The organism is Cupriavidus sp. IDO (assembly GCF_000812465.1).
GTDB lineage: Bacteria > Pseudomonadota > Gammaproteobacteria > Burkholderiales > Burkholderiaceae > Cupriavidus.
Window position 1 is genome coordinate 57,119 of record NZ_JWMA01000201.1, and the last position, 55,756, is coordinate 112,874.

Sequence of the window (55,756 nt, forward strand, 5' to 3'; positions counted from 1 at the left end):
GCCCTGCGCCACCTCGGACAGTCGCCGATCGAAGTGTTCGGCAGCTCCGAAACCGGCGGCATTGCCTGGCGGCAGCGCGCGCACCAGCAGGACCGCTGGACCGCCCTGCCCGGCGTCGCATGGCGCCTGCAGGATGGCTTTCTGGCCGTGCGCTCGGCGCACCTGCCGGCAGACGACTGGCACGTCTGCGCGGATCGCGCACTGCCGGACGGTGAACACGGCTTCGTGCTGGCCGGGCGAGCCGATCGCGTGGTCAAGATCGAGGAAAAGCGCGTGTCGCTGACGCGCGTCGAGCAGGCGCTGATGGCGTCGCCGCTGGTGCAGGACGCACGCGTGGTGCTGGTGGAACTGGACGTCGGCACGCGCATCGCGGCGGCGGTGGTTCCCGCCGGGCCGGGTGCTGCAATGCTGGCGGCCAGCGGCCGCGCGGCGCTGATTGCGGCACTGCGGGCCGGCCTGGCCGACGCCGTGGATCCGCTGGGGCTGCCGCGGCGCTGGCATTTTGCCGATGCGCTGCCGTGCAATGCCCAGGGCAAGACCACCGAGGCCATGCTGCGCGACCTGTTCCGCCAGACCCTGCCCCGCGTGGTCTGGCTGGACGGCAACGCGCTGACTGCCAATGCCGAGTTGCTGATCGGCGAGCACCTCGCGGTGTTCGACGGTCATTTCCCCGGCACCCCGATCGTCCCGGGCGTGGCGCAGATCGACTGGGTCATGTCGCTGGCACCGCAGCGCCTGCCCATACCGCCGCGCGAGCGCTTCGTGCGGCTGGACGTGCTCAAGTTCCAGGGCGTGATCCGGCCCGGCAGCACAGTCCAGCTCGCGCTGGAATGGCTGCCCGAGAAGCAGGCGCTGGGCTTTCGCCTGACCTCCGCCGCCGGCCCGCATGCCAGCGGCCGCATCGTATTCCGGAGTGACGATGCCTGATACCAACTTCAAGCCGGTCGTGCTGGTGCCGGTCTACGACCACGAGCACGCGATCGGCGCCATGGTCTTGGCCATTCTGGCGCACCCGGTTGCATGCCTGCTGGTCGACGACGGCAGCAAGCCGTCATGCGCGGCCGTGCTGCGCGACATCGCCGCCCGCCATCCGGACCGCATCAGCCTGGTCAGGCTCAAGCAGAACCGGGGCAAGGGCGGCGCGGTGATGGCCGGCTTCGAGGCGGCCTGGCAACGCGGCTACACCCACGCCCTGCAGATCGATGCGGACGGGCAGCACGATGCCGGTTGCATCCCGGATTTCCTGGCACTCGCACGGCAAGACCCCACGGCCATGATCTGCGGGCATCCGGTCTACGACGCCTCCGTGCCCCGGGCCCGGCTTATCGGCCGCTACCTGACGCACGTCTGGGTCTGGGTCCATACGCTGTCCTTTGCGGTGCGCGACTCGATGTGCGGCCTGCGCGTCTACCCGCTGGCGAAAGTGGTGCCGCTGACGCGCGAAGAGCGGATCGGCCCGCGCATGGAGTTCGACATCGAGGTCCTGGTGCACCTGGTCTGGCGCGGCGTGCGCATCGTCAATATCGCCACGCCCGTCACCTATCCGTCGGACGGCGTCTCGCATTTCCGGGTCTGGCGCGACAACCTGCGCATCTCGTGGATGCACACGCGGCTGTTTTTCGGCATGGTCCGCCGCCTGCCAATGCTGATGGGACGCAAGCTGACATGAGCACCACGACACCGCGCGAAACCCTGCCCGCCGACCCGCCGGGCCGCCACTGGAGCCGCATCGGCGAAGCCACCTGCGTGTGGGGCGTGTGGTGCCTGTACGGGCTCTACCGCGTGTTCGGGCGGCCGGTCTTCCGCGCCGTGCTGTATCCGGTCGTCACTTATTACTGGCTGATGCACGGCGCCGCGCGACGTGCGTCGCTGGATTACCTGCGCCGCGTGCAGCCGGCAGCGGGCGCCGCGCCGGGCGCGCGCCACACGCTGCGGCACCTGTTCTCGTTCGCCGACACGCTGCTGGACAAGCTGCTTGCGATCGGCGGGCGCTATGCGTTTGGCAACGTCAGGCGCGAAGGCGCGGAAGTGATGCTGCGCCAGATCGAAAGCGGCCGCGGCGGCATCATCGTCACCGCGCATATGGGCTGCCTGGAGTTGTGCCGCGTGCTGGCCAAACATCGCGCCGGCCTGCGGCTGACGGTGCTGGTGCACACGGCGCATGCGCAGCGATTCAATCGCATCCTTGGTCGGCTGGATCCGCAATCGACGTTGCAGCTCTATCAGGTGGACGAGATTTCGCCCGCCACCGCGCAGGAGCTGGCGGACAAGGTCCGTGCCGGCGAATTCGTCGCCATTGCCGGGGACCGCGCCCCGGCCCACGGCGGCCGCGCCGTCAGCGTGCCGTTCCTGGGCGCGCCGGCCCGCTTTCCGGTGGGGCCTTACGTGCTGGCGGCGCTGATGGAATGCCCGCTGTTCGCCATGGGCTGCATCCGCCACGGCGACGGCCATCTGCTGCGCTTCACGGAGCTGGCCCGTGAAGTGAAACTGCCGCGCGGCAGCCGCGAGCAGGCCCTTACCGGCTATGCCACCTCGTATGCAAACTGGCTGGCCGAGCTGCTGGTGATGTCGCCCTATGACTGGTTCAACTTCTACGATTTCTGGGCAGCTCCTGACGCCCAGCCCGGACGCGGACGCTGATGCGCCGTCTTCGATTTCCCGAGTGCCCATGTCCCAAGACTTCAGCCACGAGATCACCCTGAGCCCGGCCTTCCACGACCTCGATCCGATGGACGTGGTCTGGCACGGCAACTATGTCCGCTACCTGGAGCAGGCGCGCTGCGCCCTGCTGGCGCGCTTCGGCTACGACTATCCGGCCATGCGCGATTCGGGCTATGCCTGGCCGGTGGTGGACCTGCGGCTCAAGTATGTGCGGCCGCTGGTGTACGGCCAGTCGGTCACCATCCGCGCGAGTATCGTGGAGTGGGAACACCGGCTGAAGATCGACTACCTGCTGCGCGACACCGCCACCGGAGAGCGCCTGACCAAGGCCTATTCGGTGCAGGTTGCCGTCGACATGCGCAGCGGGGAGATGTGCTACGAATGCCCGCCCGTGCTGTGGGAACGACTTGGGGTAAAGCCATGACGGGCCGCCGCACTGTACTGATGGCCGCACTGGCGGCATTGACGGTGTGCGGGCTGGGCGCAGTCCCCGCCCGCGCCGCGGACCTGCTGGGTGCTGTTTCCGCGCGCCTGGCCGATGCGCCGGTGATCCGCGGCCGCTTCGAGCAGCGGCGCCAGCTCGCGGGCTTCGCCAGTCCGCTGGTGTCGCGCGGCGATTTCCTGCTGGCGCGCGAGCGCGGGCTGGTGTGGACCACGCGCGAGCCCATCGCCTCCAGCTTGCTGGTGACGCCCGCGCAGATCGTCATGTGCGGCGCCGACGGCCAGGTGCAGCAACGGCTGCAGGCCGACGCCCAGCCGGCCATGCGGGTGGTGAGCGAATCGGTCATCGCCGTGCTGCGCGGAGACCTGGCCGCGCTGTCGGCACGCTTTGCCGTCGCCGGCAGGCTGGCTGGCAAGGACGGCTGGACCCTCACCCTCACCCCGACCGATGCCGGCATGCGCCGCGCCTTCGCGCGTATCGAACTGGCCGGCGACCGCTTCGTGCGCCATGTGCGGCTGGAAGAGGTCAGCGGCGACACCACGCAGATCCGCATGATCGATCCTGCCGCCGAGCCGCAACTCACCGCCACGGAGGCGCAGCGCTTTGACTGATCAGGCCACCCGCGCTTCCTCGCCAGGACTTTCCGGCATCGCCGGGCTGACGCCGGTCGGCCGCCTGCTGGCCATCGGCTGGCTGCTGCTGGTGCTCGTGCTGGCGATCCACCAGTTCCAGTTCTGGCGCGGCTCGCGCATCGATACCGACGTGATGGCGCTCCTGCCCGGCAGCGAACGCACCGCCACCGCGGACCGGGTGCTGCGCCAGCTTGCGGATGGCGTCTCGCGCGAAATCGTCGTGCTGGTCGGCGCACCGGACTGGGAGCGCGCCCGGTCGGCAGCCGGGCGCTACGGGCAGGCAACCGCCGCGCGTGGCGACCTGCTCAAGCCGGTCGACCGGATCGCTGCCTTCGATTTCGACGCGGCGCTTGCCTTCTACCGGCCTTACCGCGACCGCCTGCTCACCGACGGCCAGCGCGCCATGCTGAGCCACGCCGATCCTGACATGCTGGCGCAGCAGGCACTGGCGCGCCTGTACCAGTTCTCGGCCGGCACCAGCCTGACCGGGTGGACGGCCGACCCGCTCGGCCTCTGGCAGGACTGGTGGCTGTCGCGTGCCGCGATCACGCGTGTGCGCGAGCGCGACGGCCTGACCGCGCTGTCCGGCGACGGCATGCAATGGGTGCTGCTGACCTACCGGATCAGCAAGCCCGCGTTCTCCGTGACCGGCGATACCGACTATGGCGACCTGCTCGGCCAGGCCAATGCGGCAGCACGCCAGGCTGACGGGTCCGTGCGCGTGGTGACCGCCGGCATCCCGCTCCATGCGGAAGCCGCGGCCGCGCAGGCCAGCTTCGAGATGAACGTGATCGGCTTCGGCTCCCTGGCTGCGGTGTTGCTGCTGGTGTGGCTGGCGTTCCGCTCGCTGCGTCCGATCGTGCTGGTAGCGCTTTCGCTGCTGATCGGCACCGCGGCGGCGATATCGGTCACCGCCATGGTGTTCGACCGGGTGCACCTGATCACGCTGGTGTTCGGTGCCAGCCTGGTCGGCGTGGCAGAGGACTACGGCATCCATTACTTCGTCACCCGGCAGGCAAAAGGACGGACGGCGCCGGCGCGCGTCATGCGCTTCCTGCTGCCCGGCATGGCGCTCGCATTGTCGACCAGCGTGGTGGCCTACCTCGCGCTGGGCATCGCGCCGTTCCCCGGCCTGCGGCAGATGGCGCTGTTCTCGGCGGTGGGACTGGTGGCGGCGTTCCTGACCGTGGTGCTGTGGTTCCCGCTGCTGGATCGCGGCCAGCTGCGCGCCACGCGGCTGTCGTCATGGCTGTCGGCCAGCCTGGCGCGCTGGCCGCGCGTGCGCGCCGACCGCCGCACCTTGCTGCTGGCGGTGGCGCTGGCTGCGTTTATCGTGCCCGGCATGCTGCGCGTGAAGCTGGTCGACGATGTACGCCAGCTGCAAAGCTCGCCGCCCGCGCTGATCGAAGCGCAGCGCACCGCCGGACGCCTGCTCGGCAGCCCGAGCCCGGCGCAGTTCCTGCTGGTGCGCGGCAGCTCCGAAGAACAGGTGCTGGAGCGCGAAGAAGCTGCCAAGCTGGCGCTGGCGGGCATCGTCAAACAGGGCGGCATGGAAGGCTTCGTGGCCGTCTCCGACTGGGTGCCGTCGGCGGCGCGGCAGCGTGCCGACGCGGCACTGACCGCAAGGCTGGAAGGCCCGGTGCGCGAGCGCGTCGCCCGCGCCGCGGGCGGGCTGACCGGAGAGGGCGGCAGCGCAGGCATGGCCGCCCCGGATGCGGTGCTGACGTTGCCGATGTGGCTGGCGCACCCCGTTTCCGAAACCGTGCGCCATCTCTGGCTGGGCCGCGAAGGCGGCGGCTACGCCAGCGTGATGTTGCTGCGCGGGCTGGACAATCCCGCGAACATGCCTGCCGTGCAGGCAGCCGTGGCCACCGTGCCGGGCGTGGAATGGGTCGATCGCGTGGCTGACCTGTCGTCGCTGCTCCACCACTACCGGGTACTGATGACATGGCTGCTGCTGGCGGGCGCCGCGGGCGTGGCGCTGCTGCTGGTCTGGCGCTATGGCCCGGCGGCCTGGCGCGCGCTGGTGCCGACCTTGCTGGCCGCGCTGTTCAGCGTGGCACTGCTGGGCTGGCTGCAGGTACCCTTGCAGTTGTTCCCGGTGCTGGCGCTGGCGCTGCTGCTGGGCGTCGGCGTCGATTACGGCATTTTCCTGCTGGAGCATCCCGGCGATGGCGTATCGTGGACAGCGATCGTGCTGGGCGCGGCGAGCACCTTGCTGGCATTCGGCCTGCTGGCCCTGTCGTCGACCCCCGCACTGCATGCTTTCGGCATGACCATGCTGGCGGGCGTGGGCGCGGTCTGGGTGCTGTCGCCGTGGTTCAGGCCATCGGCATCAGCCGGCGATATTCATGGCACACATTGAGCAGGACGGATCGTCCAGGGGCGTCCGGTTGGCAGTCAACACGTATTGGAAGGGTTGAGTCATATGAAAACGGAAACAGCGGATATCGTCATCATCGGTGCCGGGCCAGCTGGCTCGGTAGCCGCGGGCTTGCTGCGCAAGCAGGGCGTGCAGGTCCTCGTGATCGAGAAGGAAACCTTCCCCCGCTTCTCGATCGGCGAGAGCCTGCTGCCGCAGAGCATGGCCTATATCGAAGAAGCCGGCATGCTGCGCGCCGTGGTGGAAGCGGGCTTCCAGTACAAGAACGGCGCGGCCTTCGTGCGCGGCGGGCAAGAGACCGCTTTCGACTTCCGCGAGAAGTTCTCGCCCGGCTGGGGCACGACCTACCAGGTGCAGCGCGCGCGTTTTGACGATGTGCTGATCCGTGAAGCGGCCAAACAAGGCGCCGAGGTGCGTTTCTCGCACCTGGTGGAAGACGTCGACGTCAGCGGCGCGCAGCCGCTGGTGACGGTGCGCGCGCCGGACGGCAGCCAGTACCAGGTGCGCGCGAAATTCCTGCTCGACGCATCCGGCTTTGGCCGCATCCTGCCGCGGCTGCTGAAGCTGGAATCGCCTTCCGGCTTCCCCGTGCGCAGCGCGATCTTCACGCACGTGGAAGACCGTATCGCGCCCGGCACGTTCGACCGCAACAAGATCCTGATCAGCGTGCATCCCGAGCACCAGGACGTCTGGTACTGGACGATCCCGTTCTCCGACGGGCGCTGTTCGCAAGGCGTGGTGGCGGAGAAGCGCTTTCTCGACCAATACACCGGCAGCGACACCGAGCGCCTGCGCGCGCTGGTGGCCGAGGAACCCGGCCTGGCGAAGCTGCTCGGCAACACGCAGTGGGATACCCCCGCGCGCCAGATCGCCGGCTACTCGGCCAATGTGAAGTCCCTGTGGGGCAACGGCTATGCACTGCTGGGCAATGCCGGCGAGTTCCTCGATCCGGTGTTCTCGTCGGGTGTCACCATCGCCTTCAAGTCCGCCAGCCTGGCCGCGGCCTGCCTGGTGCGCCAGCTTGCCGGCGAGACGGTGGACTGGGAGCAGGAATACGCAAGGCCGCTCAAGGCCGGCGTGGATTGCTTCCGCGTCTTTGTCGAAGCCTGGTACGAAGGCCGCTTCCAGAAGCTGATCTTTCATCCCAACGCCACGCCCGAGATCCGCGGCATGATCTCGGCAATTCTGGCCGGCTACGCCTGGGATCAGAACAACCCATTCGTTGCAGAGCCGCGCCGCCGGCTGGGTATCCTGGAGCAGTTTTGCAACGTCTGACATGGCACGCCGCCGCGCTTGCCGTGACGTTCGCCGCCGCGCTGGCAGCGGGCTGCGCTGCGCCTTCCGCGCCGGCGGACGAGACGGCAAGGCCTGCCTTGCACACTGTGCCGCTGCTGAGGCTGCCGCCTGCCTCCCTGCAGCGCGAGTTGCGGCTGCAACAGCAGATCACGGTCGAGTTCCGCACGCCGAAGGGCGAGGAACGCCGCGAACTTCTGGCGCTGCTCGAAGCCGATGCCGGCCACACCCGGCTGGCCGCGGTGGCCGGCGGGCAGGTGCTGGCGCGGCTGGACTGGGACGGTGAGCGCCTGCAGGCATCGCGCTCGCCATGGGCGCCGGCGGATCTTGCGCCGGAGCGGATCCTGAGCGATCTGCAGCTTTCGCTGTGGCCGGTTGCCGCCATCCGCGCCGCGCTGCCGTCCGGCTGGCGCCTCGAAGACGCGCCCGGCCTGCGCCGCCTGCGCGCCGGTGACGAGACCGTGGCGGAGATCCGCTTCCCGGACGCCGCCACGATCCTGTTCGTGCAATACCGCGACGGCTACCGGCTGACGATCCGCACACTGCCTGCGGACGGAGGCGCGGCATGAGCGTGTTCCTCAACGCACTGGGCATCACCTGCGCGCTGGGCAGCGGGCAGCAAGCCGTGCGCGACGCGCTCTGGCAAGCCGGCGGGCCGGGCGCAGGCGAACGCACCGAGCGCTATACGCCGGGCCGTCCGCTGCATCTCGGCACTGTGGCCGACCTGGCCGACGGCGCCTGCGAACCGTCGGTGGTACCGGCGCAGCGCAGCCGCAACAACGCCATGCTTTATCGCACGCTGGACCAGATCCGGCCCGCGGTGGAAGGCGCGATCTCGCGCGTGGGGCCCGCGCGCGTGGCCATCGTGCTCGGCACCAGCACGTCCGGCATTCGTGAAGGCGAGCTTGCCGTGCGGGCACTCGAGCAATCTGGCGCATTGCCGCGGGCCTACCACTACGGCCAGCAGGAACTCGGCTCGCCGGCAATCTTCCTGGCGCGCATGCTGGGCACGACGGGCCCTGCCTATACCGTCTCGACGGCATGTTCGTCGAGCGCCAAGGCGATGGCCGCCGGCGCGCGCCTGCTGCGGCACGGCATGGCCGACGTGGTGCTTACAGGCGGCGTCGATACGCTCTGCGCCTTCACCATTGCCGGCTTTTCTTCGCTCGAATCGGTCAGCGCGGCGCGCTGCAATCCGCTCTCGGCGAACCGCAATGGCATCAACCTGGGCGAAGGCGCGGCCCTGTTCCTGATGTCGCGCGAGGCGGGCCCGGTGCGGCTGGCGGGCTGGGGCGAGACCTCGGACGCGTACCACATCTCCGCACCGGACCCGAAGGGCACCGGCGCGCGCACGGCCATGCGGCAGGCCCTGGCACGCGCGGGCATTGGCGCCAGCGATATCGACTATCTCAACCTGCACGGCACCGCGACACCGGCCAACGACGTGATGGAGGCGCATGCGGTGGCGGACGTGCTGGGGCGCGAAGTGCCCGTGAGTTCCACCAAGCCGCTGACCGGGCATACGCTGGGCGCCGCAGGCGCGATCGAAGCCGCCTTGATGTGGCTCACCCTGACCGAGAATCCGCGCGGCCGGCTGCCGGCCCACTGGTGGGACGGCGTGGCCGATCCCGCGCTGCCGCCGCTGCATGTGGCCGCGTCCGATGCCTCGCTCGGGCGCGCGCCGCGCTACGTGATGAGCAACTCGTTTGCGTTCGGCGGCAGCAACAGCGTGCTGGTGCTCGGGGAGGGGTAGCCATGGCGGATCTGAAACCATTGCCGCCCATCGGCGACGTCGTTCCCCACGCGGGCGCCATGCGCCTGCTGGATGCACTGCTGCATGCGGATGACGACAGCTGCACGGCAAGCGCAACGGTGCGCGCCTCGCAACTGTTCGTCGACGCAGCCGGCATGCCCGGCTGGGTGGGCATCGAATACATGGCCCAGACCATTGCCGCATGGGCCGGCGTGAAGGACTGGCGCGCGGGGCGGCGTCCCGGCATCGGCTTCCTGCTGGGCTCGCGGCGTTATGAGTGCGACGTGCCGGCTTTTCCGGTCGCCAGCGAACTGACGATCAGCGTGCGGGCCGAGCTGACCGGCGACAACGGCCTCGGCCAGTTTGCCTGCCGGCTCGCGCTCGATGGCCGCGAGGTGGCGCGCGCCAACGTCTCGGTATTCCAGCCTGCCGATGCGCAGGCGTTTCTGCAAGGACAACAGGTATGACGAACCCGACCGTGCTCGTCACGGGATCTTCGCGTGGCATCGGCCGCGCCATCGCCCTGCGGCTGGCGCGCGATGGCTATGACGTGGTGGTGCATTGCCGTGCCCGCCGCGACGAAGCCGAATCCGTGGCCGACGCCGCGCGCGCCTGCGGCCGCAAGGCCCGCGTGCTGAGCTTCGACGTGAGCCGGCGCGAGGAAGCCGCCAGCGTGCTGCTGGCCGACATCGCCACGCACGGCTGCTACTACGGCGTGGTCTGCAACGCAGGACTGGCGCGCGATGCCGCCTTTCCTGCCATGACCGGCGACGAATGGGACGAGGTGGTGCATACCAACCTCGATGCCTTCTACAACATACTCAACCCGGTCGTGATGCCGATGGTGCAGCGCCGCCAGCCCGGCAGGATCGTGACGCTGTCGTCCGTCTCGGGACTGGTGGGCAACCGCGGCCAGACCAATTACAGCGCGGCCAAGGCCGGCATCATCGGCGCCACCAAGGCGCTGGCGATCGAGCTGGCCAAGCGCGCCATCACCGTGAACTGCGTGGCGCCGGGCCTGATCGACACCGAGATGGTGGACGAGCATGTCCGTGACGAAGCCTTGCGCATGATCCCGGCGCGGCGCATGGGCACGCCCGACGAGGTTGCCGCCACGGTGGCGTTCCTGCTCTCGCCCGATGCCGGCTATATCACGCGGCAGGTGATCTCGGTCAACGGAGGGATGTTCGGATGAAGCGCGTTGTCGTCACCGGAACCGGCGCGGTCTGCGCGCTGGGCAATGACTGGGCTTCCGTGCGCAATACGCTGTCGGCCGGAAAAAGCGCCATCGTGCACATGCCGGAATGGGCGGACATCAAGGGCCTGAACACGCAGCTGGGCGCGCCCGTGCCACCGCTGGCGCTGCCCGCGCACTACACGCGCAAGCTGACCCGTTCGATGGGCAAGGTGGCGCTGATGTCGGTGCTGGCCAGCGAGGCGGCGCTGCGGGACGCAGAGCTGCTGGGCGACCCGCTGGTTACCGGCGGCAAGCTGGGCATCGCCTATGGCTCGTCCACCGGCACGCCGTCCGCGGTGGCGGATTTCGGCCGCATGATGAGCGAGCGCACCACCGAAGACATCAGCGCGACCACGTATATCCGCATGATGCCGCACACCACGGCGGTCAATATCGGCGTGTTCTTCGGCATCACCGGCCGCATCGTGACCACGTCGAGCGCGTGCACGTCCGGCAGCCAGGGCATCGGCTATGCCTACGAGGCGATTCGCGCCGGACGGCAGGTGGCGATGCTGGCGGGCGGCGCGGAAGAGCTCGACGCCACCGAGGCGGCGGTATTCGACACGCTGTTCGCCACCAGCACGTGCAACGGCAGCCCCGACGCCACGCCGCGCCCGTTCGACAGCGAACGCGATGGCCTGGTGCTGGGCGAAGGCGCCGGCACGCTGGTGCTGGAGGAACTGGAGCATGCACAGGCGCGCGGCGCCCGCATCCTGGCGGAGATCGTCGGTTTTGGCACCAACAGCGACGGCGCGCACGTAACGCAGCCCAAGGCCGAAACCATGGCGCTGGCCATGCGGATGGCGCTGGACGACGCGGGTATCGCGCCGGACCGCATCGGCTACGTCAATGCACATGGCACGGCTACGGACCACGGCGACGTCGCCGAGTCGCACGCGACCCATGCGGTGTTCGGGCCCGGCATGCCGATCAGCTCGCTCAAGAGCTATATGGGCCATACCCTCGGGGCATGCGGTGCGCTGGAAGCCTGGATGACCATCGAAATGATGCGCGACGGCTGGTTCGCGCCCACGCTCAACCTGCGCACGCCCGACCCGCGCTGCGCGGGACTGGACTACATCATGGAAACGCCGCGGGAGTTTGACGCGGACTACGTGATGAGCAACAACTTCGCCTTTGGCGGCATCAACACTTCGTTGGTGTTCCGCCGCTGGGAAGACTGAAGTTCTTTTTAGATTCCAACTAACAACAAGGAAAGTCTATGAAGCACGCTCTCTCTATCGTTGCCATGACCCTCTGCGCCAGCGCCATGCTGTCGACCCCGGCAATGGCACGCGACACCAAGTACATGCTGCCGCTCAAGGATGTGCTGGAGATGCCGGAAGCAAAGGAAAAGCTGGACGACTCCTTCCGCTTCTACCTGAGCGGCCAGAAGACGCCGAAGGTGCTGCAGCGCATGGAGAGCGATATCTCCAACCGCAAGACCAACGGCGTTGGCAAGAGCGATGAGGACGGCTGCCGCTGGGCCGCGCTGTCGGCGCTGATCTCCCTGCAGGACAAGGCCAAGTCGCTGGGCGCGAACGCCGTGGTGGACATCGTCAGCTACTACAAGAAGAACGAGGTCGCGAGCCCGACCGACTATGAGTGCCATGCCGGCGCCGTGGTGGTAGGCGTTGCCCTCAAGGGCACTTACGCCAAGGTCGCCAACTGATCGGCTGACCGGCAACCGCTGCAATGAACGCCTGCCTGCGCGTCGGATCCGTGACTGAGCTGTCCGGGCAGGCCCTGCCCGTCCGGACATGGATGTCGGAAGCGGAGCTGGCGCGTCTGGCGGCAATGCAGTCGGCGCAGCGGGCCGCGCAGTTCGTTGCGGGCCGCTGGCTGGCACGCGTCCTGCTGGCCGATGCCTTCGGCGGCGCGCGGCAGGACTGGACGCTGTCGGACGGCGCCGATGCGCCGCCCGAAGTTTGCGGCCCGGCCCCCGCCTTCCTGTCGCTCTCGCACACGGGTGACCGCATCGCCTGCGCGGTGTCGGACCAGCCCATCGGCATCGACCTCGAGCGCTGCCGTCCGCGCAAGGGACTCGATGACCTGATGCGGGCGATCACCACCGAAGCCGAACGTGCCAGGCTGGCCACGGCAAACCCGCTGCAGGCCTTTGCCGAAGTCTGGACGCTCAAGGAAGCCTGGCTCAAACGCCGCGGTGGCGGCCTGTTTGCCACCATGCTCGGCCACGCCGTGGCGGTGCATCCCGCGGCACGGCCCGATGAGGCCGATGCCTGCACCTGGTCCACCGACGATCTCGTGCTCGCCTTGTGTGCCGACGAGCTCGCCGCCGTGACGGCCCGTGGCATGCAGGCTCCCTGTTACTGGCGCATGGTGCCGGCCGGCACCGCGCCGCTGGAATGACGAATTCTGAATCGATGTCTGACAATCTTGCAACCGATGCCGGCAGGTCCGTGGTCTTCGACGGTACCCCCCTTACGATCGGCGACGTGACGGATCTGGCGCAGCGCCGCGCAACACCCGTGCTTTCCAGCGCGCCGGCATTCCGCACGCGGATCGAGAAGGGCATGGCGTTTCTCGACCAGTTGCTGAAGGAAGACGGCCGCATCTACGGCGTGACCACCGGCTACGGCGATTCCTGCGAGACGGCGATCCCGGTCGACCGCGCCCACGAGCTGCCGGTTCGCCTCTACACCTTCCACGGCTGCGGCCTCGGTCGCCTGCTCGACGCCGACGAAACCCGCGCCGTGCTGGCCACCAGGCTGGCCTCGCTGTGCCAGGGCTATTCGGCCGTGAGTCCGGCCTTGCTGGAGCAGCTGATCGCCTTCCTGGCCCACGACGTGCTGCCGTGCATTCCTGCTGAAGGCTCGGTGGGCGCCAGCGGCGATCTCACGCCGCTGTCGTATGTGGCCGCCGCCCTGTGCGGCGAGCGCGATGTGGTCTACCAGGGCCGGCGCCAGCCTGCCGGCGAGGCGCTGGCCGCGATCGGACGCGAGCGCCTGCGCCTGCGGCCCAAGGAAGCGCTTGCCATCATGAACGGCACCGCGGTCATGACCGCGCTGGCCTGCCTGGCCTGGCAGCGCGCCGCCAGCCTGGCAAGGCTGGCGGGCACGCTGACGGCCGGCGCAGTCGCCGCGCTCGACGGCAATCCCTATCATTTCGACGCCACGCTGTTCGAAGCCAAGCCGCATCCGGGCCAGAAGCGCGCCGCGCAACGGATCCGCCAGTTGCTCGGCGACGCACAGGCGCCGCGCCACGCCAAGCGGCTGCAGGACCGCTATTCCCTGCGCTGCGCGCCGCATGTGATCGGCGTGCTGGAGGATGCGCTGGACTGGTCGAAGACCTGGATCGAGACCGAGCTCAACAGCGCCAACGACAACCCGCTGGTGGACCCGGACGAAGAACGCCTGCTGCACGGCGGCCATTTCTATGGCGGCCACATTGCGCTGGCCATGGATGCCCTGAAGACCGCAGTGGCCAGCGTGGCGGACCTGATGGACCGGCAGCTGGCGACGCTGGTCGACAACCGGTACAACAATGGCCTGCCGGCCAACCTGTCGGGCGCCACCGGTCCGGATGCCGGGCTGAACCACGGGCTCAAGGCCTTGCAGATCGGTGCATCGGCATGGACCGCGGAAGCGCTCAAGCTGACCATGCCGGCCACCGCGTTTTCGCGCTCGACCGAGTGCCACAACCAGGACAAGGTCAGCATGGGCACCATCGCCAGCCGCGATTGCCTGCGCGTGCTGGAACTGAGCGAGCAGGTGGCGGCCGCCATGCTGGTCGCGGTACGGCAGGGCATCGCGCTGCGCCGGCGCTCCGGCTATGCCTTGCCCGCGCCATTGCAGCCATTCGTCGACAAGCTGGACGCGGCGATCCCGCTGATCGGGCGCGATCGCGCGCTGGAAGCCGAGCTGCGCAAGCTGCTGCAGGAAATCCGGGAGTCGAAGTGGTCATGACGAAGCGCCCGGCGCGCGCAAAGGAGTGGGCCCGATGAACGCGGTCAGCATCTTCTTTCTGCAGGCCATGCTGGTGGTGGCGCTGCCCTATCTGCTGTGGCGCGTGGTCGGGCTGCAGGCGGTGTTTCCGCTGGTGGCCGTGCAGGTGCTGGCGGGCATTGCGCTGGGGCCGTCCGTATTCGGGCAACTGGCGCCGCAGACCTGGACCGTGGTGTTCGGACCGGACCATCTGCCAATGCTGTCCGGCCTGCAATGGCTGGCCGTGGCCATCTTCTGCTTCCTGACCGGCCTGCACCTGCGCGAGCAGGAGGCGCCCGCGGAATGGCGCGCGACGCTCGGCATTTCGCTGGGCAGCATCGCGGTGCCGTTCGTGGCCGGGGCCGCCGTGGGCTGGTGGATGATCGAAGCGCAGTGGCCGGTGGCGGGCGAGCGTGCCAGTGCCTACTGGTTCGCCTGCGCGATGGGGGTCTGCACCGCGGTGACGGCCCTGCCCGTGCTTGGCGCGGTGCTGCGCGAGATGCGGCTGACGGAATCGCGCCTTGGCCAGATGGCACTGCGCTGCGCCGCCGTCAACGATGCCTGGGTCTGGCTGTTCCTGACGCTGATCCTGATGCAGCAAGGCATCGGTGAAGGGGCCGGAACCGCCGCTATTGCCGGCAAGGCAGTGGCCTACCTCGCCTTTATCTTCCTTGGCGTGAAGCCGGCACTGGCGTGGCTGCTACGGCGGCATCGTCCGGATGCCGAATCGCAGCTCGCCATCGCGTTGTTCCTGGTGCTGGCCTCGGCCTTCCTCGGCGAGCTCGCCGGCCTGCACCATGTGATGGGCGGCTTTATCGCCGGGCTGGTGTGGCCGGCCCGCCATGCCCATCGCATCCGGCAACAGCTGGAGCCGGTAACGGTAGTGGTACTGCTGCCCTTCTTCTTTCTGGCCGCCGGACTTCGCACCGAGGTCATGCTGGAGAGCCACGCGACGCTGCTCGTCGCCGGCGTATCGCTGGCCGTCGCCATCGCCGGCAAGCTCGCGGGCGTTGCCCTCCCGGCGCGCCGCGCGGGCCTGACATGGCGCGATTCGCTGGCGCTTGGCGCGCTGCTGCAGACCAAGGGGCTGGTCGAGGTCGTCGTGCTCACCGTCCTGCTGGACGCCCGCATCATCAGCCCGACTGCGTTCTCCGGACTGCTGCTGATGGCACTGGCGAGCACCATGCTCGCCCGGCCGCTGACGATGCTGATTGCGCGGGCCGGGAAAGAAGCAACGCGGCAGGGCTGACCGTCGGTCATGCCGGGCCAAAGCGTGTTTGCCAGCGTGTGCACCAGCGGAAGCTCGTCGGCACGCAGCACGATCAGCGATGGCAATTCCGCTGGGATAGCGCCCACGACAAGCGCGGGCATCCACAGGTGAAGGGAGAACAGTTGCGTGGGTGGGGCGTCCGCGCTGCCCGTGCCATCCGTGCCACATGTCCGTTCGATCGGATGGTCGCCATGGCGGCCGATCATGTGGGCCTTCAGCAGGTCGGCGAAGGGTCAATCCGCGATAATCTGTACGGCTGCTTCCGAGGTCGAGCGTGGGCTGCGTGCACTCGGCAAGGTCTCATTGCCGAACCGCTCGCGGGCACATGGATATGGCCTGTCCTTCCCATTGAAATGGACAAGGCGTTCGGCTTCTGACATTCCGAGGAGAAGTGTATGCGCAGCAGTCAGCACCCAGCAGCCAAGGACGCGGTGGCGCAAGGCTTGATCCACCGGTTGCTCTCCTGGCTCTGTTTCACTGTGCTTATGTTTCCCGGTGTAGCGCCAGGGATGGACTTCAAGATTTATTACCAACCCCAACTTAAGCTGAAAATGCTTATCGGGGAGGGGAGGATTCAGGACGGCGATGCAGAGAAGTTTCTGGCGCTCGCCAAAATGGCTGACCGTGATGACGAAGGACTCGTTACCCTTGTTTTGAATAGTCCGGGAGGAAATGTTGAGGCTGCTTTCCGAGTCGTCGATGCAATGGATAAAGTACGCGTCTATACAACAGTTCCAGATAATGCCAGGTGCGCGTCCGCTTGCGCTTCCATTCTGTTCGCTTCAGGGGAACGCCGAAGTGTTCTGGGTACTGGGATGCTCGGCTTTCACAGCTGCTATCGGCGCGAGGGGCGAACCTACGCCGATGACTCGCTTTGCAACGAAATAATTGCGGCAAACGCAATGCAACGGGGGATCACTCACGCAGGCATCAATCGTTTTGTCAAGCAATATGGTGCGCGAGACATGGCATGGGTCGGGCGCGACGTCGCTTGTAAGTCGCTGCAAGGTCTCTGTAAGCCAGGGCTGCTGGAAGTTCAATACGAGACGAAGACTGCGTTGATGCAAAGTCTCGATTGCAGCAAGCTCATATCAGTTCAAGCGCAGCTTATTTGTGGGGATGCAGAACTTTCCCGTGTCGATAAAACATTAACAGAAATCTATTACAAAAAGCTAAAAGCATCGGCTGACAAGACGCGGTTACGCGCGGATCAACGAGCATGGCTTCGCAATTCTCGCAACGTGTGTGGCGATAAAGCTTGTCTACTACGAAGCTATCATCTCCGCATCGATGAATTAGAGCGGATGCGGTCGTAATGACGCGTCGATTGACGTTGGCGATGCTCAACCGCCAGAGCGTGAGCGTCACCCGGCGCCGCAGCAAAACCGCGTTCCAGAGAGGCGCGCGACATAAGGTGATTCCACCTGCCCGAGCCCGTCAGTTCCGGGCGGCCAATGAGTTGCAAACAAAAAAAATGCGAACTAGGCAGCGAGCTCAACTGCTCTGATTTCAAGCAGATCGATTAGTATGCGCTCAACACGACTTCCACCGACACCAACGCGTTGATCTGCAGATATCGGCTCCAATGTATCGGCTGCCTCGCCGTACTGCCCTCTAGCAAACTGACTGACAGCATCAACCAGCCTGAGCGAGAGCCGCGTCTGGTCGCTGGGTTCCTTGGCCGTGATAGCCGCCTTGCTTTGCTCAAGCGCGGCAATATCGCCCGCCGATGCCTGAATTCCAGCAAGATGCAGCGCTATAAACGGATGCGACAGCATAGCGTTGAAGCGCTCGGACAGGGCGGAAACCGCGGCTGAAATCGGACGCGTAGTTCCTGTGCGCAGGTATTCACGCAACAAAAAGCCGCCGCAATCGGCCAGCGTCAACACCGGACCACAGCGAGTGGTCTCTGGTGCACAGTAACGCTCATAGCGCTGCCATGCCTGCCCGGTTAGCCCCAGCTGCCACTCTGCCAGTGCCAGGTGCCACTGCACATGACCATACATAGCGCCGCCCTCCGCCGACGAGCGGTGCTCATTTAGCCAGTTCCCCAGCAATTCCAATGACTCTCCAGGTTCACCCTGGTCGTGTAGCACATGCGCATAGCTATGGATAACGTAGAGAGCCTGTGGGCGCTGCTGCAGTGCTCGCTCGACAAGTGCACGGCCACGGTTCTGATCACCGGCCTCGCTGGCTGCGAACCCCATGCGTGCGAGCCAGGCCCAATCATCGCGCAAACTGGGATCGACCGATTCCATGATATTGAGAACGCGCTCGAGCTTGCGCGCACCGCCATAGAAGATCAGATAACCACAAAGTTGCGAGATGACTAGCAGGTCACTGGGATTGGCAGCGATGTAGGCCTCAGTCGCTGCAAGGTTGGTGTAAGGGTCTTCCAGCAGGCCAAAGAGCGCGGAGATATGCGCACGCTCCCAGGGCAGCGCAGTTCGCGCTGCCCGTAGCGCACGCTCCTTGAAGAGATCGGCGTCCGCAGCTCCCGAGTCTTTAGCAAGCATATGGCGCGCAGCCAGGGCCAGGGCGAGATTGCCGTCCAGCGCCAAAGCCTGATCGAGGGCTTCCGCGGCGCCCGCCTCGGAACCGAGGATGCGATCAACAGCGAGCTGATACCGCTCTACAGCTTCTGGACGATCAGTAGTAAGAGGTCTACCGGTACGCGCATCAATCATATTGGCTCCTGGCCCTCTCGAATGGGGTGCCGTGGCATATCGACAAGGCTTACTCGTAATACTCCGGCGCCATCTTCAGAGTGTCGCGCTGCGCTTTGTCGTGATTGATCCAGAGCTGCGCTTTTTCGCGCACCAGCAAGTCGGCGATGCGCTGCATCGAGGCCAGCGTCTGGTCCCTGTCGAAATTGATGGAAGGTACTCGGCGATTGTCCCAGTTGCTCTTGAAGTGGACGGCATCGCCCGACAGCACGATCGCGCCGGTCTTCGGCAGCTTGACTAGCATCGACTGATGGCCCGGCGTGTGGCCGGGCGTCGAGAATATCGTGACGCTACCGTCACCGAATACGTCCTTGTCGCCTTCGATCTTCGTGACCGGATGCCCCGGCCTGAAGCGCGGTGCATTGTTGGTGCCGGGCCATTCGTATTCAGCTTTCTGCACCAGCAGCATCGCTTGCGGAAACATCTCGACATTGCCGATGTGGTCCGGGTGGCTGTGAGAGATCGCGACATATTTGATGTCCGATGGCTTGACACCGAGTTGCTCCAACTGGCTCGCGAGCGTTTTCGGCCGACGCCAGTGGATAGCCCTTGGATCAGCCGGGGCCTCCCCGTCGGGCAGGGCGGCGATGGCGTCGTCCAGGCCCGTGTCCCACAGAATCCAGCCCTGGGCGTGCTTGATCAAGTAGCAATTCTCCGCGAAGGGCATGGATTTGCCGATATTGACACCGGGCGACCAGCGCGAGATGTCACCGGCAACGCCCTCGCCGCAATCGAGGATGTAGAGCCGCTCGACTCCGCTTGTCTGCTGTGCGGGCAAGCCACTGCAGCCGGCGATGAGGATGACAAGCGAAGCGAGCGCGAGTCTGGCGGCGATGAACGGGCATTTCAGCATGGCAGACATCCTCCTGACGTGCGCACGCGAACCGGCGCAGGCGCCCCTATCGTACGTAGGCCGTATGGATACGCAGCGACATCGCGCACCACGGTTGTGGTCCAGAACCGCTTGCCGCAGGCACGCCGCCCGATCACCGAGCCACGCCGCTCTCACGAGGTCGGGAGGACAGCGCTGTTCCCGGCGTTGCCCCTGGCAATCTGCGCGGCAGGCAGTCCAGCTATGCCCTGAAGCGTATACCCATACAAAAACGCCGGCAGGCGCTTTTTGCTTCCTTTTTGGCGCAGTCAAAAAAGGAAGTCGCCGGCTACGCCGGCGAAACAGCCACAGGTCCAAGAACCCAACCCCGCGATCAGGCGAAGAACCCAAAAAAAAGCCGGCGCATGCGCCGGCCTTTTTTGCCTGCGGCCTGCACTGCAGGCCGTGGCACGCCTTAGTCTTCCAGCTTCGGCAGCGAGCTGCTCACATTGGCCGACAGCAGGCCCGACTTCGCATACGTCACCAGCTTTTCACGCGTGTCGACGATATCGAGCGTGCGCATCGTCAGCTGGCCGATCCGGTCCAGCGGCGTGAACATCGACTCGCCCTTTTCCATCGTCAGCCGTTCCGGCTTGTAGGTCAGGTTCGGCGAAGTGGTGTTCACGATCGAATAGTCGTTGCCGCGGCGCAGTTCGATGGTGACTTCGCCGGTGATGGCGCCGGCCACCCAGCGCTGGGCGGTTTCGCGCAGCATGATGGCTTGCGGGTCGAACCAGCGGCCCTGGTACAGCAGGCGGCCCAGGCGGCGGCCGTTGTCGCGGTACTGCTCGATGGTGTCTTCGTTGTGGATGCCGGTGATCAGGCGCTCGTAGGCGATGAACAGCAGTGCCAGGCCCGGGGCTTCGTAGATGCCGCGGCTCTTGGCTTCGATGATGCGGTTCTCGATCTGGTCGCTCATGCCCAGGCCATGGCGGCCGCCGATGCGGTTGGCTTCCATGAACAGGTCGACGCTGCTGGCAAAGGTCTTGCCGTTGAGCGCCACCGGCTGGCCTTCCTCGAAGCGCACGGTGACTTCTTCGCGCTTGACTTCCACGTCATCGCGCCAGAACTGCACGCCCATGATCGGCTGGACGATGCGGATGCCCGAATCCAGGTGTTCCAGGTCCTTCGCCTCGTGGGTCGCGCCCAGCATGTTGGAGTCGGTCGAGTACGCCTTTTCGGCCGACATCTTGTAGTCGAAGCCGTTCTGGCGCATGAACTCGGACATCTCGGCACGGCCGCCCAGTTCGTCGATGAACTGCTGGTCCAGCCACGGCTTGTAGATCTGCAGGTTCGGGTTGGTCAGCAGGCCGTAGCGGTAGAAACGCTCGATATCATTGCCCTTGAACGTGCTGCCATCGCCCCAGATGTTGACGCCATCTTCCTTCATCGCGGCAACCAGCATGGTGCCGGTGACGGCGCGGCCGATCGGGGTGGTGTTGAAGTAGGTGACGCCGGCGGTGGAGATGTGGAAGGCGCCGCACTGCAGGGCGGCGATGCCTTCAGCCACGAGTTGCGTGCGGCAGTCGACCAGACGTGCTTCCTCGGCGCCATAGGCCTTGGCACGGCGCGGGATGTCGTCGTAGTCCGGCTCGTCCGGCTGGCCCAGGTTGGCGGTGTAGGCGTAGGGGATGGCGCCCTTCTGGCGCATCCAGAGGAGAGCCGCGCTGGTGTCAAGGCCGCCGGAGAAGGCGATTCCGACGCGCTGGCCGGAAGGAATGTGCTGCAGAATGGTAGTCATCGCCAGAAATCTATGTGAATTTGTCGGCTCATGGTTGGGCTTCTCCGGGACGCGCCCGCAGGCGCGCAGCGGGAGAAGCACGCGGACGCGGCCGGCCGAGTCACGTGCCGAGTCAGTGCCAAACGTGAATTGTGACACGGCAGCGGCCATGCGCCAAACCGGGCGGCGCGGCAGTGGGTTCGCGGCACGCCGCCTGACTGCTCCAATCCGGCGAACGCGCCCTCCAATACTCTCAACTGGTTCGCTGCATGGCCACTAAATATACTGCGTGGCATTGCTTGTCGAATGCGGCATGTCATGCTTCATCGCGCCCTGGGAAAGGTCGCCGGCAATATTCATTTTCCAGGCTTCATAACCCTGTACCCGCAAGGCAAATATGAACAAGCAAGACTATGAACGCCATGCCGGCGTGGACATCGATCCGCGCGGCATCGCCACGCTGACCATCCGCGACGCTGGCTCCCTGAACATCCTGAGCACGCCGGTCATCACGTCGCTGACGCAGACGATCGAAGCACTTGCAGCAAACCAAGCTGTGCGCGTGCTCATCGTGCGCGGTACCGGCGAGAAGGCCTTTATCGGCGGCGCAGACATCAAGGAAATGGCAGGGCTGGATCGCGTCAGCGCGGAAGCGTTCATCAGCGGCCTGCGCGGGCTGTGTGACGCGGTCCGGCACTTCCCGGCGCCGGTAATCGCCCGCATGGCGGGCTGGAGCCTGGGCGGCGGGCTGGAACTGGCGCTGGCGTGCGACTTCCGCATTGCCGCCGACAACGCGCAACTCGGCATGCCGGAGGTCAAGGTCGGCATTCCGTCGGTGATCCACGCAGTGCTGATGCCACGCCTGATCGGCAATGCCCGGGCAGCGTGGATGCTGCTGACCGGCGAAATCTGCGATGCCGCTGAAGCCCTGTCATGGGGTCTGGTCAGCCGCGTCGTGCCGCTGGACGGGCTGGATGCCGAAGTGGAGCGCGTCGCCGCCTTGCTGGCGGGGCTCGGCCCGGCGGCGGTACGCCAGCAGAAGCGATTGCTGCGCGAATGGGAGGATGCACCGCTGGATGTGGCGATCAACAACAGCGTGGCCGAGTTCGGTAGCGCATTCGAGACCGGCGAGCCGCAGCATCATATGGCGGCATTCCTCAACCGCAAGCGCTAGCCGCCACGGAGCCACCCTCGCGCGTGGCCAACGCGCCACCGGAAAGGCTCTGCGCACCGGCGATTGCCTGGAACAGGCGGAGCTCGGTCAGTTCATAACGCAACGCAATGCAACCCCGTCATGCCTGGAGTGTCCGATATGGGGGCCGGTACCGGCGGCCCACTCCAGCCCTCTGCTGCCTCCCGGCCCGGCGAAGGCTTCGCCAGTCACAATGCAACTAAAGTGGACGCCGTACATTTTCTTTGCTAAGGTATTGTGTACGCCGTACACAAGCAGTGCGCGCCGGGTGCGGCCGGCATGAATCCGTCCGGCGCCATGCCTATTCTCACGACCGCCCGACCGGCGGTTCCTACAGGAGATGTCATGCTAGTCCAGCCCTACCTGTTCTTCGAAGGCCGTTGCGAGGAAGCGCTCGAGTTCTACAAGAAGACCCTTGGCGCCAAGCCGGGCATGCTGTTGCGCTTCAAGGACAACCCCGAACCGCCCACGCCCGAGCAAGCCGCTCAGGGCTGCGGCCCGGGCGTGGGCATGGAAGAGAAAGTGATGCACACGGAGTTCCAGATCGGCGACAGCCTGGTGATGGCCTCCGACGGGCGTTGCAGCGGCAAGCCCAACTTCGCGGGCGTCGCGCTGTCGATCACGTACCCCGATATTGCCGCCGTCGACAAGGCATTCAATGGCCTGGCCGAAGGTGGCCAGGTGCAGATGCCGCTGGCCAAGACCTTCTTCGCCGACAAGTTCGGCATGGTCACCGACCGCTTCGGCGTGACGTGGATGTTGTTGAAGCCGGCCGAGAAGAAGTAGCCTTTGCTTGTGCCACCGTTCTCCGGCCAGCGCCGCGCGGCATTACAATGCGCGGCTTGCCGGAGAATACTGATGGATGATCGCCTGAACGAACTCGAAATCAAGCTTGCCTTCCAGGAAGACTTGCTTGAAGCGCTGAATGTGACCGTGGCGCGCCAGCAGCAGCAACTGGATCTGCTGCAGGAACAATTCCGGGCGCTTTACCAGCAGGTCCGCAGCAGTGCCTCCACCGCCGCGGAGGCCAATCCTCAGCACGAGATCCCACCGCATTACTGATCCGGCGAAGCCTGCCCCGATGTGACGGAACGTTGCCACCGCCCTGATAGTCTGACAGGGGGTTCCTCCACAAAGCGCCACCGCGCTCCATCCGCCATATGCGCCTTCGCCGACTCTTCCTGCTTTCTGCCGCCATCGCCGCTCTCGCCTGCGCGGCCACGGCCTATGCCGGCTACAACGTCTGGACGGGCGAATACACCTTCACCAAAAAAGAACTGCAGGACGCCGTCGACAAGCGTTTCCCCGCCACGCTGCGATACGCCGAAGTCATCAGCGTGCAGCTCACGCATCCGCGCCTGGTGCTCGATGACGCCAACAACCGCGTTACCACGCAGGTCGACGCGCAGCTGACCAACGCCCTGATGCCATCGCCGCCGGTCAACGGGACCCTCGCGCTGAACAGCGGCATCCGCTATGACCCCGCACAGCGGGCCGTGCTGCTGGACAACCCCACTGTGCAGCAGGTCGATGTTCAGGGCATGGCCCAGTATCGTGAACAGCTCAATGCCATCGGCGCGGTGGTGGCGCAGCAGTTGCTGAAGGACTATCCGCTCTACACGTTCAAGCCGGAAGAGTTGCGGGTTGGCGGCAAGGAGATCGAGCCGGGCGCCATCACCGTAGCGCCCGACGGCATCAGGGTGCAGATCAACACCCGATAGGCTGGCTTACCTGCCACCTATCCGCGAGAAACGCGCGATCGTAACGGTGCGGGCATGGTGGTCAATGAGCCAGCCTGGCGACGAGCTCGGCCAGCGCAGTTGCGCACGACTGTTCCACCTTCAGGTCGAGCATCGCATCCGCCCTTGTTGTCCCAAGGTTCAGAGCGGCCACCGGCTTGCCAAGCTGTCCGGCCCAGACGCAGAAGCGATAGCCCGAGTACACCATCAGCGAGGAGCCGATCACCAGCATGGCGTCGGCCTGTTCGAGCGCGCTGCGCGCCGCGTCGACGCGCTCGCGCGGCACCGATTCGCCGAAGAAGACAACGTCAGGCTTGAGCAGGCCACAGCAGATGTCGCACTCGGGCACGCGGAATTGCGCGAACAGCGGCGATTCGAAATGCGCATCGCCATCGGCGGCTGGCTCGGCAATAACGTCGCGCAGCGCGCCGTTCTGTTCGACCAGCCATTGCTGCACGCCGGCGCGATCGTGGCGCGCACCGCATGCCAGGCAGATGGCGCTGCCGATACTGCCGTGCAGCTCGATCACGCCGCTACTGCCGGCGCGCTGGTGCAGGCCGTCGACGTTCTGCGTCACCAGCGCGGTGAACCGGCCTTGCCGGCCGAGTTGTTCGACGGCGTGGTGTGCCGCGTTTGGCTGCGCGCCGGCTGCCACCGGCCAGCCGATCATGCTGCGCGCCCAGTAGCGCTGGCGCGCGGCGTGCGAGCCGAGAAATGCCTGCAGGGTGATGGGCTGCGAGCGCTGCCACTGGCCCTGGGCGTCGCGGTAGCCGGGGATGCCGGAATCGGTGCTGATGCCCGCCCCCGTCAGCACGAACAGCCGCGGGTGGCGCTGCACGAAATCATAGAGCGCGCTCAAGTCTGCGAATCCTCGGCGTGCGCAGCGGCTGCCGCTTCGCGCGCGGCCTGGCGGGCTTCCCACGCCTTCAGCTCATCGCGATAGCGGTCCATTTCCTGGTAGTAGTAATCGAACACGCACGGGTCGCAGCCTGACTGGCAGCACTCGTCGTCGCCGGGGCGCTCGGGCGGTACCGGGCGTGGATCGTCAGCAGGGGGATTGTGAGGCACGAAAAGCTCGCGGGAAGCGCATGACACGGTTACCCGACAGTATATTCCGGGCTGCCCGAACGAGCCGGAGGCGACTTCTGCCTAATGCCTGAGCAGCAGGTCTCCCACCGGGATCACCAGCACTTCGCTCCCCAGGCAGGCAATGTCGTCGCCGGCAAGCCAGCGCGAGACCACATCGGCCAGCCGGCCGCCGATCCGCGCCAGCTCGGTCGCATCCGCCAGGTAAACCGCGTCGATCACGTCCTGGTCGAACTGCAGCGCGGCACTGTGGCGGGTGCGTCCGCTCGAACCGCGCGGCTCGGCCTGCCAGCTCACCTGCACCTGGCTGCCGCCGGCGGCAGTGTATTCGGCCGACATCGGAAACAGCCGGCTCGTATGCTCTCTGGTCCACTCGACAAGGGCGGTCATGGCAGTTCCCCTCATCGTGCCGGGCACGCCGGGCACCATTGCCGGGTCAGCGGCTCAGCACGTGATAAAGCCAGTCGTGTGCGCGTCTGGGCACGCCCAGTCCGCTGGCATCGAAGCGCTTGCCGCGCACCCGCAGTTCGCCCTCGTGCAGGGCGTCCACCGCAGCCTGGGCATTGGGATACCTTCCCACCACGCCATTGCCCAGCATCAGCATCCAGTCCTTCGCGCGGGGAATCAGCGTCAGTTGTCCCGCGGTGGTGTGGCAAAAAAAGTAACCGTACATGCGGCCCCCAAGACCTTGCCTCCGCGTCCATGTTAGCCACTGGCGCAGCGAAAGGCATCCTGTTCTTCGCCGCCTGGCGATGTGAATGCTTCCGAGCGGCGTGATGAATTGTTTTGAAATCGGGCGACGACAATGCCACGCGCCATCGGCTTTATCGGAAGATAGCTGCATCCACCTGCCCGGCCGGCACCGCCCGGCCAACTCTCGCCGTGCACATGCGGCCGACCGCGGACCGGACCTGCTCCATGGACATAGCGACTCGCCCTTGCCTGCGCGCTATCTTGCTGCCAGTGGCACTGGTGCTGCTCACTCAGTGTGCCCGGGCGGCCGGCGATGTACCCGCAGCGCCAGCCGCAGGCGCTCCATTGCCCGCCAACAGCGCGCCTGCCCTGCCAGCCGTGCCCGCCGCGCAGGGGCGCCCGAAAATCTGCCTGGTCCTGTCCGGCGGCGGCGCACGCGGCGCCGCCCATATTGGCGTACTGAAGGTGCTGGAGGCCATGCGGATTCCCGTGGATTGCATCGCGGGCACCAGCATGGGCTCGCTCGTGGGCGGCGCCTACGCTTCGGGCATGACGCCGGCCGAGATGGAGAAGCTGGTGGGAGACCTGACGACGGAAAAGATCTTCAAGGAACGCCCGCCGCGCCAGGACCTGACCATCCGCCGCAAGCAGGACGACTATACCAACCTGTTCACGCCCGAGATCGGCGTACAGTCCACCGGCCTCGCACTGCCCAAAGGCGCGGTGTCGGGCGTGCAGCTGGAAACCGTGCTGCGCCAGCTGGCCCGGGTTCCCGGCTATCGCGACTTCGACAAGCTGCCGATTCCCTACCGCGCGGTCGCCACGGACCTGGTTACCGGTACCCCGGTGGTATTCAGCCAGGGCGAGCTGGCCAACGTCATGCGCGCCAGTATGTCGGTGCCGGGCGCGGTGGCACCTGCCGAGTATGAAGGCAAGCTGCTGGTGGACGGCGGCCTGACCGACAACCTGCCGGTCGACGTGGCGCGCAGGATGGGCGCCGATATCATCATCGCCGTCAACCTCGGCACGCCACTGATGAAGCGCGACGAGCTGAATTCGGTGATCGGCGTCACGGGCCAGATGCTCAACATCCTGACCGAGCAGAACGTGCGCGCCTCGCTGGCAACGCTCACGCCGCGCGATGTCCTGATCCTGCCCGAACTGGGCGACTTCTCGGCGACCGACTTCGATCACCTGACCCAGACCGTGCCCATCGGCGAGGCCGCGGCGCGCAAGGTCGCCGACCGGCTCGCGCCGCTGGCGCTGCCGCCCGCGCAATACGCGCAGCTACGCGCTGGACAGCAGACATTGCCGCCGCCCGACCTGCGGCCGGTCGACGAAATCCGCTTCGCGCCGTTGGAGCGGGTCAACCCGGACTACGCCGCCGCGGTGATGGAAACCAAGCCGCACGAGCCCATCAACCAGGCGCAGCTCGACCAGGACATGCGGCGGCTGTTCGGCACCGGCGACTTCGAGCACGTCAACTACGGCTTTCTCGAAGAGCAGGGCAAGCACATCATGGCCGTCAACGCGGTCGAGAAATCCTATGGCCCCAACTACCTGCGCTTCGGCCTTGGCCTGAGTTCGGACTTCCGCGGCGATGCTTACTTCAACCTGCTGGCCAGCTACCGGCGCACCTGGATCAATACCCTTGGCGCGGAGTGGCGCACCGACGCCCAGGTCGGGCAGACCTCGGCGCTGATCAGCGAGTTCTACCAGCCGCTGGACACCCGTCAGTTCTTTTTCATCGCGCCGCGCGTCGAGCTGGAACGCCGGCCGGTCAATATCTTCCAGGGCAGCACGCGCATCGCCACCTATGACCTGCGGCGCTTCGACGTCGCGCTGGACGTGGGCAGCCAGTTCACGAAGTACGGCGAAGCCCGGCTGGGCGTGCTGGCCGGCACCGAGCACGCGTCGCTCAGCACCGGACCGGAAAGCCTGTCGCCCGGGCCGGGCAACATCCGCCGCGGCGCCATCACCGGCCGCCTGCTGGTGGACCAGCTCGACAGCATCAACTTCCCGCGCTCCGGCTACAGCGGATCGATGAGGATCTACGCCTCGCAACCCGGGCTGGGAGCGGACCAGGCCTATGTCAAAGGCACGATTGACGGGCTTTATGCATGGTCCTCGGGCAACAACACCGTCAACCTGGCGTTCAAGGCCGGCAGCAAGATCGGCAACGACCCGTTGCCACGCTACGACCTGTTCCAATGGGGCGGCTTCCTGCAGCAGTCGGGCTACAGCACGGGTCAGTTGCTGGGCGGCAATCTGCAGTTCGCGCGCCTGGTCTACTACAACAAGCTGGTGCGGCAGACGCTGCTCGAGGGCGTCTATGCGGGCTTTTCGCTGGAAGCCGGTCGCGTCGGTGATCAGCTGGTGCCGGGCAACCCGACCGGCCTGCTCAAATCCGGCTCGATCTTCCTTGCGCTGGACAGCCCGGTCGGCCCGTTCTACCTCGCCTACGGACGTGCTGCCGGCGGCAGCTACAGCTTCTACTTATTCCTTGGCAAGCCGAACTAGCGGGATATCGGCTCAATGTAGCTCATGGATCCCCCACCAACGTTGTATGTAATGTCTTAATTCAAATGTATATACTTTTCCTGTCGCCAAGACCCCCGTCTTGACTGACGCCCCCTTACCCGTCGCCGTCCAACGGCGACATTTTTTTGAGCGGGACTTGCTGTTCTGCTGAAAACAGTTCCGCCACTCGCTGTCATCAAACCTTCGCTTGCGATGGTTCGTTATTTCGCATATCGTGGAAATATGGAAACGAACAAAGCCATTGCCGCGCTTGCAGCACTTGCCGCCGCCTCACGTCTTGAGGTCTACCGCCTCCTCGTGCGTGCCGGGCCAGAGGGTATGTCTGCGGGACGCATCGCCGAAGCGACGAATACGCCGCCGTCATCACTTTCTTTCCATCTGAAAGAGCTGGCGCATGCTGGCCTGGTAACTTCGCGACAGGAAAGCCGATTCGTTATCTATTCGGCCAACTACCCCACCATGAATGAGCTCCTTGGATTTCTCACCGAGAACTGCTGTCAAGGGGAACCTTGCGCTGTGGTGCCGGCGAGCGAATGCACTACTTGCGGAGACAAGTGATGAAACGACTGCACGTTCACGTATCCGTCGAGAACCTGGCCGAGAGCATCCGCTTCTACTCTGCGCTCTTCGCCAGCGAGCCGACTGTCACCAAGGATGACTACGCGAAATGGATGCTGGATGACCCGCGCGTCAACTTCGCGATTTCCATGCGTGGCCGCGAGGCTGGCTTGGACCACCTCGGTGTCCAGGTCGAGTCCGAAGAGGAACTCAACGAAATGCAGACGCGACTCGCCAATGCGGAGCTTCCGATGGAAGCACAGATTGGCACCAACTGCTGCTATGCCAAGTCGGACAAATATTGGACTGTAGACCCCCAGGGCATCGCGTGGGAGTCGTATCACACGCTGGATTCCATCCCCACCTTCGGCGAATCGCGCCCCGAGGAAAGCGCCTCTGCTTGCTGCGCTCCGACGCCAACCACCATCATCTTCCGAAGCCGCAACAAATGAGCAAAGACACCTATAACGTTCTCTTTCTCTGCACGGGTAATACTTCGCGCAGCATCATGTCCGAAGCGCTTTTGGCGACGATGGGCCATGGCCGCTTCAAGACGTTCAGCGCAGGCAGCCAGCCGTCCGGTAAGGTGAATCCGTTCGCAATCGAGCAGGTTAAAAAGACGGGCTATGACCTGTCGAACCTGCGCAGCAAATCATGGGATGAATTCGCCAAAGCGGATGCGCCGCACATGGACTTCATCATCACGGTTTGCGACCAAGCTGCAGGCGAAGTCTGTCCATTCTGGCCTGGCCATCCATCGTCCGCCCACTGGGGATTCTATGACCCCGCCGCTGTCGGGGGTCCGGACGAAACAAAGCGTGCAGCGTTCGAGCAGGTCTTCCAGCAGATTAAGTACCGCGTCGAGGCGTTCCTCCAGGTGCCACTTGAAGACCTCGATGAGACTGCCATTCGGACTGAACTGCAAAGGGTTGGCGACATCGATGTCGCTGGCATCGGTGCGGCCTGATAACAGTGACCTGCCTACCCACGCGAGTTTCAACATGAGCGACAAGGCTTACAACGTACTGTTTCTTTGCACCGGCAATTCAGCGCGCAGCGTGCTGGCCGAGGTTCAGTTGAATGCTCTCGGGGGCGGGCGATTCAAAGCCTACTCGGCTGGCAGTCACCCGAAGGGAGAAATCCATCCCTTGACGCTCCAGCTCCTGACACAGATGGGACTTCCCACTGTGGGACTTCGAAGCAAGTCGTGGAGTGAATTTGCCACTTCGGATGCGCCGGTGATGGACTTCGTGTTCACCGTGTGTGACCAGGCCGCTGGCGAGCAGTGCCCGGTTTGGCCAGGGCAGCCCATCACTGCGCACTGGGGCGTTCCAGACCCGGCCGCTGTCGACGGCTCGGAGGACACAAGGAAGCGTGCGTTCAAGGACGCGGCAGCGCCTCTCCGCAAGAGGCTTGACCTGTTCAAGAACTTGCCACTCGCGTCGCTCGACCGCCTTGCGGTGAAACAGAAAGTGACCGACATCGGGAACGTAAAGCCATGAGATTGCGGCATGCCGTAGTTGCAGAGTTCCTGGGCTCCGCACTCCTTCTCGCCACCGTTGTTGGCTCCGGCATCATGGGCGAGAAGCTCGCCGGCGGCAATGTCGGGATTGCACTGCTCGCCAATACGCTGGCGACCGGCGCGGGGCTTGTGGCGCTCATCGCCACCTTTATTAATATCTCGGGCGCACACTTCAATCCCCTTGTGACGCTTGCCGAGGTCTGCCTCGGCAAGCTGCGCTGGAACCACGCTGGCGCCTATGTCATCGCGCAAGGTCTCGGCGCAATCGCCGGGGTGCTGGCTGCTCACGGCATGTTCGACCTGCCCTTGCTAGAGGTGTCGGCGCATGTGCGCACCGGCCCATCACAATGGTGGAGCGAGGTGGTTGCGTCGTTCGGCTTGCTCACGGTCATTCTGAATGTGGCGAAGCGGCGAATGGAGTTTGTCCCGGTCGCGGTCGGTGGCTATATCACGGCGGCCTACTGGTTCACGGCGTCGACGTCGTTCGCTAACCCCACAGTCACTATCGCTCGCTCGTTCACTGACACGTTCGCAGGAATCCGACCGGTCGATGCCCCTGGCTTCATCGTCAGTGAACTGGTGGGCGGCGCCCTGGCCGTTCTCCTGTTCCTTTGGTTCGAGCGCTTGCATAGCTCGCCACGGAGCGCGACCGAGGCTGTCAACGAACAGGGTGCGCAGACGCCTTCGTGAGGTGGCCGCCCGAAGCCGAACTCCGTGAAGTGCCACGGCGCCACCGCCACTCGACGGCACACGCGCGCGCTCTCGGCCGCAGCGCTTGCCTGCCCTCACAAGGTAGGCAAGCGCCCGAAACTGTCGAAGCGCGCAAACGGTGGCTGCACTTCGGTAACTTCGAGCTCTTCCACCAGCGCTGCTGACATACCTTCGCTCAACTAGGCGCACATGTCGGCGAGCTGCTCGGGCGACCCCTGCAACATTGCCTCCACGGATTCGTCCATACGGTTGCGAACCCACCCTGTGACACCAAGCCCCTGGGCATGATGCACGCACGCCTCGCGATAGCCGATACCCTGGACACGACCATGGACGCGTACTAGCCGCGTCTCAAGCATTCCGTCGTTTCTATCCGTTTGCATGAGAGCTCTCCTGGCTGAGCAGCCAAGGCATAGCGCCTCAGTGAAGCAGCCCGGCTGCAATTGCATGTTTGCGCATCTTCTCCCAGAGGCTCTTCCGGGAAATGCCTAGCGCATGGGCTGTCTCAGAAATGTGCCCTTGGTGCTGTAGAAGTGCCGCGCGGATGAATGCGCTTTCGCATGCAGCCATGTACCCGTCGAGTGGCGTGTCCACGTCCACTACCGCCGTGGCCGGGGCCCCGTCCTCTTCGAATACATCGGACGAGAAAAGCATGTTCTGCGGACTGACAATGCACGCGCGCTCAAGGCGGTTCTGCAGCTCTCGAACATTCCCCGGCCAACCATAGGTCGCTAGCCGTGCCTCCGCCGACGGATGAAATAGCTTTGTCGGCTCGCCGAGCCGGCTGGCAATATCGCGCACAAAGCGATGGGCGAGCCAGAGAACATCGTCGGGCCGGTCGCGCAATGCGGGTACACGCAGCTGAAAGATGTTGATTCGGTAAAACAGGTCCTCGCGAAACTTCCCAAAGCTGACCAACTCGGCGAGGTCTCGATTGGTGGCGCAGATTAGGCGGAAGTTAGTTTCAACCTCTTTCTCGCCACCGACCCTCGTGACGCGGGGTTCTTGCAACGCCCGCAACAGTTTCACCTGCATAGAAAGCGGCAGGTCACCTATCTCATCAAGGAAGAGCGTTCCACCTTCGGCCTGTTCGAAGTATCCCTTCTTCTGGCGCCCCGCGCCCGTGAAGGCACCTCGCTCGTAGCCAAAGAATTCGGACTCAAGAAGCGTCTCTGGCACTGCGCCACAATTCACGGCAACAAATGGGGTCGCATCGCCCGGCGCATGTCGATGAATGAATCGCGCCAGCACCTCTTTGCCAACACCCGATTCTCCAGTAATCAGAATCGATTTCGCACGGCCTGCAACACGCGGCACCATGTCGGCAAGGCGCCGCATCGCTTCGGAAACGCCAAGCTCGCTCTGCGCCGGCATCGCCTGGTCTGGGATTGCAGTACCTGTCAACAGCCGGACCTTCTCCACCAGCGCACCAATGTCGAACGGCTTGGTGATGTAGTCAGCAGCACCATTCTTCAGAAGAGTGACAGCCGTTTCGACGGACGCGTAGGCAGTAATAAAGACAAACGGCGGCTGCGAGGTACGTGCGGCCATCGAGCGTGCAAACAGGTTCTCTCCCGAGATGTCTGGCAGACGAATATCACTGATGACGGCCTGATATGGACGAGTCTGCAAGGCACTCAAGGCGGATTCACCGTTGGTGTGCCAGTCCACATCGAAGCCCTCCAGACGGAACCTGTCCGCCAAGGACTCCCCCATGATGGGGTCGTCTTCGACGACGCAGATTAGGGTAGTAGACATGATGAACTCCTGCTCTATCGAGCGGCCAACGGCAGCATCACTACAAAGAACGTCCGGCCTGGTTCACTCTCGACGGCGATGGTGCCGCCGAGCTGAGTGGCAATTTGGTAGCTGACCCACAAACCCAGCCCGTATGAACGCCGTTCTTCACCTTCCCATGCCGAACTGAATGGCTCAAACAAATGTTCCATTGCAACGCCCGCAATGTATTGCCCGGTGTTCGATACCGCTATCTGGAGCTCCGCTGGATGTGCCGAAACGCTGACGTCGACCCGACCGCCATGCTCTACGGCTTTCGCGGCATTCAGCAGCAAGTTGAGAACCAGTTGTCGGACCAAATGGGCCGGCAACGCGACGGCCTTCGTTTGCTGCACTTCCCAGTTGAACTCTGCTTGCTTTGCATGTATCTGCGGCGCTATTAACAGTCTCAGGTCCTGCCAGTCGGACGGACTCATTGCAGGAGAGTCCAGCCGAGCCTCCACCAGCAGCGCCGCAACGGTGGACCGTATTTGGCCCAACCCTCGCTCAAGGAGCCCCAAGGTTCTCTTGGTCTGGGCGTCTGGTGTACCGTGCGTGTTGAGCGTGTCGATGGCATTGAGCATACCGCCCAGTGGATTGTTAATTTCGTGGGCAATACCTGCCGCGACCCTCCCAACGGCCGCCAGCCTTTCGGAGACAACAACCTCACGCTCCAACGCCTGCTTCTGAGCCAATTCTCCAAGCATGGCCTGGAACTGGTGACCCAACTGGCCTATCTCATCGTTGCCCCGCACAGTCATCTCGGCGCCAACCTTCTCCGCCGGCTCCTTGCCAATCCGAGCCATTGCCGATGCAAGCCGCAGAAGAGGTTTCGCCATCCGGTCACCCCACAGCCAACCCAGCGGTATGAGCAACAACAACGCTGGAATAGTGGCCACCCCCAGTTTGACCAGCGTTGAGCGGATACGGCCATAGAGAATATTGGCGTCGTAGACCAACACAACATATCCCAGACGTCCCCCGTCATCTGAATTCACCGGCATGCCTGCCGTCACGTCATGGGTCGCAAGTAGTCCCGGAAAATTGAAGTAGAAGCGGTCGCCAGCCGAACGCAAATGTGAGAGAACGTCGTCGTATTCGGCGGGTAGTTGGGCGACGTTTGTCTGGATGGGGGCCTTCCGGGGAGATGTCGATGCGTATACGCGCCCTTGAGCGTCGAAGAGCGCGATTTCCTTGAGCGGGTTGGACGAGTCCTTGACCGCGACCGGTGTATGGATAACTTCGAAAGCTCGCCATACGTCGTCCTTGACCATCGGGTCACGAACCGACAGCGTAAGCACGCGACAAAGATTCTGTGCGCCGTTCTCCAAGTCCTTCCGCGCGTCGGATAGTGCAAGGCTGACGAGAGCGGCGGTCACCAGAAGTTCGGTAAGCAGGATGACGGCGCTCAACGCCAGTGGAATCTTGTAGCGGTAACTGAGATTGGAAAACATCTGCGGGCGCCTACCTTGGCCCAGCGTCCAAAATCCGGACTAGCCCGCGAATGCTGTCGAACACGCTGTCGGCACCTTCCACGAAGCCGTCGAGGTTCAATTGCTGAAGAATGTCGCGCCCTTCCGGTCGTTCCTTCATGCCGACGAGCGCCCCCTGAATGCGGCGAAACGTTTCTTCGTCGAGGTTCGTGCGTGCCACAATCGGCGGGAAGCCGTACTGCGGAGAACGCCACGCCACCTTTACGTCTCGGGTGCGGTCGGGATATCGCCTGTCAATCGTGTCGTAGACGTATCCATCTATTTCACCGCCATCCGCCAGTCCAGAACTCACCGCATCGACCACCTTCCGGTGCGCATAGGTAAAGAAGGCCTTCCTGAAGAATGCGCTTGGCCGTATGCCTGCCCGAATCAGCTCCGTGGTAGGCACCAGGAAGCCTGAGTTCGACTGCGGGTCGCTGAACGCGAACACACGATTCCGAAGTTGCGTGATATGCGTGGTATGGACGTCGCCCTTGGGAACAATTAGATAGGAGCGATAAAGCGGTTGCCCCTGGTAGTCTGGTATCGCCATCAACCGCATGGTCTGCTGATGCGTGACGTAGGGGTAGCCGCAGACCCATGCGACTTCGAGGCGATTCGCAGCCAATAGCTCGTGTATTTCACGGTAGTTATTGCGCTGCACAAACCTCACGTTGGCACCGCAAACGCTCCCGAGTTCTTTGGCCCAACGTGCCAGCAGACTGATTTCGTTATCCAGGAAGACGGCCGTGGTGCCGAACGCAATCGATGGACGTTCGTCGCCTGAGGCGAACCTGAAGGCTGAGAGGAGCGGCAAGCTCAGCGCAGAACGGAGAAGCCGCCGTCGACCGATGTTAAGAATTGGTGACATAACGGCTCACTCCCCCTCACGAACCGTTACTGGACGGTAACGGCGCCCAGCGACTCCGCGTCCACATTTCCCTGCACACGAGCCTGCCGACCGCCATTGAGCCGGGTGGCACAGGTCTTGCCACGCAATCGATGCTAGCGACTAGGCAAGCAAGATTCAAGCAAGGAGGGAACATGTCCGAACTCAAATTCGACCGCCGGACGTTCTTGAAGCTGGGAGGCACCTCCGTTGCCGCCTCCGCTGCGTGTGCATTTGCGCCTACCGCAGCGGAAGCCGCCACACCGGTCGACACAAGCAAGACCAAGCTCCCGTATCCGAGAAAGACTCTGACGCAACTCGGGCGGATGGCGCCCAATACCCCAGTCTCCTTCACCTATCCGGACGCCGCTTCGCCCTGCATCGCTGTCAAACTCGGCAGCCGCGTCCCAGGTGGTGTCGGCCCGGAAGGTGACATCGTTGCCTACAGCGCGATGTGCACCCATATGGGATGCCCTGTGGCATACGAACCTGCCACAAAGACATTCAAGTGCCCGTGCCATTACAGCATCTTTGATGCGGAAAAAGCCGGACAAATGGTTGCCGGCCAGGCCACCGAAAATCTGCCCCGGGTGAGGCTCACCTATGACGAGAAATCTGGAACGGTGTCAGCTGTCGGCTTGGAAGGCCTGATATACGGCCGCCAGGCCAACATCCTTTGAGTTCGAGGAGCTGAAAATGGCTACCGAAAAGGACCGCATCGTGCTGCCGCCGGTCACGGCCAAGCGGACAAACATGACCTGCCACTTCTGCATCGTTGGGTGTGGGTATCACGTTTACAAGTGGCCGGAGGACCAGGAAGGAGGGCGCGCTCCGAACCAGAATGCGCTCGGACTTGATTATCGCAAGCAGCTGCCGCCGCTCACGATTGTCATGACGCCCGCGATGGAGAATGTCATCACCGAACGTGACGGCTCGCGCCACACCATCATGATTGTCCCGGACAAGAGCTGCGTTGTGAACAGCGGACTCAGCTCGACGCGAGGCGGCAAGATGGCAACCTATATGTATGCCCCAGACGGGCTCACGAAGGACCGCCTCAAGAATCCACGTGTCTATCTGAGCGACCAATGGGTCGATACGACCTGGGACCAGGCATTGGCCCTTTATGCCGGCCTGATGAAGAAGGTGCTCGACAAGGATGGTCCAAATGGCATTGTCTTTTCTGCCTTTGACCATGGTGGTGCGGGTGGTGGATTCGAGAACACGTGGGGTTCGGGCAAGCTGATGTTCACAGCGCTGCAGACCCCGATGGTCCGCATCCACAACAGGCCGGCGTACAACTCCGAATGCCATGCCACTCGTGAGATGGGCATTGGAGAACTGAACAACTCATACGAGGACGCCGAACTCGCCGACGTCATCTGGTCCATTGGCGCCAACTCGTACGAAACGCAAACGAACTACTTCCTGAACCATTGGGTGCCAAATCTCAATGGAACGACGGCTGACAAGAAGAGGAAGTGGTTCCCTGGAGAAGCGACGCCAAAGACAAAAGTCGTGTTCGTTGACCCGAGACGCACTCCGACCATCGCGGTAGCCGAAAAGGTGGCAGGGAAGGACAACGTGCTGCACCTGGACATCCAGCCGGGGACGGATATCGCGTTGTTCAATGGCCTCTTCACGTACGTCGTCCAGCAGGGCTGGATTGACCGCGAGTTCATTGCCGCCCACACGAGCGGGTTCGATGCGGCGGTACAGGCCAACAAGTTGTCCCTTGAAGATTGCAGCAAAATCACCGGCGTGCCTGTTGAGAAGATTCGAACGGCTGCCGAATGGTCGTACAAGCCAAAGGCTTCGGGTCAGATGCCGAGGACGATGCACACCTATGAAAAGGGCATCATCTGGGGCAACGACAACTATCTGATTCAGTCCTCCCTCGTGGACCTTGCGCTCGCGACGCACAATGTCGGACGGCGAGGGACCGGCTGCGTTCGTATGGGCGGTCACCAGGAAGGCTACACCCGGCCTCCGTACCCCGGTGACAAGAAGATATACATTGACCAGGAACTCATCCACGGCAAAGGCCGGATGATGACGTGGTGGGCCTGCAATAACTTCCAGACAAGCAACAACGCTCAGCAGTTGCGCGAAGTCGTCCTGCGCAGGTCGCAAATAGTCAAGGACGCGATGCAGCGCGCCCGTGGCGTGACCACCGAGCAAATGGTCGACGTTATTTATGATGCGAGTGGCAAGGGTGGGCTGTTTGTCGCGAGCATCAACCTCTACCCGACCAAGCTCGAAGAGGCTGCACATCTGATGTTGCCTGCAGCACATCCTGGTGAAATGAATCTGACCTCCATGAATGGCGAACGGCGTATGCGGCTCTCCGAACGGTTCATGGACCCGCCTGGAACTGCACTGCCCGACTGCATCATCGCGGCACGCATCGCCAACACGCTGCGCGACATGTACCGCAAGGATGGCAACGCGAAGATGGCGGCCCGGTTTGAAGGCTTTGACTGGAAGACTGAGGAGGACGCGTTCAACGATGGCTTCCGCAAAGCTGGACAGCCGGGAGCTGGGAAGATTGACAGCCAGGGCGGCGATACGGGCAATCTGGTGACTTATGAACGGTTGCGTGTCATGGCCAACAACGGTGTGCAGCTACCGGCGAAGGCGTGGGAAGGGGGAAAGCTGGTCGGCACAGAGATGATGTATATGGACGGCAAGTTCGACACGCCGGACGGCAAGGCACAGTTCAAGGCATCACCATGGCCAGGTCTACCGAAGCTCATAGCCGACCAGAAGGCGAAGTACCGCTTCTGGATTAACAATGGCCGCACGAACGAAGTATGGCAAACGGTCTATCACGACCAGTACAACGACTTCGTCCGCACGCGAGACCCGATGGCATATATCGAAATGAACCCGGAAGACGCGCAGCAACTTGGGATTGCTGCGGGGGACATCGTCGAGGTCTTCAACGACTTCGGGTCCACCTATGCAATGGCTTATCCGGCTGCCGAAATCAAGCATGACCAGACGTTCATGGTGTTCGGCCACGTCAACGGCATCCAGGATAACGTCACGACGACATGGACGGACCGCAACATCGTTCCTTACTACAAGGGCACGTGGGCGAACGTTCGACGCGTGGGGCCGATGGACGACTACAAGCAAACGGTGAGCTTCAAGAGCCGCCGCTTCACATAGGCGGCGGAGGGCCGGCGCGTTGCCGGCCCACTTCCCATGCCAGGCGTGTGCCACTGAACACGACAGATAGGTGGCGCGATGAAAGCGCTTGGGCACGTGATTCCTCTGATGGATGTCACTGCCCTCCACCTTACAGAGAACTACGTCCGCACCGCAGATGTCACCGCTGTCGCATTGCCGGTTCAGGACACGCGGCCTCGGCCGTTGCGAGACTTACGCATTCCGGTGACAGACCACCGTAACTTCCGCAGCATCTACTGCATGCCAAAGGAGGTTTTCGGCAAGGACTCCCCCTTCCTGCCCCGAGCTGAGTTGCTCATCCTCATGAATCCGCACGCCACCGCTCCTATAATGCCGGCCTGACATCACCCCCCCGCAGCACCGCCTGCGGAACCTCCATGCAAATCGATTTCACGCATTTCACGCCCTGGCTGTCGCTCGCCGGCGGCCTGGTCATCGGCGTGGCCGCGGCCGTGCTGGTGCTGTTCAACGGTCGCATTGCCGGCATCAGCGGCATCCTCGGCGGCCTGCTGACGCGCCCGCATGGCGATACCCGCTGGCGCGTGGCTTTCCTCGCCGGCCTGCTGGCGGCGCCAGTCCTGGCGACGGCGCTGGGTGTAATGCCTGCCCCGCAGATTGATGCCAGCTGGGCGGAGGTGCTGGTGGCGGGGCTGCTGGTGGGCGTCGGCACGCGCTATGCCAGCGGCTGCACCAGCGGGCACGGCGTGTGCGGGATTTCGCGCGGGTCGGTACGGTCGCTGGTGGCAACCGCCACCTTTATGGCGACCGGGTTCCTGACCGTGCTGGTGCAACGCCACCTGCTGGGAGGCTGACATGGCAGCCTTCATTGCCCTGCAGGCCGGCTTTGCCTTTGGTATCGGCCTGATCGTCTCCGGCATGGCCAACCCGGCCAAGGTGCTCGGCTTTCTCGACCTTGCTGGCAGCTGGGATCCGTCGCTGGCTTTCGTCATGGGCGGAGCGGTCTTGATCGGTACGATCGCTTTTGCCCTTGCACGGCGTAGGCAGCGTTCGTGGCTCGGCCTGCCGATGCAGCTGCCGGCCAGTACCACGGTTACGCTGCGGCTGGTGCTCGGCAGTGCCGCGTTCGGCGTGGGCTGGGGCCTGGCGGGCTTCTGCCCGGGCCCGGCACTGGTGGCGCTGGGCGCGGGTTACGCCAAGGCGTGGGGCTTTGTCGGGGCCATGCTGGCCGGCATGGCGCTCTTCGAAGTGGCGGAGCGGACACGCCGCAAGTAGCGGGGCGCATGGGGGCATCGCCAACGCGATAAGGCAAAAAGCTGGCCCGCCGGGCCAAGGCGGTTTAAGATTGCGCGATTATCGAACAGCGATCCCTCTTCCCCAATGGATGCTCCCCGCCCCATCAGCATCGGCCAGGCCCAGGCCGATTCCGTCCGCGTTGCCAGGCCGCAGTCTGACCTGCTGGGCAGCTTCGCCGGCGATCCCAACTTCATGCTGTCGCTGGCGCGGGGGCTGACCGTGCTGGAAGCATTCTCCGAGCGTAAGCGCCCGCTCACTATCTCGCAGGTGGCGCAGCGCACGCAGTTGTCGCGCGCGTCGGTGCGGCGCTGCCTCTATACGCTCGAACAGCTGGGCTATGTCAGCCAGCAGGACGGCCAGTTCGCGCTGCGCCCGCGCGTACTGCATCTGGGGCATGCGTATTTCTCGTCGACCTCGCTGGTGTCGCTGGCCCAGCCGATCCTGGACAACCTGAGCGCGCGCATCCACGAGACCTCGGCGCTGGCCATCCTGGACGGCACGGACATCCTTTACCTGGTTCGCTCGGAAGTGCAGCGGGTACTCACCTACTCGCTTGGCATGGGCAGCCGGTTGCCGGCCTACTGCACCTCGAACGGCCGCCTCCTGCTGGCGCACCAGCCGGCATCGGTGCTCGACGGCTTCTTCGAGCACGCCGACCTGCGCCCCCGCACGCTGCAGACCAAGGTCTCGCGCCAGGAGCTGGAAACCTGCTTTGCGCGGGCCAGGGAGCTGGATTACGTGGTAGTCGACGAGGAGCTGGAGCCCGGCCTGCGCGCGATTGCGGTGCCGGTGCGCTCGGCCTCGGGCATCGTGCTGGCCGGCATCAGCGTCAGCGTGCGCGCGGCCAAGGTGTCGGAAGCGGAGATGATCTCGCGGCTGCTGCCGCCGATGCGCGAAGCCGCAACGGCCATTGGCCGCCTGATCGCGTCCTGACGGCCCAGCGCCGTCCTGTCAGCCTCGCAGGCGCGCGGGGCCGAGCATGGCCGCGGTCAGGCCGAAATCCGCAATGCGTTGCGGCAGCGGCCGCCCCTGTACCAGCGCGGCGCAGGCTTCGCCCATGGCGGCCGAGGTCTGGATGCCGTAGCCGCCCTGCGCGGCCACCCAGAAAAAGCCTTCCACCTCCGGATCGAATCCGCCCACCAGGTCGCCGTCGGCGACGAACGAACGCAGGCCGGCCCAGGCCCGCGTCGGGCGGCGGATGCTCAGCGAAGTCATGGCTTCGACATTGTGGATGCCGGTGGCGATATCCAGCGCTCCGGGCTGCACATTGCGCGGGAGCACCGGGGTCGCCCGGCCGGCACGACCGGACAGGGGAGCGGGCAAGTAGCGTAACTCAGCCCCGGTGCGCGAGTTCCAGCGCGAATACGAGCCGTTGCAGGAAGTTCTCCATGCGGCCGTCGGCGTTCACGAAGGCGCACCCGTAGTGATGGATCGCGTTGTCATCGTGGCCGACCAGCCAGTGGCCCACCACCTGCATGTCGACCTCCAGCTTGCCCAGTTCGCGGAAATCCAGCCGGCACTTGCCGACCATGGTGCCCACCGGCAGTTGCTCGGCATCCACTGCCTTGGATCGCAGGCCGACACCCGACAGCGACAGGTCGGCGATATCGAGCAGCAGCACGCCGTTGTCGGGCTTGCGGATCTCGCAGCGGTAGCCCTTGGTCAACAGCGTGCGCGCGCGGAAGTGGCGGCGGCGCTGGAAGTGATACAGCTTTTCGGGAAACTCGACGACAAAGGCGGGACCTTCCTCGAAGCGCGTGGCTCCCGGCCTGCCCACCATGAAATTGACCGGCACGCCGCGCAGCAATCCGGAGAAGGCGTTCTCGTCCGAGGTCATCAGCGATTGCCGCTCGGCGTCGGCCTTGCACCAGTCGAACACGAAGGTCCGGTTGACCGGATCGACCTGCAGGATCGAGGTCACGAACTGATGACCGGTGCGCGTGCGCACCGTGATCATGCACTTCTGCCACGACAGGTCCCGCAGCACGGTGCCGATCTGCGAGTTATGGGTCAGCCGGTAGCGCTCGTCCGAGTGCGAAGCGCCGGTATCGGCATCGCTTTCGTCGTGCGGGCCGGGCTCGGCCTTTGGGGGCTCGGAGGAATCTTGGAAACTCATGAATTCACGCTACGTCAGGAATGGCGGTTTGCCGCGGGTCGGGGGGGCCGGTGTGCAGTCGCGCGCGCATGTTAAGCGCACGCCGCGGCGCACGGCAAGACTCATGGGTTGGCCTTCGGCATTTTGTGGCAGAACTTGAGCACAGACTTCCGGGGGGTAGCGTTCAGGCCGGTTTCAGGCGGGGCCTTCGCCTGGCACCGCAAGCGATGCCTGCGCCTCTTCGCGCAGCCATGCCAGCAGCGCCTGGCGCCGCGCATCGTGCTCGAACGGCGTGGGTGACAGCAGATGGTAGGACGTGCCGTCGGGCACGAAACCCAGCGGCGCCACCAGCCGGCCATCGGCGATCTCGTCGACTGCCATCAAGCGTGAAGCCAGCGCGCAGCCAAGGCCCGCCGCCGCGGCCTGCAGGCTCAGGTAGAAGTGCTCGAACCAGGCGTCGCCGCCAAAGGGGTCCCGGTTGCCGGTGGCGGCTGCCCAGCGCTGCCACGCGTCCGGGCGCGAGCGCGTGTGCAGGCGGTCGAGTGCGGCGAAGGGTTGCGCGGGCGCGCCGGCCACGCCCGGCCGACACACGGGACCGACCCATTCCTGCGCCACCTCGCGCGCATGCAGTTGCACCCCGAAGTGGAAATCATTGCGGCGCAGCGCCAGGTCGGCGCCGCTGCGCGCGAAATCGATCGGCCCGCCGGCAGCCATCAAGTGCAGGGGAATGTCCGGATGCCGGGCGGTGAAGCGCGGCAGCCGCGGAATCAGCCAGCGCATGGCAATGGTGGGTTCGCACGACAGCACCAGCGCCTGGGCCGCGGGCTGCGTGCGGATGCGGGAGGCGGCGCCAGCCAGCATCTCCATCGACTGCGTCGCGGCCGCATAGAGCGTGCGCCCGGCCCCGGTCAGGAAAACCCCGCGGTTGCGCCGCTCGAACAAGGCCACGCCCAGCGTTTCCTCCAGCTGCCGGATCTGGCGGCTCACCGCGCCATGGGTCAGGTGCAGTTCGTCGGCAGCGCGGACAAAGCTCTCATGGCGGGCCGCGGCCTCGAAGAAACGGATCCAGCCAAGCCAGTGCATCTGTCAGTTTTTCTTACGAATTTCGGGGAGTATATATCGGTTGCCGGTCTGTGGAACGTCTCGCAGAATTGGGTACGCTTTCCACTCACGGAGAGCACTTCTCCATGAAACGATACGTTTACTGACACGAAATGAGCCCTATCGCCGAATTGCTGGCCGTTGCCACGATTACCGTCCTTGCCGTCATCAGCCCGGGCCCGGATTTCGCCATGGTGACCCGCAACAGCTATGTGTTCGGCCGCAAGACCGGGCTGCTGAGTGCGCTGGGGATCGCACTGGGCGTGCAGGTGCACGTGTTCTATACGATGTTCGGGGTGGCGATCCTGATGCAGCACGCGCATGGCCTGCTGACGATCGTGAAGGGGCTGGGGGCGGTCTACCTGGTGTGGATCGGCATTCAGACTTTCCGCAACCGGGCGCAGTTGGCGGTGGACCTAGCTGTGCCGGCCATGTCGCCGATGGCCGCACTGCGCATGGGCTTCCTGACCAACGCGCTGAATCCCAAGACCACGTTATTTGTGGTCAGCACGTACACGCAGGTGGTGAATGTCCATACGCCGCTGCCGGTGCAGTTCGGCTATGGGCTCTTCATGTCATTCGCACACCTGGCCTGGTTCGGCCTGATCGCGTGCTTCTTCAGCGCGCCGGCGCTGCGCGCGGCCATGCTGCGTCGCCAGCGCCTGCTGGATCGCGCCATCGGCTCGGCCTTGTGCGGGCTAGGCGTGGCGTTGGGGTTCAGCAATCTGGCGTAATGAGCGGGACGGCCTGGCTGACCAGGTGTTGCGCACCGCGCGGGCCGAGGCGGCTTTCGAACAGGATGAAGCGGTCGACCTGCCAGGCCGGCGTCGACAACTCACGGTGCGCAGCCAGCCAGTCGCGCACCACGCCTTCGGGCACCGAGGGGCGGCACCGTGCCACGGTCAGATGCGGATGGAAACGACGGCGCTCGGGCGCGATGCCGACATCGGCCAGCGCCTGCCCGATGTCGGCATAGAGCGTGTCCAGTGCAGGATTCGCCGCGATGCCCGCCCACAGCACGCAGCCCTGCCCGCCGCGGAAACGGCCGGCCCCTTCGACGGCCATGGCGAATGCAGGTGCCCGAATGCCGGCCAGCGCCTGTGCCACGCGCGCGGAAAGCGCGTCGTCGCACTCGCCGAGAAAGCGCAGCGTCAGGTGGACCTGTTCGGCAGGCACGGGGCGAATACCTCCGCCGGACGGCACGGTCAGCAGCAACCGCGCCGTCACCTCGGACGGTGTCTCCAGGGCAATGAAGAGGCGCGTCATCGCGCAGGGCCGCGCCGGTGCGGCCCGCTATGCGAAGGCCAGCGCCGACTGTTGCATGATCGGCAGATGCACTGCCGCTGCAGTGCCTTCCAGCCGCAGCAAGGCGCGCTTGCGATCGGTGCCGCCGGCATAGCCGGTCAGGTCGCCGCTTGCGCCCAGCACGCGATGGCATGGCACCATCACCGACAGCGGATTGCGCCCCACCGCGCCGCCGATCGCGCGGGCATGCGTGGGCGGAAGTCCGATGCTCGCCGCCAGCTCGCCATACGAGACCGTGGCACCGAAGGGGATCGCGCGCAATGCCTCCCATACGCGGTTCTGGAATGCGCTGCCGGCGAACCGCATCGGCACGCAGAAGGTTTCGCGCTCGCCGGCAAAATACTCGGCCAGCTCTTCGGCGGCCTGCCGGAACACGCGCGCGGCAGCCTCCGGCGGACGTTCATCGTCGAAATCGGCGCCGCCAGGGTAGTACTTCTGGCCCTCGAAATAGACGCCGGTCAGGGCATTGCCCTCGGCGCGCAGCAGTATGGCGCCCAGCGGGCTGTCAATCAGGCGATAGCTTGTCATGTCGTGACCTCGGAATCCGTGGGTGTCATCGCGTCGCCTTTCAGCGCTTCGTAACGATGCCACAAGTGGATGGCCGCATAGGCGCGCCACGGCGCCCATTGTGCGGTCCGTTCATTCATCGCGCGCACGGTGCTCACGCCCAGCACCTTGCGCAAGGCATAGTCGGTGCCGGGGAACGCGTCGGGCCATCCCAGCGCGCGCATGGCGACGTACTGTGCGGTCCAGTCGCCGATGCCTTCGATGTCGCGCAGCGCTGCGACGGTTTCTTCCGGTGGCGCGTGCGGCTCCAGCGCGAGCGTACCGCTTGCGACTCGCTCCGCCAGCGCACGCAGGGTGCGGGCCTTGCCCGGAGGCACGCCCGCCGCGCGCATGGCTTCCGGCGGCAGCGCGGCGATGGCGGCAGCATTCGGAAAGGTGCGGCACAGCGTGGCTGGCGACTGCGATGACGGCGTGACGGTCTGGGGGTCGATCGCTTCGCCTGCCACCTCGGCCAGCCGCGCCAGGATCCGGCGCGCGTGCACCACCGAGATCAACTGGCCGACCACTGCGCGCACGGCAATCTCGAAGCCGTCGACGCTGCCGGGCAGCCGCATGCCGGGCACCGGCAGCGCCAGCTCGCCAAGATGGCGGTCCACCACGTCTGGCCGGCAGCCCAGATCGCATAGCCGGCGCACCTTGCCCAGCGCCTGGGGAATCACGTGCGCCAGCGAGGCGGACAACGTCACGCGCAATACCAGCCGTTTGGCAATGTGTTCGATGCGCACCCAGCCCAGGTGCGCGCGCCCGCCGCTTTCGACGGACAGTGTGCGCGCGTAGCTGCCATGGCGAATCTCCTCGATGCCGTCGACGGCCCGCGTCGCCAGGAACCGCAGCAATGCATCCCATGCCAGCGGCGGACGATAGCCCAGCTCAAACACCAGCCGGTCGGCCACGCCGTCCGCGGCGCGCTTGCGCATCGCCATTGGCGTCAGCCCGTAGCGTGTCTTCAATACGTCATTGAAGCGGCGTACGCTGCCAAAGCCAGCAGCAAGGGCAACTTCGGTCACCGGCAAGGCGGTGTCGGTCAGCAGCCGCTTGGCGAGCAGCAGGCGCTGGGTCTGCACGTACTCCATCACCGACACGCCGAACTGCGCGTCGAAGAGACGCCGCAGGTGCCGCTCGGTCACACCGATGCGTTCGGCCAGTCGGGCCACGCCCGCGTCGGCCATGAAGCCTTCGTCGATCATGGCGGCGGCGGCCTGCGCCAGCCGCCCCGAGATATCGGCCAGGCCATGGCCCGGCGCCAGCTCCGGCCGGCACCGGAGGCAAGGCCGGAATCCCTGCTTCTCGGCGGCGGCGGCCGTCTCGTAGAAGCTGCAGTTCTCGCGTTTGGGCGTGCGTACGGCGCACACCGGACGGCAGTACACGCCGGTCGACGACACGCCGACGAAGAAGCGTCCGTCGAAGCGGCGGTCGTGCGACGCCACGGCCTTGTAGCAGGTGTCGGGATCGAGTTTCATGTACGCATGCTAACGCTTTGTACGCCGGCGCACCCGCTGGAATCGGACATACGCCTCGGACCCGTCCGCAGGGCCTGCAACGGCGGTTTTTCGGCATGAGGGACGGATAGAATCACCATACAGGCGGCATACTGTCCGCGCAAAAGCAAACCCGGAGACCTCATGCGCCGTCCCTTCACGCGTCTGTCACTGATCGCTTCACTGACGTGTTCGCTGGCTGGCTCGCTATCCCTTGTCATCCCTGCTGCCGTGGCCGCTCCCGTGGCGCCGGCAACGGCTGCCGTTGCAGCTGCAACCGCAACCGCAACCGAAGTCACCTCCGTCGAAGGCATCACCGAATACCGCCTGCCCAACGGGCTGCGCATCGTGCTGGCGCCCGACGCCGCCAAGGCCACCACCACGGTCAACATGACCTACCTGGTGGGCAGCCGGCAAGAGAACTATGGTGAGACCGGCATGGCGCACCTGCTGGAACACCTGATGTTCAAGGGCACGCCGTCGTTCCCGGGTAAGACCATCCCGACCGAGTTCGCGCGCCGCGGCATGTCGTCGAACGGCACCACCGCGCAGGACCGTACCAACTTCTTCGAGACCTTCACCGCCAGTGACGACAACCTCGACTGGGCGTTGCGGATGGAAGCGGACCGCATGGTCAACAGCTTCATCTCCCGCGCCGATCTCGACAGCGAAATGACAGTCGTGCGCAACGAGATGGAGATGGGCGAGAACAGCCCGGGGCGCATGCTGATGCAGCAGACCATGTCGGCCGCCTACCGCTGGCACAACTACGCCCATGCGCCGATCGGCGCGCGCAGCGATGTCGAGCAGGTCGGCATCGGGAACCTGCAGGCGTTCTATCGCCGCTACTACCAGCCCGACAATGCGGTGCTGGTGGTGGCCGGCAAGCTCGATCCCGCACAGACGCTGGCACGCATCGAGCGATACTTCGGCCAGATCCCGCGGCCCGCGCGCGTGCTGCCGCCCGAGCATACGATCGAACCGCCGCAGGAAGGCGCGCGCGAACTGGTCGTGATGCGCCCGGGCGACAGCAGCCTGGTGGCCGCGCAATACCATGTCAGCCCCGGCGCCCACGCCGATACCACCGCGCTGTCGCTGCTGACCATCATCCTCGGCGACACGCCGGGCGGGCGCCTGTACAAGGCACTGGTGGAACAGAAGAAGGCCACGTCGGTCGGCACGGCCTTCTATTCGATGAAGGATCCGGGCGCACTGCTGTTCATGGCCGAGACGGCCAGGGACCAGCCGCTCGCGCCGGCGCGCGCAGCGCTGCTCACGCAGATCGAAGGCTTTGCCGAGGCGCCGGTTACGGAATCCGAACTGGAACGCGCCCGCGTGCGCATGCGCAATGCCTACGAGCAGTACATGAATGATCCGGGCGCGCTCGGCATCGCCCTGTCGGAAGCCATCGCCAAGGGCGACTGGCGGCTGTTCCTGATTGCGCGCGACCGCATCGAGACGACTACCGTCGAGGACGTACAGCGCGTCGCGCTGAATTACTTCCAGCCATCCAACCGCACGGTGGGCTTGTTCATTCCCGCCGATCAGCCGCCGCGCGCAACGATTCCCGTCGCGCCTGACGTCGCCGCGCTGGTGAAGGGCTACCAGGGCAAGCCGGCGCTTGCCGCGGTGCCGCCCTTCGATCCGAGCCCGGCCAATATCGAGGCCCACACCCAACGCCATACGCTCGCCAACGGCATGCAGCTGGCGCTGCTGCCCAAGCCCACGCGCGGCGACGTGGTCGACGGCGTGCTGATCCTGCGCATGGGCGATGTGCAGAGCCTGCAGGGCCTGGCCACGGTCGGCAGCCTGACGGCATCGATGCTCAAGCGCGGCGCCGGCACGCTGGACCGCCAGCAGATCGCCGACCGGATCGAAGCGCTGAAGGCCAGCGTCAGTATTGGCGGAGGTTCCGAGCGCGTCACGGTGAGCTTCGAAACGCGCCGCGCGCAGCTGCCTGAACTGCTCGCGCTGCTGCGCGACCTGCTGCGCGCGCCGACCTTCCCGGAGAAGGAATTCGAAACGCTGCGCACGACCAGTATCGCGGGCATCGAAAGCATGCAGCGCCAGCCCGGCGTGCTGGCCGCCAACGCGCTGGGGCGCCACGGCGACCCCTATCCGGTTGGCGACCCGCGCCATGCGCCGACGTTTGATGAAAGCATCGAGGCGCTGAAAGCTGCAAAGCTCGAAGCGGTGCGAGACTTCCATGCCCGCTTCTATGGCGCCGGCAATGCGCAGTTGAGCCTGGTGGGTGATTTCGATGCGGACGCGGTGCTTGCGCAGAGCGGCCAGCTGTTCGGCGACTGGACTGCACAGCAGCCGTACGCGCGCGTCGACCGGCCTTTCGTGCCGATTGCGGCCGCCGACTTCACGCTGGCGACGCCGGGCAAGGCCAACGCGGTGTATGTGGCCGCCGAGCCGATCGACCTGACCAGCGAGGCGCCCGACTACGCCCTGCTGCTGATCGCGAACCGCGTGTTCGGCGGCGCCAGCCTGCGCAGCCGGCTGGCAGACCGGTTGCGCCAGAAGGAGGGCATCAGCTACGGCACGTCGAGCTGGGTCCAGGTCGGCGCGCTCGACCGGGCCGGGCGCTTCGGGCTGCAGGCGCAGTATGCACCGCAGAACCTGCCGCGTTTGCAGCGCGCGGTGTCGGAAGAACTCGCGCGTTTCGTGCGCGACGGCATCACCCGCGAGGAACTGGCCGAAGCCGTCAGCGGCATCCTGCAGCAGGGCATCGTCAGCCGCAGCAGCGACAGCGCACTGGCCGACACCCTGGCCAACCAGTTGTTCCTGGGTCGCACCATGGCATTCACCGCCGAACTGGAAGCGCGCCTGCGCAGCGCGACGCCCGAAGCGGTCAATGAGGCGATTCGCAAGTACGTCAGCCCGGCGGGCTTGTCGCAGGTCTATGCTGGAGACTTCGGCAAAGCCCCTGCGCAAGACGCCACGTCGGCCGGCGGCGAGGCCCCGGCGGCACGTCCATGATCAGCGGAAGCTAGCGAGAAGGAGGCTGAAGCAAGGGAATGCAGGGAAATCGGGGAAAGCGGCGCTGGCTAGTGGCACAGCCCTTGCCGCGACCCTTCGTTGACTGTATATTCGTACAGTATAAGTCGATATAAGAGGTGTGGATGTCAATCGTGCGAGCTGGCAGCAAGGCGGAAGCGCTCAGGCTTCTCGCCTCGGAAGGTGTGCTGGCGCTTGAGCTGGACTACGAGACCGGATGGCAGGATGCCGTCGAGCTCGGCAGGCTCGGAGAGAAGCGCGGTATCAAGGTGCAATATCGCGGACAGGAGAGCATCGCGGTCCGCTCACGGGAAGCCCTGATCGAAGGGCTGGCCAAACCCAAGGGAACATTCCGGCAACGCAATCTTTACTGCCAGTTCGATCTCGGCACGCTGGCGGATCATGAATTGCTGGATCTCGAGGCCAAGGCCACGCGGCTCGGGGACTACATTCTGGCAGGGCATCTCCTGCGCGACGTGGATGGCGTCTGGCCGCAATAGCGGCCTGCGTCCTCAACAAAAAAAGCCGCCTCGAAGGCGGCTGTCCATCAGCATCTGAAAACGGGCTCAGTGCCAGACGCGCGCAGCGTTGGCCCACCGCGCCGCGGAAGACTGCACCAGTGCACCGTCAATGGTGTCGTTCAGCGAAACCGGCTGCGGCATGTCCGCAGCCGACTGTACCGCCGTACGCCACAACACCGCCGACACCAGCGTCTTGCAATGCCGCCGCTCGCCGTGCGCCAGCGAGAGCAGCCGGTCATACCCGTCCATGACGATCAAGCGGTCGCCATCCTGCGGCCGCAGTTCCAGCGCATAAAGATGATCGCACTCGCAATGCATGTGCCCGCCGCTGACAGCGACCACGATGGCACCCGGCAGCGCAACACCGCTTTCGCGAACTTCATCGCGCAGCCTTGACAAGTGCGCGTGCGCACGCGGATCGCGAACGGCGGCCATCTCGCCCGGCATGTCGCTGAGCGCCAGCAGCTCCGCCGGCGACACCGCCAGCGTGTAGGCCTGCCGCGCGTGCCTGTACGAGGCCACCACGGCGCGCAGACGATGCGGCCCGGATTGGTCGAACTCACTCATATCGCCTCCTGCCGCACGGGCTCATGTCAGTCGCGCAGCAGTTGCTTGGCGATGATCAGCTGCTGGATCTGCGTGGTGCCTTCATAGAGGCGCAGCAGGCGAACGTCGCGGTAGAAGCGCTCGGCCTTGTACTCGGCGATGTAGCCGGCGCCGCCATGGATCTGCACCGCGCGGTCGGCAACGCGGCCCACCATCTCGGTACAGAACATCTTCGTGCAGGAAGCCAGCATGCTGACTTCCGGGTCGCTCTTGCCGGCGGGCTTGGCGTCATAGCGCTGCGCGCAGTCGCGCACCATCGACAGGCCCGCGTACAGCTCGGCCTGGCTGTCGGCCAGCATGCCCTGGATCAGCTGGAAGTCGCCGATAGGCTTGCCGAACTGCTTGCGTTCCTTGGCGTAGGCCACCGCGTCAGTGATCAGGCGATGCGCCATGCCGCAGGCCAGTGCCGAGAGGTGCAGGCGGCCGCGGTCGAGCACCTTCATCGCGGTCTTGAAGCCGACGCCCGGCACGCCGCCGATGATATTCGCTGCGGGCACGCGCACGTTCTCCAGCACCACGTCGCAAGTCTTGGTGCCGCGCTGGCCCATCTTCTTGTCCGGCTTGCCGAGCGAGATGCCCGGGGTGTCGGCCGGCACGATGAACGACGAGATGCCCGAGGCACCGGCACCGCCGGTGCGCGCCATCAGCGTGAAGGCGCCGGCGCGCGGCGCGTTGGTGATGAAGCGCTTGGTGCCGTTGATGACGTAGTGGTCGCCGTCGAGCTCGGCCCTGGTTTGCAGCGAGGCAGCGTCGGAGCCGGCATTCGGCTCGGTCAGCGCGAACGAGATGATCAGCTCGCCGCTGGCGATGCGCGGCAGGTAGGCCTGCTTCTGTTCTTCAGTGCCATCCATCAGGATGCCCTGCGAACCGATGCCTACGTTGGTGCCGAACACCGAGCGGAAGGCGAAGGCGGTGTGGCCGAGGTCGTAGACGACCTCGCATTCCTGCGACATCGACAGGCCGATGCCGCCATAGTTTTCAGGGATGGAGATACCGAACAGGCCCATCTCCTTCATGTCCGCGACGATGTCGGCCGGCACGTCGTCGATGTCTTCGAGCGTGTCTTCCGCCGGCTTCAGCCGTTCGTCGATAAAGCGCTGCACCGAGGCGCGCAGCAGGGCAAAGGATTCGTTATCAAGGGCCATGGTGATTCTCCGGTCAAGCCAGTCCGACAGTCTGGTCGTCAATGGTACGCGGGCTACGCGATTTGACAATCCACTTGATATTGGACAGAATGGTTAATGCAATTTGACAATCCTCAGGGGAACGCAACAGCCATCAGCCCGGCCGCGCCGATGCCAAGTGCTGCCAGCGCGTCCCCGGCAATCAGGCCGCCGCCCACCAGCGAAGTCGTGCTCATGTCTTCCGGCAAGGCAGGTTGCCGTACCCCTGGCCTGTGGCTGGCGCGGCTGTTAACCAGGCCGGACACGATGCCGCCAGCCGCCATCCACGCTGCAGTGGGCAGGTTGACAAAGCCGCCGAACGACGACGCATAGGGTGTCGGCAGGATGACCGCGTCGAGCAGGAAATCCACCGCGCGCGCGGGCGGCCGGCCCGACCGCACGAAGCGCTGGTAGCGCGCGCTGGCGTGAATCGCTTTGCGCAACACTTCCGTCACCAGCCCGATCGACAGCCCGACAAGCACCGCGATGTGCTGATAGGTGCGCTCCTGCGCCAGCCCGCGCAGCACGCCGACAATCTTGTAGGTCATGGCCGAGGTCCACCGGGCCGGCTGCTGGTCCGCCGTGAGCGTGGTCTGGTCGAGCGTCAGCACCGGGTATGCCTGCATGAAGAGCCGCGCCAGCGCCACCGCCAGCAGTGCCCCGACCACGACGCCGGCCACCTGGTAGCCAAACTGCGCCATGCGGTTGCTGCCCAGGCGCCAGCCGGTGGAACGGTCCTGCTGCATGTCGCTCGCCTCCGCGGTGGACACCAGCAACACCGTCGCCGCGATCAGGCCGATATGGGGCTCGCGCAGCCCCGCCGCCGCCATCAGGATCACGCACAGCACGAAGGCCGACGAGATCGGGTTCTGGTCCACGATGCCCACCGAGATGCCATTGACCAGCGCAAATACCAGCACCAGCAGGACCGCAAGCAGCTGATAACCCACTGGTTGCCCGAACCACGCTACGCCGGCTACCACCACCGCCACGCCCCACAGCACCACCCACGCCGCCACCCAGCGCATATCCGGTCCACGCTGGCCGGGAGCCGCCTGGCGTGCCCCACCCGTCCACTGCCGCCACGCGCGCGCCAGCAGCCGCGAGAGATCGACCAGCGCCGCGCCCATGATCATGCCCAGCGCGATCAGGAAGGTGATCTTGCGGAACGGCTCGCCCGGCGCGAGCCAGCCGATCGATACGAAGGTCGGCGTCATCGCCCAACTGGCCAGGCCACCCGCCAGCGACGCGATGCCGATGCGTGCGCCGACGATCATGCCGGCGCCGAAGGTGGAAGCCGATAAGTCCAGCGCGGCCAGCGGCGCCAGCCTCACCGCACCAAACCCGCCCGCCACGCCAAGCGCCATGCCACCGGCAAGGCGTGACACCGAGCGGCGCAGCAGCACCGGGTCTGTCAGTGCGCGCAGGATGTTGGCAACCGCCAGCCCGGACGGAAAGGTCAGCTGCATGCGGTCCACCAGCAGCGGCGTGTACAACATGCCCACGCCAACGCCGTACATGCCGATGCACAGCATGTACGCCACCAGCTGCCACAGCGGCGGCTGCGCCATGCCGAGCCACGTCATCGCCTGGATCACGACGGCCATGCCGCCCATGCCCGCCACCGAGGCCGCGGCGGTCTGGATGTAGTTGGCGCCGTGCCGGCCCGGTGCGCCATAGCCATACGTCACCACCGAACCGAGGATGCCGGCCAGCACCTGTCCGCCCACAAAGAACCCCAGCGAGAAGTTCATGTACGCGGCGGCAATGCCGCCCAGCGGCCCCAGCACCAGCATGCCCGCGGCACCGAGCAAGGCGTGATACTGCCAGCTGCCGGGGCGCGGCAGCCAGCTCCGGTGGGTGGTGGCTTCAGTCGGAATGGATGGCATGGCGGTGCGTGGCTCTCACGAAGCATAGGCGACGACACATGGGATGACGACACGCGTATGCGGCACGCAACGAAGAGATCTTCGGCTGCCTGAGCGAAGCGGAACGAGAACAGCTCGGCGGCCTGCCGGACCGGCTGGTCGCCCACGCCTCGCGGGGCGACCAGCCGGGGAAGATTAGCGCTCAGCGGCGCGGGCTCTCGACGTGCGCGCTGGCGCCGTCGCGGCGCGCGGCCTCTGCAACTTCATTGCTCACCACGGTCTGGCCGATCGGCGCCAGCGCAATGCCGGCCAGCTTCAGGTGCTGGATCGCGAACGGAATGCCAATGATGGTCACGAAGCAGGCAATGGCCGACATCACGTGCCCGATCGCCAGCCAGATCCCGGCGAAGATGAACCACAGCACATTGCCGATCATGCCCAGCACGCCGGTGCCGATATCGTCCTTCTGATGCAGCTCGCGCCGGCTGATGGCCTGCTTGCCGAACGGAAAGAAAGTAAACGTGCCGATCACGAAGCACGCCTTGCCCCAGGGAATGCCAATGATCGAGATAAAAGCGATCAGGCCAGCCAGCCACCAGGCCAGGCCCATGACCACGCCGCCAAGAATGAACCAGAGGAAGTTGCCAATCGCACGCATGCGCGCCTTTCTGAAGTGAGGGAGACAGCAGGCATGATACGCAACGCGGGGTGCGCGGCGCCAAAGCGTACCCGTTTCTGCGTGAGAAGAAATCGCACGGCGAGCACCCTGAATGATGTGGAAATCGGTGCCCGGCACGCGCTCCGGCATGCGGGTAGCCGGCCAAGAAACCGCATGTCGATAGGCAAAGCGTACCCGTTTCTGCGTGCCGCGCGAGACGGCAAAACCGGGCTGGGTCGACTGCTGCATCGCTATCCGCCAGTACTGCCGAGGCCGTCGCACAGGGCCTGCGGGCCGCCTGCCAACGCGTTTCCTACGCCGGCGATAAAATGTGCCGCTCCTTTTGCGCCGCAGGCTGCGGCGCGCGTTCCTTTTGCCGTCGTCGTTCCGTTTTCATCCCGCCATGAAGCCCACCCTGCTGGTCCTGAACCCGGTCTCCCCCGAACATCTCGCCCGCATCGGCGAAAGCCTAGATGTCGTCTATGCCCCGGGTGCCCAGGCGCGCGCCGCGCAGATCGGCGCCCATGGCAGCAGCATCCGCGCGGTACTGACCATCGGCTCGATCGGTCTGAGTGCCGCCGAGATGGATGCGATGCCGGAACTGGAACTGGTCTGCGCGCTGGGTGCGGGCTTCGAGAACATCGACATCGCCCATGCGCGCGCACGCGGCATCGCGGTCGTCAACGGCGCGGGCACCAACGACAGCTGCGTCGCCGACCATGCCATGGCGCTGCTGCTGGCCACGGTGCGCGCCGTACCGCAACTGGACCAGGCCACGCGCGCCGGCAAATGGCGCACCGAACTGCCACTGCGCCCCAATGTGTCGGGCAAGCGCCTCGGCATTGTCGGGCTGGGCACCATCGGCCGGCGCATCGCACGGCGCGGCGAGGGCTTCGACCTGCAAATCGGCTATCACAACCGCAAGCCGCGCGAGGATGTGTCGTTTCGGTATTTCGATAGCGTGGAAGCGTTGGCCGAGTGGGCGGACTATCTGGTGGTGGCTACGCCCGGTGGTGCCGATACGCGCCACCTCGTCGACGCGAAGGTCTTGGCTGCGCTCGGGCCGAACGGGTTCCTGGTCAATATCGCGCGTGGCAGCGTGGTGGATACCGCTGCGTTGGCGCACGCGCTGCGTGACGGCACGCTCGGCGGTGCGGGACTGGATGTGTACGAGAGCGAGCCGGCGCCGCCAGTCGAGCTGTTTGATTGCCCGAACCTTGTGCTGACGCCCCATGTGGCAGGCTGGTCGCCGGAGGCTATTACGACGTCTGTGATGCAGTTTCTGGAGAATGCCCGGCGGCATTTTGCTGGGGAGGCGTTGCTGACGCCGGTGGTTTTTTAGAAGGGGTTGCACACCAGCCCCTCGAATCTGGCAGCCCCGTGTTTAATGGTTCTACGGTGGATTGTGGGATTGGGGTTGGATGCGCTGCTGTTTCGCCGGCGTAGCCGGCGACTCCCTTTTTGACTGCGCCAAAAAGGAAGCAAAAAGCGCCTTCTTGCCCGCCGGGCGGGAGTCTTATCGTAGTGTTCGACGGTTTTTGTACGGGTATTCGCTTCAGGGCATAGCTACGATGCCTGCCGCGTTGTGACGAGACGGCGCGAGGCATTGACAGGCCGTCCTCCCGACCTCGTGAGAGCGGAGTGGTACGCAGCTTGAGGCCCGTCAGCATGCGCAGCGACATCGCGCACCACGGTTGCCGCGCTGTGACTCTTGCCGTAGGCACGCCGCTCGCTCACCGAGCCACTCCGCTCTCACGAGGTCGGGAGGACAGCGCCGTTCCCGGCGTTGCCCCTGGCGATCTGCGCGGCAGGCAGTCCAGCTATGCCCTGA

55 protein-coding genes and 4 pseudogenes (1 of these 59 only partly in view) are annotated in these 55,756 nt (G+C 65.2%); 37 read left to right on the forward strand and 22 right to left on the reverse strand.

The features are described 5' to 3' along the window. From RM96_RS35720 to RM96_RS35805, 17 genes are all read left to right on the forward strand, one after another. A protein-coding gene (locus RM96_RS35720; RefSeq protein ID WP_039016483.1) for an AMP-binding protein crosses the window boundary here: on the forward strand, positions 1–927 show its 3' portion. It extends 747 nt beyond the left edge of the window; the window shows 927 of its 1,674 coding nt (coding positions 748–1,674); the start codon falls outside the window, past its left edge; the stop codon is at positions 925–927. Further along, positions 920–1,669: a glycosyltransferase family 2 protein gene (locus tag RM96_RS35725; RefSeq protein ID WP_039016484.1), complete on the forward strand. Its 750-nt coding sequence runs from the start codon at positions 920–922 to the stop codon at positions 1,667–1,669. The genes RM96_RS35720 and RM96_RS35725 overlap by 8 nt, the downstream gene beginning before the upstream one ends. After that, complete coding sequence (locus tag RM96_RS35730; protein WP_039016485.1) at positions 1,666–2,640, forward strand: LpxL/LpxP family acyltransferase; 975 nt, start codon at positions 1,666–1,668, stop codon at positions 2,638–2,640. The genes RM96_RS35725 and RM96_RS35730 overlap by 4 nt, the downstream gene beginning before the upstream one ends. 28 nt (positions 2,641–2,668) lie before the next feature. After that, on the forward strand, positions 2,669–3,085 hold the full coding sequence (locus tag RM96_RS35735) for an acyl-CoA thioesterase (RefSeq protein ID WP_039016486.1): 417 nt from the start codon (positions 2,669–2,671) through the stop codon (positions 3,083–3,085). After that, entirely contained in the window at positions 3,082–3,714 is a 633-nt protein-coding gene (locus RM96_RS35740) for a LolA family protein (protein ID WP_039016487.1), read from the forward strand. The genes RM96_RS35735 and RM96_RS35740 overlap by 4 nt, the downstream gene beginning before the upstream one ends. Then, on the forward strand, positions 3,707–6,100 hold the full coding sequence (locus RM96_RS35745; protein WP_238587524.1) for an MMPL family transporter: 2,394 nt from the start codon (positions 3,707–3,709) through the stop codon (positions 6,098–6,100). Before RM96_RS35740 ends, RM96_RS35745 begins: the two co-directional genes overlap by 8 nt. Before the next feature lie 63 nt (positions 6,101–6,163). Further along, positions 6,164–7,393: an NAD(P)/FAD-dependent oxidoreductase gene (locus RM96_RS35750; protein WP_039016488.1), complete on the forward strand. Its 1,230-nt coding sequence runs from the start codon at positions 6,164–6,166 to the stop codon at positions 7,391–7,393. Further along, positions 7,381–7,980 carry a DUF3261 domain-containing protein gene (locus RM96_RS35755; protein ID WP_039016489.1) on the forward strand — a complete coding sequence of 200 codons (600 nt, stop codon included), beginning with the start codon at positions 7,381–7,383 and terminating at the stop codon, positions 7,978–7,980. The genes RM96_RS35750 and RM96_RS35755 overlap by 13 nt, the downstream gene beginning before the upstream one ends. Beyond that, the gene (locus RM96_RS35760; RefSeq protein WP_039016490.1) at positions 7,977–9,164 is read left to right on the forward strand and encodes a beta-ketoacyl-ACP synthase; all 1,188 of its coding nucleotides are present in this window, start codon (positions 7,977–7,979) and stop codon (positions 9,162–9,164) included. The genes RM96_RS35755 and RM96_RS35760 overlap by 4 nt, the downstream gene beginning before the upstream one ends. Before the next feature lie 2 nt (positions 9,165–9,166). Next, positions 9,167–9,631, forward strand: coding sequence for an ApeP family dehydratase (locus tag RM96_RS35765; RefSeq protein WP_039016491.1), 465 nt, complete (start codon positions 9,167–9,169; stop codon positions 9,629–9,631). Next, complete coding sequence (fabG, locus tag RM96_RS35770) at positions 9,628–10,359, forward strand: 3-oxoacyl-ACP reductase FabG (protein ID WP_039016492.1); 732 nt, start codon at positions 9,628–9,630, stop codon at positions 10,357–10,359. Before RM96_RS35765 ends, fabG begins: the two co-directional genes overlap by 4 nt. Beyond that, positions 10,356–11,585, forward strand: coding sequence for a beta-ketoacyl-ACP synthase (locus RM96_RS35775; RefSeq protein ID WP_039016493.1), 1,230 nt, complete (start codon positions 10,356–10,358; stop codon positions 11,583–11,585). The genes fabG and RM96_RS35775 overlap by 4 nt, the downstream gene beginning before the upstream one ends. Before the next feature lie 38 nt (positions 11,586–11,623). Continuing rightward, positions 11,624–12,073, forward strand: coding sequence for a hypothetical protein (locus RM96_RS35780; RefSeq protein ID WP_039016494.1), 450 nt, complete (start codon positions 11,624–11,626; stop codon positions 12,071–12,073). Between the two features lie 50 nt (positions 12,074–12,123). Continuing rightward, positions 12,124–12,771 (forward strand): 4'-phosphopantetheinyl transferase family protein, encoded by a 648-nt coding sequence (locus RM96_RS36525; RefSeq protein ID WP_193752581.1) that lies wholly within the window; start codon positions 12,124–12,126, stop codon positions 12,769–12,771. A gap of 14 nt (positions 12,772–12,785) precedes the next feature. Then, positions 12,786–14,327 carry an HAL/PAL/TAL family ammonia-lyase gene (locus RM96_RS35790; RefSeq protein ID WP_052279936.1) on the forward strand — a complete coding sequence of 514 codons (1,542 nt, stop codon included), beginning with the start codon at positions 12,786–12,788 and terminating at the stop codon, positions 14,325–14,327. A 34-nt stretch (positions 14,328–14,361) separates the two neighbouring features. Beyond that, positions 14,362–15,594: a cation:proton antiporter gene (locus tag RM96_RS35795; RefSeq protein ID WP_039016495.1), complete on the forward strand. Its 1,233-nt coding sequence runs from the start codon at positions 14,362–14,364 to the stop codon at positions 15,592–15,594. A 416-nt stretch (positions 15,595–16,010) separates the two neighbouring features. Next, on the forward strand, positions 16,011–16,931 hold the full coding sequence (locus RM96_RS35805) for an ATP-dependent Clp protease proteolytic subunit (RefSeq protein WP_039016497.1): 921 nt from the start codon (positions 16,011–16,013) through the stop codon (positions 16,929–16,931). Positions 16,932–17,096: 165 nt separating this feature from the next. Here the strand turns inward: RM96_RS35805 and RM96_RS35810 are convergent, their stop codons facing one another. The 3 genes from RM96_RS35810 to argG form a co-directional block, all read right to left on the reverse strand. After that, entirely contained in the window at positions 17,097–18,302 is a 1,206-nt protein-coding gene (locus RM96_RS35810; RefSeq protein ID WP_238587525.1) for a hypothetical protein, read from the reverse strand. A gap of 49 nt (positions 18,303–18,351) precedes the next feature. Then, positions 18,352–19,203 carry an N-acyl homoserine lactonase family protein gene (locus tag RM96_RS35815; RefSeq protein ID WP_052279937.1) on the reverse strand — a complete coding sequence of 284 codons (852 nt, stop codon included), beginning with the start codon at positions 19,201–19,203 and terminating at the stop codon, positions 18,352–18,354. A gap of 424 nt (positions 19,204–19,627) precedes the next feature. Beyond that, on the reverse strand, positions 19,628–20,953 hold the full coding sequence (gene argG / locus RM96_RS35820; protein WP_039016499.1) for an argininosuccinate synthase: 1,326 nt from the start codon (positions 20,951–20,953) through the stop codon (positions 19,628–19,630). Between the two features lie 376 nt (positions 20,954–21,329). Between argG and RM96_RS35825 the strand changes: the two genes are divergently transcribed. Further along, complete coding sequence (locus RM96_RS35825; protein ID WP_039016500.1) at positions 21,330–22,106, forward strand: enoyl-CoA hydratase; 777 nt, start codon at positions 21,330–21,332, stop codon at positions 22,104–22,106. On the opposite strand, the pseudogene RM96_RS41040 reads toward RM96_RS35825, so the two are convergent. Continuing rightward, positions 22,105–22,209, reverse strand: a pseudogene (locus RM96_RS41040) (LysR family transcriptional regulator); the annotation flags it as partial. The gene RM96_RS35825 and the pseudogene RM96_RS41040 sit on opposite strands and share 2 nt — an antisense overlap. Before the next feature lie 260 nt (positions 22,210–22,469). Between RM96_RS41040 and RM96_RS35830 the strand changes: the two are divergent. The 3 genes from RM96_RS35830 to RM96_RS35840 all read left to right on the forward strand — a co-directional run bounded on the left by RM96_RS35830 (position 22,470) and on the right by RM96_RS35840 (position 23,845). Next, a complete protein-coding gene (locus tag RM96_RS35830; RefSeq protein ID WP_039016501.1) occupies positions 22,470–22,910 on the forward strand; it encodes a VOC family protein in 441 nt (146 codons plus the stop codon). 72 nt (positions 22,911–22,982) lie between these two features. Then, positions 22,983–23,186, forward strand: a complete 204-nt coding sequence (locus tag RM96_RS35835; protein WP_039016502.1) for a SlyX family protein — start codon at positions 22,983–22,985, stop codon at positions 23,184–23,186. A 98-nt stretch (positions 23,187–23,284) separates the two neighbouring features. Next, positions 23,285–23,845 carry a DUF1439 domain-containing protein gene (locus RM96_RS35840; protein WP_039016503.1) on the forward strand — a complete coding sequence of 187 codons (561 nt, stop codon included), beginning with the start codon at positions 23,285–23,287 and terminating at the stop codon, positions 23,843–23,845. A 61-nt stretch (positions 23,846–23,906) separates the two neighbouring features. On the opposite strand, the gene RM96_RS35845 is transcribed toward RM96_RS35840, so the two are convergent. The 4 genes from RM96_RS35845 to RM96_RS35860 form a co-directional block, all read right to left on the reverse strand. Further along, a complete protein-coding gene (locus RM96_RS35845; RefSeq protein ID WP_039016504.1) occupies positions 23,907–24,722 on the reverse strand; it encodes an NAD-dependent protein deacetylase in 816 nt (271 codons plus the stop codon). Next, the gene (locus RM96_RS35850) at positions 24,719–24,931 is read right to left on the reverse strand and encodes an oxidoreductase-like domain-containing protein (RefSeq protein WP_039016547.1); all 213 of its coding nucleotides are present in this window, start codon (positions 24,929–24,931) and stop codon (positions 24,719–24,721) included. The genes RM96_RS35845 and RM96_RS35850 overlap by 4 nt, the downstream gene beginning before the upstream one ends. An 81-nt stretch (positions 24,932–25,012) precedes the next feature. Beyond that, the gene (locus RM96_RS35855) at positions 25,013–25,339 is read right to left on the reverse strand and encodes a hypothetical protein (protein WP_039016505.1); all 327 of its coding nucleotides are present in this window, start codon (positions 25,337–25,339) and stop codon (positions 25,013–25,015) included. A 46-nt stretch (positions 25,340–25,385) separates the two neighbouring features. Further along, positions 25,386–25,622 (reverse strand): hypothetical protein, encoded by a 237-nt coding sequence (locus tag RM96_RS35860; protein ID WP_039016506.1) that lies wholly within the window; start codon positions 25,620–25,622, stop codon positions 25,386–25,388. 245 nt (positions 25,623–25,867) lie between these two features. Here RM96_RS35860 and RM96_RS35865 point away from each other — a divergent pair, with 245 nt between their 5' ends. The 6 genes from RM96_RS35865 (at position 25,868) to RM96_RS35885 (ending at position 30,953) form a co-directional block, all read left to right on the forward strand. Next, positions 25,868–28,162 carry a patatin-like phospholipase family protein gene (locus RM96_RS35865; RefSeq protein WP_039016507.1) on the forward strand — a complete coding sequence of 765 codons (2,295 nt, stop codon included), beginning with the start codon at positions 25,868–25,870 and terminating at the stop codon, positions 28,160–28,162. 243 nt (positions 28,163–28,405) lie between these two features. Beyond that, complete coding sequence (locus RM96_RS38305) at positions 28,406–28,741, forward strand: ArsR/SmtB family transcription factor (protein ID WP_082016864.1); 336 nt, start codon at positions 28,406–28,408, stop codon at positions 28,739–28,741. After that, positions 28,741–29,193 (forward strand): ArsI/CadI family heavy metal resistance metalloenzyme, encoded by a 453-nt coding sequence (locus tag RM96_RS35870; protein WP_039016508.1) that lies wholly within the window; start codon positions 28,741–28,743, stop codon positions 29,191–29,193. Before RM96_RS38305 ends, RM96_RS35870 begins: the two co-directional genes overlap by 1 nt. Beyond that, the gene (locus tag RM96_RS35875) at positions 29,190–29,708 is read left to right on the forward strand and encodes an arsenate reductase ArsC (protein WP_039016509.1); all 519 of its coding nucleotides are present in this window, start codon (positions 29,190–29,192) and stop codon (positions 29,706–29,708) included. The genes RM96_RS35870 and RM96_RS35875 overlap by 4 nt, the downstream gene beginning before the upstream one ends. Before the next feature lie 34 nt (positions 29,709–29,742). Next, positions 29,743–30,243, forward strand: coding sequence for an arsenate reductase ArsC (locus tag RM96_RS35880; protein WP_039016548.1), 501 nt, complete (start codon positions 29,743–29,745; stop codon positions 30,241–30,243). Next, entirely contained in the window at positions 30,240–30,953 is a 714-nt protein-coding gene (locus RM96_RS35885; protein WP_039016510.1) for an aquaporin, read from the forward strand. Before RM96_RS35880 ends, RM96_RS35885 begins: the two co-directional genes overlap by 4 nt. A 95-nt stretch (positions 30,954–31,048) precedes the next feature. Here the strand turns inward: RM96_RS35885 and RM96_RS35890 are convergent. The 4 genes and pseudogenes from RM96_RS35890 to RM96_RS35905 form a co-directional block, all read right to left on the reverse strand. Then, positions 31,049–31,357, reverse strand: a pseudogene (locus tag RM96_RS35890) (acylphosphatase). 37 nt (positions 31,358–31,394) lie between these two features. Further along, positions 31,395–32,732, reverse strand: a complete 1,338-nt coding sequence (locus RM96_RS35895) for a sigma-54-dependent transcriptional regulator (protein WP_039016511.1) — start codon at positions 32,730–32,732, stop codon at positions 31,395–31,397. Between the two features lie 14 nt (positions 32,733–32,746). Continuing rightward, positions 32,747–34,204, reverse strand: a complete 1,458-nt coding sequence (locus RM96_RS35900) for a sensor histidine kinase (protein WP_039016512.1) — start codon at positions 34,202–34,204, stop codon at positions 32,747–32,749. Between the two features lie 10 nt (positions 34,205–34,214). Then, positions 34,215–35,093 carry a substrate-binding domain-containing protein gene (locus RM96_RS35905; RefSeq protein WP_039016513.1) on the reverse strand — a complete coding sequence of 293 codons (879 nt, stop codon included), beginning with the start codon at positions 35,091–35,093 and terminating at the stop codon, positions 34,215–34,217. Positions 35,094–35,266: 173 nt separating this feature from the next. Here RM96_RS35905 and RM96_RS35910 point away from each other — a divergent pair, with 173 nt between their 5' ends. The 6 genes and pseudogenes from RM96_RS35910 (at position 35,267) to RM96_RS35935 (ending at position 40,493) form a co-directional block, all read left to right on the forward strand. Continuing rightward, positions 35,267–35,791, forward strand: a complete 525-nt coding sequence (locus RM96_RS35910) for an arsenate reductase (azurin) small subunit (RefSeq protein WP_039016514.1) — start codon at positions 35,267–35,269, stop codon at positions 35,789–35,791. A 16-nt stretch (positions 35,792–35,807) separates the two neighbouring features. Beyond that, positions 35,808–38,285, forward strand: a complete 2,478-nt coding sequence (locus tag RM96_RS35915; protein ID WP_039016515.1) for an arsenate reductase (azurin) large subunit — start codon at positions 35,808–35,810, stop codon at positions 38,283–38,285. Between the two features lie 186 nt (positions 38,286–38,471). Continuing rightward, positions 38,472–38,603: pseudogene (locus RM96_RS41045) on the forward strand (GTP 3',8-cyclase MoaA); the annotation flags it as partial. An 80-nt stretch (positions 38,604–38,683) separates the two neighbouring features. Continuing rightward, positions 38,684–39,118, forward strand: coding sequence for a YeeE/YedE family protein (locus tag RM96_RS35925; RefSeq protein ID WP_039016517.1), 435 nt, complete (start codon positions 38,684–38,686; stop codon positions 39,116–39,118). 1 nt (position 39,119) lies between these two features. Continuing rightward, complete coding sequence (locus RM96_RS35930) at positions 39,120–39,539, forward strand: DUF6691 family protein (RefSeq protein WP_039016518.1); 420 nt, start codon at positions 39,120–39,122, stop codon at positions 39,537–39,539. 105 nt (positions 39,540–39,644) lie between these two features. After that, a complete protein-coding gene (locus RM96_RS35935) occupies positions 39,645–40,493 on the forward strand; it encodes an IclR family transcriptional regulator domain-containing protein (protein ID WP_039016519.1) in 849 nt (282 codons plus the stop codon). Positions 40,494–40,511: 18 nt separating this feature from the next. Here RM96_RS35935 and RM96_RS35940 read toward each other — a convergent pair. The 3 genes and pseudogenes from RM96_RS35940 to RM96_RS35950 all read right to left on the reverse strand — a co-directional run. After that, a pseudogene (locus tag RM96_RS35940) lies at positions 40,512–40,850 on the reverse strand (FAD-dependent oxidoreductase); the annotation flags it as partial. A 43-nt stretch (positions 40,851–40,893) separates the two neighbouring features. Continuing rightward, positions 40,894–41,676: a flagellar brake protein gene (locus tag RM96_RS35945; protein ID WP_039016520.1), complete on the reverse strand. Its 783-nt coding sequence runs from the start codon at positions 41,674–41,676 to the stop codon at positions 40,894–40,896. Between the two features lie 174 nt (positions 41,677–41,850). Then, positions 41,851–42,738 carry a LysR substrate-binding domain-containing protein gene (locus RM96_RS35950; RefSeq protein ID WP_039016521.1) on the reverse strand — a complete coding sequence of 296 codons (888 nt, stop codon included), beginning with the start codon at positions 42,736–42,738 and terminating at the stop codon, positions 41,851–41,853. A gap of 131 nt (positions 42,739–42,869) precedes the next feature. On the opposite strand from RM96_RS35950, the gene RM96_RS35955 reads away from it, so the two are divergent. After that, on the forward strand, positions 42,870–43,490 hold the full coding sequence (locus tag RM96_RS35955; RefSeq protein ID WP_039016522.1) for a LysE family translocator: 621 nt from the start codon (positions 42,870–42,872) through the stop codon (positions 43,488–43,490). On the opposite strand, the gene thpR is transcribed toward RM96_RS35955, so the two are convergent. The 3 genes from thpR to RM96_RS35970 are packed head-to-tail and all read right to left on the reverse strand — an operon-like array spanning position 43,474 to position 46,088. Further along, a complete protein-coding gene (gene thpR, locus RM96_RS35960) occupies positions 43,474–44,022 on the reverse strand; it encodes an RNA 2',3'-cyclic phosphodiesterase (protein ID WP_039016523.1) in 549 nt (182 codons plus the stop codon). The genes RM96_RS35955 and thpR overlap by 17 nt on opposite strands. A gap of 27 nt (positions 44,023–44,049) precedes the next feature. Beyond that, the gene (locus tag RM96_RS35965) at positions 44,050–44,589 is read right to left on the reverse strand and encodes a methylated-DNA--[protein]-cysteine S-methyltransferase (RefSeq protein WP_039016524.1); all 540 of its coding nucleotides are present in this window, start codon (positions 44,587–44,589) and stop codon (positions 44,050–44,052) included. After that, positions 44,586–46,088, reverse strand: a complete 1,503-nt coding sequence (locus RM96_RS35970) for a DNA-3-methyladenine glycosylase 2 family protein (RefSeq protein WP_039016525.1) — start codon at positions 46,086–46,088, stop codon at positions 44,586–44,588. The genes RM96_RS35965 and RM96_RS35970 overlap by 4 nt, the downstream gene beginning before the upstream one ends. Before the next feature lie 162 nt (positions 46,089–46,250). On the opposite strand from RM96_RS35970, the gene RM96_RS35975 reads away from it, so the two are divergent. Both RM96_RS35975 and RM96_RS35980 read left to right on the forward strand, forming a co-directional pair. Continuing rightward, positions 46,251–49,091: a M16 family metallopeptidase gene (locus RM96_RS35975; protein WP_039016526.1), complete on the forward strand. Its 2,841-nt coding sequence runs from the start codon at positions 46,251–46,253 to the stop codon at positions 49,089–49,091. Between the two features lie 143 nt (positions 49,092–49,234). Beyond that, positions 49,235–49,609, forward strand: a complete 375-nt coding sequence (locus RM96_RS35980; protein ID WP_039016527.1) for a hypothetical protein — start codon at positions 49,235–49,237, stop codon at positions 49,607–49,609. Positions 49,610–49,675: 66 nt separating this feature from the next. Here RM96_RS35980 and RM96_RS35985 read toward each other — a convergent pair whose 3' ends face one another. The 4 genes from RM96_RS35985 to RM96_RS36000 all read right to left on the reverse strand — a co-directional run bounded on the left by RM96_RS35985 (position 49,676) and on the right by RM96_RS36000 (position 53,925). Further along, entirely contained in the window at positions 49,676–50,197 is a 522-nt protein-coding gene (locus RM96_RS35985) for a hypothetical protein (protein ID WP_039016528.1), read from the reverse strand. A 26-nt stretch (positions 50,198–50,223) separates the two neighbouring features. Beyond that, the gene (locus RM96_RS35990; protein WP_039016529.1) at positions 50,224–51,381 is read right to left on the reverse strand and encodes an acyl-CoA dehydrogenase family protein; all 1,158 of its coding nucleotides are present in this window, start codon (positions 51,379–51,381) and stop codon (positions 50,224–50,226) included. Between the two features lie 113 nt (positions 51,382–51,494). Next, positions 51,495–53,288: an OPT/YSL family transporter gene (locus RM96_RS35995; protein ID WP_039016530.1), complete on the reverse strand. Its 1,794-nt coding sequence runs from the start codon at positions 53,286–53,288 to the stop codon at positions 51,495–51,497. A 181-nt stretch (positions 53,289–53,469) separates the two neighbouring features. Then, positions 53,470–53,925 carry a YccF domain-containing protein gene (locus RM96_RS36000; protein ID WP_039016531.1) on the reverse strand — a complete coding sequence of 152 codons (456 nt, stop codon included), beginning with the start codon at positions 53,923–53,925 and terminating at the stop codon, positions 53,470–53,472. 403 nt (positions 53,926–54,328) lie between these two features. Between RM96_RS36000 and RM96_RS36005 the strand changes: the two genes are divergently transcribed. Then, positions 54,329–55,267, forward strand: a complete 939-nt coding sequence (locus RM96_RS36005; RefSeq protein ID WP_039016550.1) for a 2-hydroxyacid dehydrogenase — start codon at positions 54,329–54,331, stop codon at positions 55,265–55,267. The last annotated feature ends 489 nt before the right edge of the window (positions 55,268–55,756 follow it).

Coding starts and splice junctions, on each gene's coding strand:
- RM96_RS35825 (WP_039016500.1), top strand. CDS start 21,330: ATGAACAAGCAAGACTATGAACGCCATGCCGGCGTGGACATCGATCCG.
- RM96_RS35930 (WP_039016518.1), top strand. CDS start 39,120: ATGGCAGCCTTCATTGCCCTGCAGGCCGGCTTTGCCTTTGGTATCGGC.
- RM96_RS36000 (WP_039016531.1), bottom strand. CDS start 53,925: ATGCGTGCGATTGGCAACTTCCTCTGGTTCATTCTTGGCGGCGTGGTC.
- RM96_RS35765 (WP_039016491.1), top strand. CDS start 9,167: ATGGCGGATCTGAAACCATTGCCGCCCATCGGCGACGTCGTTCCCCAC.
- RM96_RS35985 (WP_039016528.1), bottom strand. CDS start 50,197: ATGAGTGAGTTCGACCAATCCGGGCCGCATCGTCTGCGCGCCGTGGTG.
- argG (WP_039016499.1), bottom strand. CDS start 20,953: ATGACTACCATTCTGCAGCACATTCCTTCCGGCCAGCGCGTCGGAATC.
- RM96_RS35815 (WP_052279937.1), bottom strand. CDS start 19,203: ATGTCTGCCATGCTGAAATGCCCGTTCATCGCCGCCAGACTCGCGCTC.
- RM96_RS35740 (WP_039016487.1), top strand. CDS start 3,082: ATGACGGGCCGCCGCACTGTACTGATGGCCGCACTGGCGGCATTGACG.
- RM96_RS35795 (WP_039016495.1), top strand. CDS start 14,362: ATGAACGCGGTCAGCATCTTCTTTCTGCAGGCCATGCTGGTGGTGGCG.
- RM96_RS35910 (WP_039016514.1), top strand. CDS start 35,267: ATGTCCGAACTCAAATTCGACCGCCGGACGTTCTTGAAGCTGGGAGGC.
- RM96_RS35805 (WP_039016497.1), top strand. CDS start 16,011: ATGCGCAGCAGTCAGCACCCAGCAGCCAAGGACGCGGTGGCGCAAGGC.
- RM96_RS35950 (WP_039016521.1), bottom strand. CDS start 42,738: ATGCACTGGCTTGGCTGGATCCGTTTCTTCGAGGCCGCGGCCCGCCAT.
- RM96_RS35915 (WP_039016515.1), top strand. CDS start 35,808: ATGGCTACCGAAAAGGACCGCATCGTGCTGCCGCCGGTCACGGCCAAG.
- RM96_RS35810 (WP_238587525.1), bottom strand. CDS start 18,302: ATGATTGATGCGCGTACCGGTAGACCTCTTACTACTGATCGTCCAGAA.
- RM96_RS35835 (WP_039016502.1), top strand. CDS start 22,983: ATGGATGATCGCCTGAACGAACTCGAAATCAAGCTTGCCTTCCAGGAA.
- RM96_RS35730 (WP_039016485.1), top strand. CDS start 1,666: ATGAGCACCACGACACCGCGCGAAACCCTGCCCGCCGACCCGCCGGGC.
- RM96_RS35935 (WP_039016519.1), top strand. CDS start 39,645: ATGGATGCTCCCCGCCCCATCAGCATCGGCCAGGCCCAGGCCGATTCC.
- RM96_RS35990 (WP_039016529.1), bottom strand. CDS start 51,381: ATGGCCCTTGATAACGAATCCTTTGCCCTGCTGCGCGCCTCGGTGCAG.
- thpR (WP_039016523.1), bottom strand. CDS start 44,022: ATGACGCGCCTCTTCATTGCCCTGGAGACACCGTCCGAGGTGACGGCG.
- RM96_RS35860 (WP_039016506.1), bottom strand. CDS start 25,622: ATGTACGGTTACTTTTTTTGCCACACCACCGCGGGACAACTGACGCTG.
- RM96_RS35870 (WP_039016508.1), top strand. CDS start 28,741: ATGAAACGACTGCACGTTCACGTATCCGTCGAGAACCTGGCCGAGAGC.
- RM96_RS35895 (WP_039016511.1), bottom strand. CDS start 32,732: ATGTCTACTACCCTAATCTGCGTCGTCGAAGACGACCCCATCATGGGG.
- RM96_RS35865 (WP_039016507.1), top strand. CDS start 25,868: ATGGACATAGCGACTCGCCCTTGCCTGCGCGCTATCTTGCTGCCAGTG.
- RM96_RS35855 (WP_039016505.1), bottom strand. CDS start 25,339: ATGACCGCCCTTGTCGAGTGGACCAGAGAGCATACGAGCCGGCTGTTT.
- RM96_RS35725 (WP_039016484.1), top strand. CDS start 920: ATGCCTGATACCAACTTCAAGCCGGTCGTGCTGGTGCCGGTCTACGAC.
- RM96_RS35925 (WP_039016517.1), top strand. CDS start 38,684: ATGCAAATCGATTTCACGCATTTCACGCCCTGGCTGTCGCTCGCCGGC.
- RM96_RS35905 (WP_039016513.1), bottom strand. CDS start 35,093: ATGTCACCAATTCTTAACATCGGTCGACGGCGGCTTCTCCGTTCTGCG.
- RM96_RS35780 (WP_039016494.1), top strand. CDS start 11,624: ATGAAGCACGCTCTCTCTATCGTTGCCATGACCCTCTGCGCCAGCGCC.
- RM96_RS35980 (WP_039016527.1), top strand. CDS start 49,235: ATGTCAATCGTGCGAGCTGGCAGCAAGGCGGAAGCGCTCAGGCTTCTC.
- RM96_RS35790 (WP_052279936.1), top strand. CDS start 12,786: ATGTCTGACAATCTTGCAACCGATGCCGGCAGGTCCGTGGTCTTCGAC.
- RM96_RS35900 (WP_039016512.1), bottom strand. CDS start 34,204: ATGTTTTCCAATCTCAGTTACCGCTACAAGATTCCACTGGCGTTGAGC.
- RM96_RS35885 (WP_039016510.1), top strand. CDS start 30,240: ATGAGATTGCGGCATGCCGTAGTTGCAGAGTTCCTGGGCTCCGCACTC.
- fabG (WP_039016492.1), top strand. CDS start 9,628: ATGACGAACCCGACCGTGCTCGTCACGGGATCTTCGCGTGGCATCGGC.
- RM96_RS35735 (WP_039016486.1), top strand. CDS start 2,669: ATGTCCCAAGACTTCAGCCACGAGATCACCCTGAGCCCGGCCTTCCAC.
- RM96_RS35880 (WP_039016548.1), top strand. CDS start 29,743: ATGAGCGACAAGGCTTACAACGTACTGTTTCTTTGCACCGGCAATTCA.
- RM96_RS35750 (WP_039016488.1), top strand. CDS start 6,164: ATGAAAACGGAAACAGCGGATATCGTCATCATCGGTGCCGGGCCAGCT.
- RM96_RS36005 (WP_039016550.1), top strand. CDS start 54,329: ATGAAGCCCACCCTGCTGGTCCTGAACCCGGTCTCCCCCGAACATCTC.
- RM96_RS35970 (WP_039016525.1), bottom strand. CDS start 46,088: ATGAAACTCGATCCCGACACCTGCTACAAGGCCGTGGCGTCGCACGAC.
- RM96_RS35945 (WP_039016520.1), bottom strand. CDS start 41,676: ATGAGTTTCCAAGATTCCTCCGAGCCCCCAAAGGCCGAGCCCGGCCCG.
- RM96_RS35775 (WP_039016493.1), top strand. CDS start 10,356: ATGAAGCGCGTTGTCGTCACCGGAACCGGCGCGGTCTGCGCGCTGGGC.
- RM96_RS35995 (WP_039016530.1), bottom strand. CDS start 53,288: ATGCCATCCATTCCGACTGAAGCCACCACCCACCGGAGCTGGCTGCCG.
- RM96_RS35875 (WP_039016509.1), top strand. CDS start 29,190: ATGAGCAAAGACACCTATAACGTTCTCTTTCTCTGCACGGGTAATACT.
- RM96_RS38305 (WP_082016864.1), top strand. CDS start 28,406: ATGGAAACGAACAAAGCCATTGCCGCGCTTGCAGCACTTGCCGCCGCC.
- RM96_RS35760 (WP_039016490.1), top strand. CDS start 7,977: ATGAGCGTGTTCCTCAACGCACTGGGCATCACCTGCGCGCTGGGCAGC.
- RM96_RS35840 (WP_039016503.1), top strand. CDS start 23,285: ATGCGCCTTCGCCGACTCTTCCTGCTTTCTGCCGCCATCGCCGCTCTC.
- RM96_RS35830 (WP_039016501.1), top strand. CDS start 22,470: ATGCTAGTCCAGCCCTACCTGTTCTTCGAAGGCCGTTGCGAGGAAGCG.
- RM96_RS35955 (WP_039016522.1), top strand. CDS start 42,870: ATGAGCCCTATCGCCGAATTGCTGGCCGTTGCCACGATTACCGTCCTT.
- RM96_RS35975 (WP_039016526.1), top strand. CDS start 46,251: ATGCGCCGTCCCTTCACGCGTCTGTCACTGATCGCTTCACTGACGTGT.
- RM96_RS35965 (WP_039016524.1), bottom strand. CDS start 44,589: ATGACAAGCTATCGCCTGATTGACAGCCCGCTGGGCGCCATACTGCTG.